This is a genomic window from Shewanella sp. H8, assembly GCF_040285065.1.
Taxonomy (GTDB): domain Bacteria; phylum Pseudomonadota; class Gammaproteobacteria; order Enterobacterales; family Shewanellaceae; genus Shewanella; species Shewanella polaris.
This window is the reverse complement of the sequence record NZ_CP157213.1, coordinates 2133843-2191513: the sequence shown is the minus strand read 5'-3', so window position 1 is coordinate 2191513 and position 57671 is coordinate 2133843. Positions and strand designations below refer to the sequence as shown.

Here is a 57671-nt window from a genome sequence, read left to right as displayed (position 1 = left end):
ATCAGTTTCGGAGGTTTTATGAAGGATTATAAAAAGATACTTGTGGTAATCAATCCTACGACGGATACCCAACCTGCATTGGCGCGAGCTGTTGAATTAGCCTCTAAAAGTCAGGCCAAGATAACGGCTTTTTTATCAATCTTTGACTTTTCTTATGAAATGACCTCAATTTTGTCTAGCCAAGAACGCGAAGCTATGCGTCAAGGTGTTATCGATCAACGTGTTGCTTGGTTAGAAAATGTAATAAGTGGCTCAAATAAGCTTAATAATATCAACACTGAAGTGGTCTGGCATAATCGCCCTTTTGAAAGTGTGATTAATTATGCGATGAAAGGTCAATATGATTTAATCGTTAAAAGCACCCATGAACACGACAAGCTAAAAGCCGTTATTTTTACCCCGACCGATTGGCATTTAATGCGTAAATCACCTATTCCTGTGTTGCTAGTAAAAGAACATGATTGGCCAGTAACGGGTAACATTATTTGTGCGGTTAATGTGGTAACTGATGATAAAGACCATCAGGACCTTAATGGCAAAATTATCAGTTATGCCCTTGATTTAGCGAAAAAATTCTCCGGAAATGTACATTTAGTTAATGGTTTCCCTGGCACGCCAGTTAATTTAGCCATTGAATTACCCGATTTTGATGCCAATGTATATAACAATACTGTGCGTATGCAGCATGAGCAAAGAGTTCAATATTTAGCTCAAGCTTATGATATTCCTTTAGCAAACTGCCATGTTGAAGAAGGTTTACCTGAAGATGTTATTCCTGAAATGGCAACTAAGTTAGATGCCGAATTAGTTGTGCTAGGCACTGTAGGTCGTACTGGTTTTTCAGCAGCGTTAATTGGTAATACCGCAGAACATGTTATCGACAGTATCAATTGTGATTTGTTAGCAATTAAACCAGACGGATATAAATCACCATTAGAAGATTAGTTGCAAGAGAATAGGTTAACTACTTTACCCTGCCCCAGAATACTGGAATAATACGCGCCCTGAAACACTTAGTTACTGGGCGCATTTTTATGTCTGAAGTTGAAGTCGATATTATCACTAACACAAATAACACTCGTATGCATAAACTGCAGAGACGCCTTCGACGTGAAGTCGGTTCGGCTATTGCAGATTATAATATGATCGAAGAAGGTGACCGTGTTATGTGTTGCCTATCTGGCGGTAAAGACAGTTATACCATGTTGGATATTTTATTAAATCTTCAGCAACGTGCCCCAATCAATTTCGAAATTGTGGCGGTTAATCTAGATCAAAAACAACCAGGATTTCCCGAACATATTCTACCCGCCTACTTAGACAAACTAGGCGTTGCTTACCATATTTTAGAAAAAGATACCTATTCAATCGTTAAAGAAAAAATTCCTGAAGGCAAAACGACTTGTTCATTGTGTTCGCGTTTACGCCGCGGCACCCTTTATGGATTTGCTCAACACATTGGTGCGACAAAAATTGCATTAGGTCATCATCGTGATGATCTTATTGAAACACTATTCTTAAACATGTTTTATGCAGGCAAGCAAAAATCTATGCCGCCTAAATTATTGTCTGATGATGGTGCCAATATCGTTATTCGTCCGTTAGCCTACAGCCGCGAGAAAGATATTGAAGAATATTCGACGCTGAAATCGTTTCCTATCATTCCTTGTAATTTGTGTGGTTCACAAGAAAACTTAAAACGTGGTGCCATTAAAGACATGTTGCAAATGTGGGATAAACAACACCCAGGTCGAATTGAAACCATTTTCACTGCAATGCAAAATACCGCGCCATCGCAAGGTGTAGATAGAGAACAATTTGATTTTGTGTCATTAGAACGCAATCCTGATGCAGCCAACAATGGTGATGTTGCTGATGCTAATTTACCAGCGTTTGATTTTGTTGATATTAATAACAATGGTCATATAAATTTAGACATCAGCAATCGGATTGATGTAGTTGAAACGTTTAAGCCTTAATGATAGTTCTGATGATAATAGAAAAAATAAAGGCGTTGAATTCAACGCCTTTATTTCATTATTATTTGACTGCCACTTGATTGTTACTTCGTCACTAGCGGGCTGACAATATCGGGTTTCTGAGAAATGATATCTGTTGTAATTGGTTGATTTTTTCAAGTGTTAGCGGATATGTTTCACTCACCATTGATTCTACATTATCAATAACAAGCTTGACCTTTTCGTTATCATTCTGCATCTTATCAAACTCAAATGTCAGTCCATTTATAGGGTTACGGAAGTACTTCATTGGAAAACCTTGTAACCCATCTAGTAATCGATTCATATCCGCGGTCAATGCTAACAGTTCTGTTTGAGTGTAGCTTTGCTTTGCTTCTTTAGCGCGAACTTGCATGGCAATAGCACATTTTGAAGCATCGCCAATTACATGAATATTGACGAGCGCACGGTCAGATTTTAGTTGTGCATCATAAGGAATAAATATTCGCTGTTGCTTGGTATACGTTAACGGATACTGTTCTTTTTCGGTTGTAATGCTTCCTGACTTTATCATGCAATCTGGCGTCATCGGCACACTGAATGCTAGCTCAACTAAAGGAAAGTTTTGTTTGTTAACTTGCTTTAATCGGTCATCATAAAAACCTTTGTATTCTAATGAAACGGTTTCTGCAAAACTGTTATTTATCATTAACATTGTTGATATAAACATAAATCCGTTAAGTAGCGTGCGATTACGCATTAGCGTTGTTTCCTTGTAAATATGACTTATTGTGTTTAAGCATTTCGAGTAGCTCATCTATGTATTCGTCTTTTCGTTCAGAATAATTAATTAATCCATAAACCAATTTGTCAGCAGTGAGTTTGACATTTTGCCCGCGTAAATCGGCACGAATAGAACGGAATAAACGATATGCAGGATGGGTATTCAAGTTGTTCATATACGCAACAATTGAATCTTTTGGTGAATCAAATACTGCTACCTCGTGTGTTTTACCGTTATCTCTGTTTAATGGTACTAAACCACAACCTTCACTAAAGCACCATTGGCCAAAAAAGTTAAACCCTTCAACAGCAAAACGAGAACTCCCCCAACCGCTTTCGTTGGCAGCTTGTATTAACACCATTGACCCGGAATTATATCGATACGTTTTAATAATGGAGTTAAGGTGTTCCGAGTCACTAATTTAACGTCATATTGATACTTTTCGAAAATTGAGTTTAACCTCTCATTATCAGATTTACTTAGCTCTAATCCATTATCAATTTGTTCTATAACACTTATTAGAAATTGACGATCTTGGTTAATAATGTGATTTTGCGCTTCTATCGCCGGACGAAAATAGTCAAAGAAGGTTTGTTTTTTAGTGGGGATGTGATCTATTTCAGCAAACATAGGCATATCACCTAAATCAATATGATTGAATTGATCGGTGCTTGACTGTAAAGATACAGTAGTGGTGTCAGGAATAATAAATAGTCTCATCGTCAACAAAGCAAAAATGGCTAAGCCTATCGCAAATGTCACTTGACCTATATTACCTATCTTCAATAGTACCTGCCTTATTAAAAATGCTATTTCGACTTATCTATTTTGGTAATTATAACCTTAAAATCGATAGGATACAGCCAACTACTTTTGAGCGATTGAGTGATCGCCATCTATTGATATGAGTATGTTAAGTCATCATCTACAAAAACTAAAATTAATTACACTTTCATGACAATATACAGTTAAAATTAAACCGACATTATCATTAGGCAGTTTTTCATTTTCTGCATATTTTTTTATTCAACAACTCAAGGATTTGAGAACAGATTATGTTGAATCACAAACTTAAGAATTATCATCATGTAGTAGCCATAGGTGGTGGCGGACATGGTTTAGGCCGCATTCTTGCTGCATTATCATTTCTGGGTCCTAAATTAACTGGGGTCGTAGCAACTACAGATAATGGTGGGTCGACTGGGCGACTAAGACAAGATCAACAAACAATTGCTTGGGGAGACTTACGTAATTGCCTTTCCCATTTGGCACATAGACCTTCATTAGGTTCAATGCTATTTGATCATCGCTTTACCGGTGACAATGAACTGTCTGGTCACAATTTGGGTAACGTAGTGCTTCATGCACTTGATCAACTTTGTGTAAGGCCACTCGAAGCGGTAAATTTAATTCGTGGTCTACTGAAAATTGAAACTAATATTATTCCAATGTCTGAAGCCTCTACCCATCTTGTTGCACTTTCGCATTGTGGTAGTAAAGTCTTTGGAGAGCTTAATGTCGATGGCATGTTAGAAGCGCCAATTGCATTGCTATTAGAGCCTGAAGTTGAAGCAACATCAGAAGCGTGTATTGCGTTAGCTAAAGCAGATTTAATTATAATAGGCCCCGGAAGTTTTTTAACCAGTATTCTGCCTCCATTATTACTCCCGCAAATAGCCAAGAGCATTCGTGATGCTAACGCACATGTCATATTGATTGATAATTTAACAGCTGAATACTCACCTGCTAGCACTTTCAGTATTGAAGATAAAATTGCTTGGTTCAATCAGATTATAGGTCAAAACGTTATAGCCGATGTCATACAACATGGCAGTAGCGTTAAATTGGCTCATTATCAAATAAATGGTGTTCGATTTAACCAATTTCCTTTAGTTAGTCAGCACCATCCCGGGTTGCATGATAAAAAGGCATTGTCAGAAGCTATTGACCAAGTATGCCAGCTGCATTATCAGCCGATTGATTTGGCAGCACAAATGTAAAACGTTATAAGATAGTTAAGTGAATAATGTAAATAATTTTACGATAAGTCGAGTTAAGCAACTCAGATGCATATTGGTAGTGATATTTGTGAACGGCGGGAAGAGTTTAAGGCGTTTGTTATCAATCAATTACAGTAGATTTGCTGACGTGTTGTTATATTAATTTATATAGAACAATGTTAATAAAAAAGGCTGCATAATGCAGCCTTTTTTATCTACGGTGAAATGGGTAAACTAGAGCACCTGAGCTATCGCTTTACACACCGCTGGCATATTATTTTTGGTTAAACCGGCAACACTAATACGACCAGAGCCAACAATATAAATAGCGAACTCATCTTTTAAACGAGCCACTTGGCTTTTATTCAAACCTGAAAAACTGAACATGCCATTTTGACGGGAAATAAAACTAAAATCTTGTTCAACGCCTTCGGCTTTGAGGCTTTCAACGAATAGTGCGCGCATTTCAGCAATACGTTCACGCATTTGAGTCAGCTCACCTTCCCATTCTTGACGTAATGCATCATCAGCTAAAATAGTACTGACAATTAATCCACCATGAGCTGGAGGATTAGAGTAATTAGCTCGAATAGTTTTCTTTATTTGGCTAAAGCTTTTGACAGCATCAGCTTGATTTTCACCAACAATCGTTACCGCGCCAATACGCTCATTATACAAACCGAAATTTTTGGAAAATGAATTGGCAATAAGCATTTCTGGAACCTGTGCGGCAACGGCACGAAGACCTTGTGCATCTTCTTCAATACCCGCACCAAAACCTTGGTAAGCAAAGTCAAATAATGGTAATAACGATTTAGTTAAACAAATATTTCCCACTTGTTGCCATTGCTCAATTGATAAGTCGATACCCGTTGGGTTATGGCAACAGCCATGAAGCAATATAACATCACCTTCGTTAGCATCTGATAAGTCAGCCAACATTGCATCAAAATCCATATCATGGGTTTCGGCTTTATAGTAACGATATTCTTTTACTGTTAATCCAGCCGTTTCAAAAATATTTTTGTGATTCGCCCAAGTCGGGTTACTAACCCAAATTGTTGTTGAGCCAGTATTACGAACTAAAAACTCTGCAGCCACACGTAATGCACCTGTTCCGCCTGGAGCTTGCGCAGTTACGGCACGTTTGTCTGTAATGATTTTGCTTTGAGGGCCAAATAATAAATTTTGTACCGCTTGGTTGTATGCCTGTACGCCTTCAATGCCGAGATAATTCTTAGATTTTTCTGTTTCAAGCAAAATAGCTTCAGCTTTTTTTACCGAAGATAAAATAGGCGTCTGCCCTGCTTCATCTTTATAAATGCCTACACCTAAGTTAACTTTGTGAGGGCGTGTATCTGCTTTAAATGCATCAGTTAAGCCTAAGATGGGGTCTGCTGGAGCAAGTGTTACTTGAGAAAAGATCATTACAACTATCCTAAATGAAGTGAATAGACAAACTTTGCTTAGTTATACCATTGTATGGCTACGGTGAGTAGTGAGATATTTAATAGTTGAGATAATTTTATGATAAATTAAACATTGCTCAACTTTAAGGGCATTTTAATACTCGTTTCAAAAATTTAAGCCTTAGTTGATAACAAACATTATTAAAAATTTTAATTTAGGCATAAAAAAAGGAACCCTAAGGTTCCTCTTTTTAACGCGACAAACTAATTACTTAGTTAACGCTTCTTTTGCTTTCTCAACTAAAGTTGCAAAAACAACTTTGTCGAAAACAGCGATGTCAGCCAAAATCTTACGATCGATTTCAATAGACGCCTTCTTCAAGCCGTTAATGAAACGGCTGTAAGACAGACCATTTTGACGAGACGCTGCATTAATACGTGCAATCCATAACTGACGGAATTGACGTTTTTTCTGACGACGGTCACGGTAAGCATATTGACCAGCTTTAGTTACTGCCTGAACAGCAACACGGTAAGTACGGCTACGAGCGCCATAATAACCTTTCGCTAACTTTAAAACTTTCTTGTGACGAGCACGTGCGGTTACACCACGCTTAACTCTTGGCATTTTCTAAACTCCTAAATTAAGCGTATGGTAGTTGACGCGCGATTGCTGGAACGTCAGATTTAGCAACTAAACATTTAGCACGTAAGTGACGCTTACGCTTAGTGCTTTTCTTGGTCAAAATGTGACGTAAGTGTGCTTGCTTGCGCTTGAAACCATTAGCGGTTTTCTTAAAACGTTTCGCTACACCCTTGTCTGTTTTCATTTTAGGCATTTCTAAAACTCCGCATTGGGACGTTAATAAACGTAAGGCGAGCAAAAGCCTCAAAGACTTTTGCTACTTTAGGTTGCCCTACTATTTCTTTTTAGGTGCTAGCACCATATAATTGCTTGTCGACCTTCCATTTTCGGGAAAGATTCGACAACCGCATATACTTCCAAATCAGCCTTAATACGGTTCAAAAGATCCATACCTAGGTTTTGGTGTGCCATTTCGCGACCACGGAAACGCAGCGTAATTTTCGCTTTGTCCCCATCTTCTAGAAAACGAATCAGGTTGCGTAGTTTTACCTGATAGTCGTTTTCATCAGTACCAGGACGGAATTTAATTTCCTTAACCTGGACCTGTTTCTGCTTCTTCTTTTGTTCCTTTTGAGCTTTCGCTTTATCGAAAAGGAACTTACCGTAGTCCATTATGCGACAGACAGGAGGCTCAGCATTGGGACTGATCTCTACAAGATCAACTCCGGCTTCATCTGCAACATTCTGAGCTTCTTTTATACTTAATATACCAATTGGTTCACCATCTAAACCTGACAAACGGACTTCAGGTACACCAGTGATTTCATCATTGATTCTATTAGGGGCTGGCTGTCGCCCTGCTGTTCTTTTGATCTTTATGACCTATTCCTCCAACAATTTGAGACTACGGAGCGAAATTTGTTGACGTATCATCGCGGCGAAATCTTCTAGTTTTAACTTGCCTAAATCGATACCGTCACGTGTACGCACCGCTACTTCCTTATTTTCCATTTCTTGATCACCAACGACCAACAAATAAGGCACACGTTTTAAAGTGTGTTCGCGTATTTTAAAGCCTATTTTCTCATTCCTCAAGTCAAAAGATGCTCGAATACCCTGATCTTTGAAGAATTTTACAATTTCTTCAACGTAATCAGCTTGTTTATCGGTAATATTCATTACAACAACTTGCATTGGAGCAAGCCATGTTGGGAATTTACCTGCGTATTCTTCTATCAATATACCGATGAAACGTTCTAATGAACCTAAAATCGCACGATGTATCATCACCGGAGTCTGGCGACTGTTGTCTTCAGCTACATAAGTAGCACCTAAACGAGTCGGTAATGCATAATCAAGTTGTACTGTACCACATTGCCATGCACGATCTAAACAATCATGCAAAGTAAATTCGATTTTTGGGCCATAAAAAGCACCTTCACCAGGTAATATTTCAAATTCAATATTATTATCTGTTAATGCTTGCTTTAAATCGTCTTCAGCTCGGTCCCACATGTCGTCATCACCAATACGCTTTTCAGGGCGTGTTGATAATTTTACCACGATATTTTCAAAACCAAATGTAGCGTATGTGTCGTATACCATTTGGATACATGCACTGACTTCTTGTTGGACTTGATCATCAGTACAGAATACGTGAGCGTCGTCTTGAGTAAATCCACGTACGCGCATTAAGCCATGTAATGAACCTGATGGCTCGTTACGATGACAACAACCAAACTCAGCCATACGCAATGGTAAGTCACGATAAGATTTTAACCCTTGGTTGAAAATCTGTACATGGCCTGGGCAGTTCATAGGCTTAATTGCATATTCACGGTTTTCACTGTTAGTGGTAAACATGGCTTCTGCGTATTTATCCCAATGGCCAGAACGTTCCCATAACACGCGATCCATCATCAGTGGGCCTTTCACTTCTTGATAAGTGTATTGACCTAGTTTTTGACGGATAAATTTTTCAAGTTCTAAAAATATGCTCCAACCATCGTTATGCCAAAACACCATTCCTGGCGCTTCTTCTTGCATATGGTACAAATCTAATTGTTTACCAATTTTACGATGGTCACGTTTAGCTGCTTCTTCTAAGCGGACTAAATGGGTTTTAAGTGCTTTTTTGTCTGCCCATGCTGTACCGTATATACGTTGCAGCATTTTATTATCTGAATTACCGCGCCAATAGGCACCAGCAACACTCATTAATTTAAAATTTTGGCAAAAACGCATGTTTGGTACGTGCGGTCCACGACACATGTCGATATATTCTTCGTGGTGATAAAGTGCAGGTGTTGCATCTTTACTGATGTTTTCATCAAGAATAGCAACCTTATACACTTCGCCACGTTCACTGAATACATCATGAGCTTCTTGCCAAGAGACCACTTTTTTAACGACGTTATAATTAGTTTTCGCTAAAGCCATCATTCGCTTTTCTAAGGCTTCAATATCTTCATGGGTCAGCTTATGATCTAAATCTATGTCGTAGTAAAATCCGTTATCAATAACTGGACCAATTGCCATTTTGGTTTCTGGCCACATTTGTTTGATCGCGTGACCTAATAAATGTGCACAAGAATGGCGAAGGATTTCAACACCCTCTTCGTCTTTAGCCGTAATGATAGCTAACTCTGAATCTGCTGTGATTAAGTCGGTTGCATCTTTAAGCTCACCGTTAACACGGCCAGCGATACACGCCTTGGCTAAACCAGGGCCGATGTCTAATGCAACATCAAGAGTCGATACAGGATTGGCAAACTCACGTTTGCTGCCATCAGGCAAGGTAATAATAGGCATGAAGCTTCCTTTTCCAGTGGTGACCCACACGTAGGGTCACATGGTAATTAAATATGTTCAATTTGAACGAGAGACACGTTAATGAAATCAAGACAGTACAGGAGTCTTAGTTACCCAAAAACGTAAGCTTTTATTTTATGCGATAACCGGATTATGGCGCAACCATACGAGGGGAAATAATAAGTAGTTTTTCAATTTAATTTTAAATAGCTGTTTTAAAAGGATATAACCATAAATCAAATCAGAAAGGCCGTGGATATAAAATGTAAATATGCCCAGCAGGGTAACCATTAAGTCGAAATACAAATTATAGATGAATATATTTGATGGCTTTACCTGTTGTATTTAAAGGCGTTTAATCAAGTAACACTTTAAAGTCTAGTTTTTAAGTGAGTAAAGTCGCCTGCTTTCGATTTATTGATCCAAAACATATAATTCTCACTATACTTGTTTATAACGAGTGCTTGAGGAGTATTAAATATGAGACTGCTATCGCGCGCCATTAGTTGCCCTCATTGCGGGCATTACCAAGATGTCACTATAGATGCCAGTTCTGGTGACCAAGAATATTACGATGACTGTCGTATATGCTGTAATCCAATACACATCCGAATGCATCTATATGATAATCGACGAACAATCGAACTTCATATTGATTCAGACGATGAACAAATTTATTAATCCTTAACCACTGGCTCTCATTACATAGCCAGTGGTTAATAATCAACCAAACACTTAGTTAGTTATCCAAGCTGTTTTTTAGCTAAAATGCGCTCCACTGTATCAACAATAACCTGCGTTTGGCTGTCTATTTCAATATTGATTTTACTACCAACCTTATAAGCGCTTAAGTTGGTTAATTTTAAAGTTTCTGGAATTAAGTGCAGTATAAAACCATTTTCGCTTACCTTGCCTACCGTTAAGCTACAGCCGTTAATACCCACAAATCCTTTGTAAAAGATGTAGTTCATCCACTGAGGATCGACTTGCAGTTCAATATTATAATGCTCGTTAGTGTGACTAACCGCTTTTACTGTAGCTTGAGTATGCACATGGCCAGATAAAATGTGCCCACCAATTTCGGTACCAAATGTTAATGAACGCTCAATATTAACCTTGTCGCCAACCTTTGAGTCACCTAGGTTTGTCACTGCCAAAGTTTCTTCCATTACATCGAAAAAAACCTTATCATTTAGTATCTTGGTTATAGTAAGACAAACGCCATTATTGGCTACGCTAGCACCTGTTACTAATCCTTGTGTTAATTCAGGTGTCATCGCAATTTCAAAAGTATTAAGACCGGTATCATGATGAATTGACACGATTTCGCAATTAGCTTGAACTATACCAGTAAACATATTTTTCTCGTTCCGTAATAGGTTTTTAATGAATAATACAGGGTTTCAAATATCTCGCTTAATAAAATTAGCGCTCCCAGTACTCGTTGCGCAAGTGACTCAGACCATGATGGGCTTTATCGACACGGTTATGGCTGGCCGAGTCAGCGCGATAGATATGGCAGCCGTCGCTTTGGGAACAAGCCTTTGGTTACCAGCGATTTTATTTGTTCAAGGCTTGTTAATGTCCTTTACCCCAGTATTTTCTCAACATCATGGGGCCAATAATCAACAAGTTATTCCGTCACTCATGTATCAGGCTGGTTATATTGCCATAATAGGCAGTATAGGAGTGATGATCTTTCTCGCATCTTCTACATATTTACTCGACTTGATGCATTTAGAACCCAAATTACATTCTCTTACAGTCGGATATATTAATGCCATTTTATGGGGAGCCCCTGCTTTTGTACTTTATCAAGTATTGCGTGGTTGCAGCGAGGGCATTTCTTATACAATGCCGACCATGATGATTGGGTTTATTGGTTTAGCCGTCAACATTCCGGCCAATTACGTGTTTATATATGGTGGTTTTGGCATTCCTGCAATGGGAGGTGCCGGTTGTGGCGTTGCTACTGCATTAGTTTTTTGGGCTATGTTAGTTGCCATGATCATTTATATGTTGGTTGATAAAACCTTTAAAGAGCTTAAATTATTTAAACAATTTTTTCGTCCTCATCTAGCCAGTATGTGGTCTATGACCAAACTGGGAATGCCAATAGCAATGGCGTTATTTTTTGAGGTTAGTCTATTTGCCATCATTGCATTATTTTTAGCGCCGTTGGGAGCTAATGTAGTCGCCAGTCATCAAATTGCCCTTAACTTCTCTTCAATTGTATTTATGATGCCGCTATCAATTGGTATCGCAGTGTCTATTCGAATTGGCTATTACTTAGGCCGTGGACAACCGGAAATATCTGCTTTGGTGGCAAAGGTTGGTTTGGGTTTATCATTAACGCTGGCTATATTTACTGCATTTTTAACAATAACCTTTAGACATCAAATTGCCTTATTGTATAACGATAACCCAGAGGTTGTAGCTCTAGCAGGAAGCTTGATGATGCTTGCCGCGCTTTATCAAATCTCAGATTCTATTCAAGTTGTCGCTGCAGGCGCATTACGTGGCTACAAAGATACCCGTAGTGCCTTTTACATCACTTTATTTTCATATTGGTGTATCGGAATGACTACAGGCTATATTTTGGGATATACAGATTGGGTCGTTGACGCAATGGGCGCACAAGGTTTTTGGATTGGATTGATTGCAGGATTAACAACCGCCGCAATTTTGTTTTTTATTAGGTTGAAACACATTCAAACTAAAGGAATTGAGTTTCAACAAATTGGCTAATTAAGCGTGTTTATTCAAGGTTAACTGATTCATATTGCTTAACCTTGAACCAAGTTGCACAGCAAATCACCATTTAGCGATAAAATTGTTTTTTTTGCTTGCATACAATAGCCTATCCCCCTTAATATGGCGTCCGCTTTGAAGCAAAATGATTTAGTTTTGATTTAAACGATACACCCGTAGCTCAGTTGGTTAGAGCACTACCTTGACATGGTAGGGGTCGGTGGTTCGAATCCACTCGGGTGTACCACTCTTTTACAGAGTATAAAAAGTAAATATCACACAATACAACCGTAGCTCAGTTGGTTAGAGCACTACCTTGACATGGTAGGGGTCGGTGGTTCGAATCCACTCGGTTGTACCAACTCTCTGAAACATGAGAATAACACCAGCGAAAGCTGGTTTTTTTGTGCTTTAATTTAATTAATCATATTTTACTTTAATCTTCTCTCCTCTAATCTTTGTTTGATTTTGAACACTGACAGCCCTTCTACAGCAGAATCATAAATTAGTCCTTTTAACTGATACTGTTCATAAACGTGTTTCAATTTAAAAAATTTAGAATAACAAGCTAGATAACAAATTAACACCATCAGGTTTATGACAATAACCCCGATAGATCATAGAGAAAGCTCAATTAAAGGAGTACTCTTGCAGTCTGTTTTTTGATCCGAACAACGAGACTTATCATGAAATTCCTTGTTGATACTCACGCTCATACCATCGCTTCTACTCATGCTTATAGTACCGTGCATGATTACTTTTCAGTGGCAAAAGAAAAAGGTATCAAGCTATTTGCCATTACCGACCATGGCCCTGATATGGCAGATGCTCCGCACTTTTGGCACTTTGTTAATATGCGAGTGCTACCCAGAATAGTTAATGGTGTTGGCATGCTTCGCGGTATTGAAGCCAATATTAAGAATGAACAGGGTGACATTGATTTTTTTGGTGATTATCTGCAACAACTTGATATTGTGTTGGCAGGTTTTCATGAACCGGTATTTCCGCCATCAACGAAAGAAATACATACTCAAGCATTAATCAACTGTATAGAAAGTGGTCATGTCGATATAATTACACATCCAGGTAATCCCGCTTATCCTATAGACATTAACAGCGTCGCTAAAGCGGCTGCAAAACATAATGTGGCGTTGGAGATAAACAATTCGTCTTTTTTAACCTCTCGAAAAGGCAGTTTAAATAACTGCACTGACATTGCCAATGCGGTAAAAAAAGCGGGAGGATTACTCGTTATGGGCTCTGACTCTCATGTCGCTTTTAGTTTAGGTGAATTTGAAAAATCCATTGAGGTTATAGAAACAGTCGAGTTTCCAATTGAACGTTTACTTAACCGAAGCCCTGAAGCTTTATTAAGCTTTCTGTCCACTAGAGGTCATAGTCTGTCAGATGAATACTCCATTTTGATGGAATAAATAACCTTGCTATTTATAAGTTATTGCATTCCCTGTAGGGAGTACCAGCGATAAACACAAAAGAAAAATCCCATTCAAACATCTAATTTAAATGGGATTTTTTATATATCATTAATAATTTTTAGCTATTATTTAGCCATGCTTTGTCATTTGACTGATTAAGCCATTAAGTTAAGTGAGCTCAAATCCTGGTTTAACAAAACATTATTCATCGCTAAACGGTCAAACTTTTTCATAGGGGAATTTCTATTTCAGCTCTAATCTCTAGCAGCTTTGTTACATAGTAGAAGTCACTGCCGGCCTGGCTAGGTATATTATTAATAAAGCCACTTTATTATGAAAATTTTGTAATCATCAAGTTTTGGCTGTATAAAAATAAAGCTTATCTACAGGCTTATAATATAAAAAATGTGATCTGTTCTAGTAATTTAGTATCGGATGCAATATTTTATGGATAAATAAGACTAGAATAATTTGACTATTATTGTAGCTGATTAAATGATTCATCAACCTAAAATGGAGAAACACATGAAAATAAGTGCAAGAAATCAATTGAAAGGCACGGTTAAAGCAATCCAAACTGGTGCAGTTAACTCTGAAGTGACTATCGAATTATCTGGTGGTGAAAACATTGCTTCGATTATCACTAATGAAGCAGTAAAATCACTAGATTTGAAAGTTGGCTCAACTGCATACGCAATTGTTAAAGCATCAAGCGTTATGCTTGCTGTAGATTAATTAATACCTAGCCATTACGGAACTAGTGTATTGATTTTTTGGACACTATTTGAATGAGTCCTTATGTTTTGTTGTGATGTGTGCAACTAAACATCAGGGCTTTTTTATTGAATAGCTTTTATCAAATACAGCGATATTTTGTTAATCCCCCTGTCCCCCCCCTAAATCAGTAACTTTTATTAATTACTATCACCCAGTAAGTTAGCGTTTGTTTATTATCAATTACACTTTTATGTCAATTTCATATCTCTGGCTTAGTGGAAAAAATTGCTCATACAATGATGATGTTTATGCTTGTATCAATAAAATAATTTTCCCATGTGTACGGTTTAACTCACACAGTCACACTTTCTCAGATTTTGATGATAATATTTTCAAATCTAAATTATCTTGAAAGTTCTTAGCGAAAGTATAGGGGGCATTAACAAGGTACACTTACCTTTTGAATGCTAACTTAACCTTCAACTCTATTGTTTTTCGATATGTCATGCTCTGCGGCGTTAATATTTTATTTCAATGGAATCAATAACCAGTTTAAGCAGCAAACTAATACTTTACTTATGATGAAAACAGCAATGCCGTACAAAGTAAAAATCCCACTTAAATATCTAATTTAAATGGGATTCAAGATAACGAGTAACAGATTACTTTTCAGTTAAAAAGTGTTCTTTAACCGCTTCTGCCATTAAATTTGGTGGGATTAAACCTTGTTTTAATACAAAGTTATTAAAGGCTAAACGGTCGAATTTATCTCCCAGAGCCAGTTCCACACCGGCTCTTATTTCTAATAGCCTTGATAAACCGTAGAAATAACTTCCTGCCTGACCGGGCATGCGCATCGTGTATCGGTCAACTTCTTGTTTTACAGCCGCTTTTGAAAAAACCACATCATTACTGAGTAGGTTATAAGCTTGCTCTTTTGTAGTTAAGCCCAAATTCAACATAGGGTCTAGCATTGCACGAGCATTACGTAATAGGCGATGTTGCAGTGCAATCAATTGGCCTTCAATCGGTAAATACGGCAGCATTTCAGCTTCTGCATACAGTGCCCAACCTTCAACGTTAACGCTGTTAAACGCATAATACACTCGGGCTAATGACACGCCTTGCTCTAGCATTACGGCAAATTGTAATTCATGTCCAGGCCGGCCTTCGTGAGCACTTAATGTATAAGCTACAGCATCAAAGTTAAAGTCGTCATAAGCTGCATCGCCGCTTAAGGCGGGGTTGCCAGTGGTCAACACAAATTGACCTTGCTCGCCTGTGTTACCAATAAAAGGCGGTGGCTGCATATGAGGGGCTGGGCTTCCCGCAGCTTCAGCATCGGTTGCAAGGCGCATAATCATATTTCGTTTAGGTAAATCGACGATATGTTGTGCAGTAATGATACTTTCAAGTTTGGTATTAATGTTGCGATAGTAATTTTCAATTTGATCGTTAGATAAAGAATCTTTTTTAAGTGTTTTGATCACATCTCGATAATCACTTGATGGCATATCAAATTTTGCGGCCACTAACGGAGCAAGAGCCTGCATGTTAGCTTTGGTGATCATGTAGCTTGCTTTAGCACGTTCAATTAATAAGTTCGGGTCAATATCAATTCCTGCGCTTTTAAGCTTTAACGCATAAATTTCAGATGGTAGCTTGTAGTCAGTACGAGCATGAGGAATAACCGTTTTTTCAGCCCATTGACGGTAATCGGTAATTTGTTGTTGCAATAGCGCAAGGTTATCGCTTGCTTTGCTAAATTCATTTTTATCAAATAGCTGTTGTAAACCTTGCAGTAAGGTATCCGTTCTGGCTAATGCTTGTTCTACTTCTTCTTTGGTAGGACCGAGTAATGATTTATTGCTTAACGCAGTTTCAAACAAGGTTTTAGCTTGTTCTGTTAACGCGACTTGGCCATTTTTACCCACATAACAAGCCAAACGCGTCATCGCTGCCTGTTTACGGCTGTCAGCCATTTGCTCATCTAATAAAGCCGATACCCCTCTAAAGATAATCAACGGGACATCAACCCAAGGTAGCATGTATTTGTCGTCTAACTGATCTGCCAAAATGGTTTGGTCAATATTATCGATAATGATGTTAAGGTCTTGGCGCACTGGTAAAAGTGTTTCTGTTTCAAGCGCTTTCAATAATGTTTGCTTACTGCTATTAAGCGTTTGAATATATTTGTCTTGTTGTGCTTTGGTAATACTGCTACATAAGTTATCGGCTTCTGTTATGCCAATTGAACTGGCTATTTCAGGCTGAAACTGGCTTGTTATCTGAATTTGTTTATTGGTGTATTGATTACTCACGTCAACCCAAGAATTGGCCGCCGCTGTAATAGGCATTAACATCAACAGTGGGATTAACGTGGTGAGTTTGTTACCCGACATAGAAGAAGTCCTTTTGATTTGGCCTTTATTTAGCACATTATCTGGCACTTTAATTTAGTCTAATACTATAACTGAAATTTAACCTGAATAGATAAACAGTCAGTTAACTAATCTGTAACGAATAATTATCTACACATCTGCTTGATAATATGATCTTTATTGAAAATTGAATTGTAAATCTGATTACAGAATCGAGCTTATTGATGCTACAATTTGCCAAACGCATTGGCGTAAAATAATCACATCATTAATACACGTTAAATAACAAAAAAACAGAGTCAGGTTGAATACATTCATAACGGCATATAAAGCAATCAACAAATCTCAATTGCTCTGCGCAATTTGGGGTATGTTTTTCTTTATTCAGCTCGTCTCGGTGCCCTTTTCTGTTTGTGCTGACCGTAATAGTGTTGAATATTATAATGACTACACCACGAGTGAGTTTGTATCTATAACCGACTCTGACACAACAATTAATGGATGTTACAACCTCAATCTCATTGAATCAGAACACGACACATGTATTGAGCAGTGTGAGCATTGCAGTTGTTGCCAATATTTTCCGCCTTGGCTTGATATCCAGTCCCACGCTACTCAGCTCAGTTTGATTGTGGGTCATAGTGTTAATCTCATTGATTCTAAAGTTACTATTGTTGCCAATAGCATCTACCGCCCGCCGATTGCATAACCTTTAACTCACTATCGACCGTAAAAACGGCCACACCTATTTAGTTGATTAAAGGGTTTAACTACTCATGTTTATTCATTACCTCTCGCTACGTAAAGTATTTTTACGTAGCTGTGCAGTGACGTTATCATTTTTACTGATAACCAACGCAAACGCACAAACAGACACGCAATTTTTGTCCTTAGACACAGCCGCAAAGATGACCTTGCAACGTCATCCACAGTTACACGTGTTCAAATGGCGCCAACAGGCATTAGACGGCCAACGTTTAACCGCCGATCAAGCCGCAGCTTATGAATTAGCCGTTGAGGCAGAAAATATCTTGGGCACCGGTGATTACTCAGGGTTAAGCGCCATTGAAATGACATTAGCACTGTCGTCTTTAATTGAGCTTGGTGATAAACGAGCGGCACGCACCAATGTTGTTGATACCAGTTACACCTATGTAGAAGCACAAAGAAAAGCGGTGTCATTGGATTTATTGGGTGAAATGACTCGGGTTTTCATTACCACATTAGCGTTACAACAAAAGCATCAACTGGCACAAGATGCTACCGATTTAGCCCACACCACTTATCAGCAAATCCAAAAGCGGGTCAATCTAGGCGCTGCAGCAAAGGTTGATGTCTTGCGGGGCAAGGCGAACATGTTGAGTGCCCAACTTGTTACCGATGAGCTATCTGCACGACTTAATAGCCAAAAAATGTTGTTAGCAAGTTATATGGGCCAGCAACAGCCAACCTTTGAACAAGTCAGCGGTAATTTATTTGCATTTAACTCAGTTGAATCTTTTGACACATTGTATCAGCGAGTTGAAGCATCACCTGCTATTGAGATGTATGCCACCCAAGAGCGCATTCGTGAAGCTGAATGGCAATTAGCTAAAAGCCAGTCCACTGCCGATATTCGTTGGCAAGTGGGGGTAAAGCATACCCAGTCGAACGGTGATAATGCCTTAATGGTGGGGTTTTCAATGCCATTATTTGCTGACGAACGAAACCGTGGCAACGTGCAAACTGCAATTGCGGCAAAAAATGAAGTGAGTGTTGAAAAAGCCGCCTCGCTTGTCGCGTTACGCACGCGATTATTTCAGGCTTATAGCAGTCGAGATCAGCAAGTCAACGCAGTAGAAAGCCTTCAACAAAACATCATTCCGTTGCTTACAGAATCATTAACCTACATCCAGCAAAGCTATCAAAAAGGCCGTTACGACTATGCGGACTTGGTATTGGCACAACAAGAACTACTTGATTCGCGTTTATCACTGATTGATGCGGCAACCTCAGTGCTATTAAACCAAGCCATGATTGAGCAATTAACCGCGCAATCATTAGCAACGCATTAATCCGTTTGATGCTTACGTTTTTAAGATAATGGAACAAATTAGATTATGAAAAATATCACATTACTACTTTGCCTAATATTGGCATTTCCTTACGCAGCTTGGGGCTCCGACGAACATGGGCATGATGAACATGGGCATGATGAACATGGGCATGATGAACATGGGCATGATGAACATGAGCATGATGTTCATGAAAAACAACAAAGCAAAGATGAGCATGGCCATGATGAACATGACGATGAAGGTGTTAGACATGTCGAGATTGATGCGGATATCGCCCAACGTATTGGTATTAACACCGCTGAGGTGACATCTGGGACGATTGAAAAAACCATTCGTGCGTTTGCTAAGGTTAACCTTGCTCCAAATAATAGCGCCAACATCAGTGCACGATTCTCTGGCGTAATCAAAGAGTTGTATGTCACGCTTGGTGATACTGTCACTAAGGGGTTCAATGTCGCCAAAGTGGAGTCTAATGACAGCTTACAGTCTTATACCATCAAAGCGCCAATCGATGGTGTGATACAAGCGCAATACGTCAATATCGGTGAAAATACTAGCGATAAAACGTTAATGTTAATCGTCAATCGGGATGTGCTTTGGGCTGAATTAAACATCTTCCCAATGAATCGCAACAAAGTAAAAGTCGGTCAATGGGTCACTTTACATGGCAATAATCAATCTTATAGAGGCAAAATAAGTCATTTATTACCCTCGACGGATGCACACGCAGTCACTCACGCTAGAGTTAAAATTAACAATCAACAAGGTCAGTTTATGCCGGGTGACATGCTGTCGGCCAATATTGCCGTAGATGAAATACAAGTGCCGTTGATGGTTGTAAAGGAGGCGATTCAGGACATAGACAATCAGCAAGTGGTATTTATCAAACAAGGTGAACGCTACGAGTTAAGGCCTATTACATTGGGTCACAGTGACGACAGATACACTCAAGTGATCTCTGGATTGGCATTAGGTGAGCAATATGTCGCTGAAAATAGCTATCTTATCAAAGCAGATATCGAAAAGTCAGCAGCTGCGCACCACCACTAAGGAGAAACACCATGTTTGAAAAAATTGTTCGTTTCTCTGTAGAACGACGTTTGTTAATGCTGTCGATGATTTTAGTGTTAATCGGTGTGGGTTTGTGGAGTTATCAGCGCTTACCTATTGATGCTGTGCCCGACATCACCAATGTTCAAGTACAAATCAATACTGAAGCGCCCGGCTTTTCGCCATTAGAAATTGAGCAGCGGATCACCTTCCCGGTTGAGTCTGCGCTCTATGGCGTACCGCACTTAAGTTATAGCCGTTCGATTTCTCGTTACGGATTATCTCAAGTCACCGTGGTGTTTGAAGATGGTACTGACATTTATTTCGCACGTAATTTGATTAATGAACGCTTGAGCTCTGTGAAAGGTCAGCTCCCTTTGGGGATAGAACCCATAATGGGACCTATCGCGACAGGGTTAAGCGAAATATTTATGTACACGATTGATGCTTTACCGGGAGCTACTCAACAAGATGGTTCTGCTTGGGATGCCATTGCCCTTCGTGAAGTACAAGAATGGATTATTAAACCACAATTAGCTCAAGTTCCTGGCATTGTGGAAGTGAATACCTTTGGCGGTTTCAACAAGCAATATCATGTATTACCCGACCCAAGACTGTTATTGCAACATGACGTGTCTATGGAAGGTGTGGCTGAAGCATTACGCGCTAATAATAGTAATCGCGGTGCTGGATATATCGAAAAAAATGGACAACAACTGTTAGTTCGCTCGCCTGGCCAATTGAGTTCAATTGAAGAAATTGAGCAAATTGTCGTGGGCTTGCAAGGAACAGAGCCGGTATTAATTAGTGATGTTGCCGAAGTAGCTATAGGTAAAGAGCTGCGTACCGGTGCTGCGACTCGAAACGGTCAAGAAACCGTGCTTGGCATGGCGATGATGCTCATTGGTGAAAACTCGCGGACAGTGTCGCAAGCTGCAGCGGCAAAACTAGAAGCGATTAAGCCATCACTACCCGAGGGGGTAACGGTCGATGTGGTTTATAACCGAACCACACTCGTCGACAAAACCATTGATACGGTAAAAACCAACCTGTTAGAAGGTGCACTGTTAGTCATTATTGTGCTGTTTCTATTAGTCGGTAATATTCGCGCCGCGTTGATTACCGCGGCTGTTATCCCGTTATCGATGCTTGCTACCATAGCTGGCATGGTGCAAACCGGTGTTTCGGCTAATTTAATGAGCCTAGGCGCACTGGACTTTGGCCTCATTGTCGATGGCGCGGTGATTATTGTCGACAACTGTGTGCGACGTTTATCGCTGGCTCAACAACAAAATGGCGCACTTTTAGTCCTTAAAGAGCGATTGAGATTAGTGGTCGATGCCACGCTTGAAGTCATTCGACCAAGTTTATTTGGCGTGGCTATCATCACTGTGGTTTACATCCCTATTTTCAGTCTGTCGGGTGTTGAGGGTAAAATGTTCCACCCAATGGCCATCACGGTCATAATGGCATTATTAGCTGCAATGGTGATTTCAATTACTATCGTACCTGCCGCGGTTGCGTTGTTTTTACGCGGTAAAATCAGTGAAAAAGAAAGTCCGCTGATTAACGGCGCCAAAGCGATTTATCGGCCATTATTGGAGTGGGTGCTTAATTGGCGCTGGCTTGTTGTGTCATGCACCACGGTGTTATTTGCCATTTCATTTTGGCTGCTCACTCAAATGGGATCGGAGTTTGTTCCAGAGCTTGATGAAGGTGACATTACTTTGCATGCTATGCGTATTCCAGGCACTGGGCTTGAACAAGCGATAATCATGCAAGCGCAAATTGAACAACGCTTACAGCAATTTCCGGAAGTGGCTAAAACCTTTGCCAAGATTGGCACACCAGATGTTGCAACCGATCCTATGCCGCCCAATATAGCCGACAGTTTTGTTATTTTAGCGCCGCGTGAACAATGGCCCGATCCCAGCAAGCCTAAAAACGACTTAATTGAAGAGTTAGAAGCGGCATTACGTGAATTACCAGGTAATAACTACGAGTTTGCCCAACCGATTCAAATGCGATTTAACGAATTAATTTCAGGCGTTAGAGCTGATTTAGGTATCAAAGTCTTTGGTGATGACCTTGACCAGTTATTGCAAACTGCCAATGACATTAATCAAGTGGTGTCGAGTATTGATGGCGCTACCGACATCAGTATTGAACAGGTAACGGGTTTACCGATGTTATCGATTGTGCCAAAACGGATGGCATTATCGCGCTACGGCCTTAACATCACGGCTTTGCAAGATTTAGTGGCGACCAGTATTGGTGGTGAAACGGTAGGACAGATCTACCAGGGCGACCGACATTTTGAGCTGGTCGTTCGGTTACCCGAAGCCATTCGTGTTGATATCGACAACCTGCAATATCTGCCAGTACCATTACCCAATGGCGGTTATGTGCCATTAAATGAAGTGGCAACAATAGAAACCAAACCCTCTCCGGCTCAAATTAGTCGAGAAAATGGTAAACGCAGTATTGTGCTTACCGTTAATGTGCGTGATCGCGACCTTGGCAGTTTTGTCGCAGAAGTTAAACAACGTATTAGCACAGACGTGAATGTACCGAGTGGATATTGGCTTGATTTTGGTGGCACCTTTGAACAACTAGAATCTGCCAGTAAAACATTGACCGTCGTGATCCCGGTGACCTTGTTGGTAATATTTGGCTTACTGATGATGGCGTTAAATTCGTTTAAAGATTCGCTTATCATTTTTACCGGCGTGCCACTGGCGCTTACTGGCGGTGTGTTGTCATTGTGGTTACGAGACATGCCACTGTCTTTATCCGCTGGGGTCGGTTTTATTGCTCTTTCTGGTGTTGCGGTGTTAAACGGCTTAGTGCTGGTGACGTTTATTCGTCAACTATGGAGTGAGACCGGTGACTTACGCAGTGCCATTATTGATGGCGCTCAAATTAGGTTACGTCCAGTATTAATGACGGCATTAGTTGCTAGTTTAGGTTTTGTGCCTATGGCACTGAATATCGGAACTGGTGCAGAGGTTCAACGACCTTTAGCAACTGTGGTAATTGGTGGGATAATTTCATCAACACTACTCACCTTACTGGTGTTGCCGGTGTTGTATATGTGGATCCATCGACGAGATCCTAAACCGAGTAAAGAGGTAACAAGTGACTAACTATCTACTTTCTATTAAATACTTACAGCTAACGGCTAACGGCTAACGGCTAACGGATTTAGCCTGATAAATAGAAAAACCGCAACATTATCGTTGCGGTTTTTTATTATGCAAATTTAACGGTCTATAGAAGCGTCTTCAACTTTATTTTAGCTTAAAAAGCAAAGTCTTCGCTGTCTAGCGACATCATAGAATCAACACCGTTGGCAATACATGCTGCATGACCTTTTGCTCTAGGTAGCATGCGTTGCATATAAAATTGCGCGGTTTTGATTTTAGCTTCATAGAATGCTGTTTCTGTGGTGCCTTCAGCCAACTTATCTTGTGCTACTTTAGCCATTTTAGCCCAGAAGAATGCCAGCGTTACATAACCTGCAAACATCAAGTAATCAACAGAAGCACCGCCGATTTCATCAGGATTCTTCATCGCTTTACCACCAATTAATACGGTAATTTCATGCCACTCTTTTGCATAAGCCATAATGGGTTTAATAAACTCTGCCATTGCAGGGTTTTCCATGTTTTGTTGACAGAATACAGTCACATCTTTAGAGAAAGGCTTTAACACTTCGCCTTGAGTACCAATAATTTTACGCGCCAATAAATCTAATGCCTGAATACCGGTAGTGCCTTCATATAAGCAACTAATTTTGGTATCGCGCATTAACTGTTCCATGCCCCACTCTTTGATAAATCCGTGTCCACCAAAAATTTGAACACCGTGACTAGTACATTCAAAACCAAGTTCAGTCAGAAATGCTTTAGAAATTGGCGTTAATAGAGCAAGCTTTGTTTCGGCATCGGCTTTAATTGCTGCATCTTTTTCAGCATGACCGATATCAACCAGTTGGGCTAAATATGAAATTAACGCTCGTCCACCTTCTGCGATTGACTTTTGGGTTAATAGCATTCTACGCACATCTGGATGCACAATAATTGGATCGGCTGGACCATTAGGGTTTTTAACACCACTGATTGAACGCATTTGTAAGCGGTCTTTGGCGTATGCTAATGCACCTTGAAATGAAGCTTCAGCAGCTGCAACACCTTCGCTGGCAACACCAATTCGGGCTGCATTCATAAAGGTAAACATACATTTAAGGCCGCGATTAGGTTCACCAATCAAATGCCCTGTTGCGCCATCGAAATTAATGACACAAGTGGCATTACCATTAATGCCCATTTTATGTTCAATAGATCCACAACTTACGCCGTTTCGGTCTGAAATTGAGCCATCATCATTAACGTTAAACTTAGGCACGATAAATAATGAAATGCCCTTATTACCCTCTGGGGCACCAGGAATACGCGCAATAACAATATGAACGATGTTATCTGACAAATCATGCTCACCAGCCGAAATAAAGATTTTAGTGCCGGTTAATGAATAACTGCCATCGTCTTTAAGTTCAGCTTTAGTACGTAACATGCCTAAATCGGTTCCACAATGTGGTTCAGTTAAGCACATTGTTCCGGTCCACTTACCTTCAACAAGCTTTGGCATGAACTGCTGTTTTTGAGCATCTGTACCATGCGCTTCAATTGTCGCTAATGCGCCGTGGCTTAAGCCTGGGTACATAGCAAAACTATGGTTAGCACTAGAAAACATCTCTGCGATGCTAATGTTGAGAGAATGTGGTAAACCTTGCCCGCCAAACTCTTCAGACTGAGATAACGTAGGCCAACCACCTTCAACATATTGGGCATAGGCTTCTTTAAATCCGTCTGGCGTAGTCACTACACCGTCATTCCAAGTACAACCTTGTTGATCACCGATTTGATTTAAAGGAGCAACAACCTCTTCTGTCAATTTAGCGGCTTCACCGATAATCGCGTCAACCATATCAAGGCTTGCGTCTTGGTAACCCAAATGTTGATAGTGAGTTTCGCAATCTAGTAGCTCTTGCATAACAAATTTAATATCACGTATAGGGGTTTTATATTCCGGCATTGTTGCTCTCCAAAAAATTTATCTAAGAATAAGGGTTAAGAGTCTTTTTGTTATATTTGTTCAAACGCATAATTTCATTTAACTGTCATGCTAAGGCAGTGGCCAGTATTATCCAAATGCATAATAATTATGGGACCGCATTCATTTTATTAATACAGCAAGCCTATCCATACACATGTTTGAATCATACACTTGTTTGAATGATCTTTTATAAAGCATAATTGGGCCTATGTCGATGCTTATATATAACATTAGCCACAGCTAAAATAATAAGAATTACGTAATATTGCTTCTTATAGCGAACCTTAATGATACAAAACAATATTTTTACTTCGATTATTCTTTATATGAATAGTTACTTATTAAAACAATTGATTTGTTTGATTTTAAAACACCACCTAGCATGATTTGGCGGTTAATCGTTCACTATAAGTGGTAAAGACTTATTTTTAGATAACAAAAAAGAACGCTATGCGACATACATTTCTCAGTAAATCAATATATTAACAAGGCAGTTCAATAAGGATTAGTCCGGTTCAGATAGAGATACGATTGAAACTGCTGGCATACACAGTCCATTCAAGTTTAAGGTGGTCGTTATGTTTCATCTGAAGAAGCCACCCTGTGTGAATTAGTTAACTCGAGTAGAAAATGGTACAGAACAACGCTTAATTAGCACTGTTTAATAGAATAATAAAAGGCAAACAATGGAACTTATCACCGTAACAATCGAAAACAATGTGCACGTTATTACCTTGAATAATGGCAAAGTTAACGCAATATCGCCGGAAGTCATCTGCCAAATTAACAGTGCATTAGACCACGCAGAACTACAAAATGCGGTGGTAATATTAACTGGCCAGCCAGGCATTCTATCTGGCGGCTACGATCTAAAAACCATGAAACAAAGCGCTGAAGCCGCAATTGCATTGGTTACTGCAGGCTCAACGTTAGCCCGCAGAATGCTGGCGTTCCCTACCCCCATTATCGGTGCTTGTTCAGGCCATGCCATCGCCAAAGGTGCATTTTTGCTACTCAGCTGTGATTATCGTATTGGCAGCACGGGGCCATTTAAGATTGGTCTTAACGAAGTTGCAATAGGCATGACAATGCATCAGGCTGGCATTGAAATTGCGCGAAATCGTATTCCACAAAATTATCTGTCCCGCGCTGTCATCAATGCAGAGTTATTTGCGCCAGAACAAGCTGTATTGGCTGGTTTTCTTGATCAAGTGGTTGCGCCCGAACAACTCATGGATACCGCCCATGCTGTTGCCAAACACATGCAAACATTAAATATGCCGGCGCATTTAGGAACCAAATTAAAAGAACGTCAGGCCATTCTCGCCTCTTTGGATGCAGCAATAGAACAAGATAAGCTTATTACATTGAATTTATAAGGATATAAATATGATATCGCAAAAGACCTACCAAACGCTCACAGTCGACATTAACGATAAAGTCGCTCACATCATTCTTAATAGGCCCGATGAATTGAATTCAATGAATGTCGATTTTTGGCATGAGTTTCCAAGTGTTATCCACGATATTAATAATCAATCTGCTGCTCGAGCCATTGTTATTTCATCTACAGGTAAGCACTTTTGTGCCGGTATGGATTTGGCAGTATTCAGCGCCAATAATGCTAACGACAATATCGAGTTAGGCCGAAAACACGATCAACTACGTCGTTTAGTGCTCAAACTACAAGAGTGTTTTACGGTACTAGAAACCGCTCGTATGCCGGTATTAATGGCTATTCAAGGTGGTTGTATTGGTGGTGCAGTTGATATGGTCACCGCGGCAGACTGCCGTTATTGCACCAGTGATGCGTTTTTTAGTATTGAAGAAACCAAACTTGGTATGACCGCAGATGTGGGTACATTACAACGTTTACCTAAATTGATCTCTATGGGCTTGGCAAAAGAGTTAGCTTATACAGGCCGCAGAATGCCAGCAGCAGAAGCTAAACAAGCAGGGTTAGTCAATCACGTATATGACGATCAAGCGTCTATGATCACAGGTGTGTTAGCCATTGCAGCCGAAATTGCCTCGCGTTCACCTTTGGCGGTTACTGGCTGTAAAGAAATGCTCAACTATGCTCGCGATCACAGTGTGGAAGATAGCTTAAAATATATGTCTGTTTGGCAAAGTGGCATGTTCCAACCGCAAAACGATATGATGGAAATATTTACCGCTAAAGCACAAAAACGTGCTCCTGAATTTGAAGAGTTAACGCCAATAGATCCTTCAAAAATATTCTAAACAGTTGGGGATTTAAGGTTATTTATGACTATTCACTTTTACTATTATTGGTTTAATAAAATAAGTCTAGTTGAATGAGTTTAGTTTAATTTTGCTCTGTAAATGTGATTTGATTGAATTTATTTCAGTCAAACTATAAAGCAAATAACCTTAAAACCCTTTAGAGACATTATGACAAAACCACTTATAAACTTAGTACACGCTAATGGTTTCCCTGCCGGAAGCTACAAAACATTCTTAGCTGAATTTGAACACGACTACCGCACTATTGCCCATGATCAATTTGGCCACAACGTAATGTATCCAATACACAGTAATTGGCAATATTTAGTAACAGAACTTGTTGAATTTATTAAAAAGCAAGATGAAAAAGTGATTTGTATTGGTCATTCATTTGGTGGGGTTATTTCCTTTATTGCTGCTTGCCAACATCCAGAACTATTTCGCGGCTTAATCATGTTAGATCCGCCTGTTGTTACTGGCGCCTTCTCACATCTACTCAGTTTTATTAAGCGTACGCCGTATATTGATAAACTGTCTCCAGCAGGTAAAGCAAAAACACGTCAAAATCAGTGGCCAGAAAATGCCAACTTGGTTGATTATTTTTCACAGAAGACATTATTTAAAAATTTCGATCCCCGTTGCTTACAAGACTACGCCACATCAGGCTCTGTCATTCGTAATAAACGGTTAGAATTAACTTTTTCACCCGCCGTTGAAGCTGATATTTTTAGGCATTTACCGACCAATCTTGTTAAGTACAAAAACAAGTTAACCGTGCCTGCTAAACTGATTTATGGTGAGAAAACCAATATCTTCCCGATTAAACATTTTGTGCGTTTCGCCAAACTCAACAACATTGAGTTAATGACAATGCCTCAAGGCGGCCACATGTTCCCATTAGAACAGCCGGAAAACACCGCTGCCATGGTCAAAGAGATTATTAAGGATTGGTAACAAGCGAGAATCAGTGTTGATTAAATAGCAGTAAGGAAAAAGGAATAAGGAGTGAGCTATGATAAAGCCAACGACATTATTAACCGCCCTAACCTGTGGCTTGGGGTTAAGTTTTTCAGTTCTCGCTTTACCGTTAGATAAAATACAACTCCCACAAGGGTTTAGTATTGATATTTACGCTGACAATATCGAAAACGCACGCCAAATGGCGCTGGGCGATAAAGGCACAGTATTTGTTGGCAGTCGCAAGGCTGGTAATGTTTATGCACTCATTGACAGTGATAATGATTTTAAAGCCGATAAACAAATCGTTATCGCTACAGATTTGTTTATGCCATCGGGTTTAGCTTTTCATAATGGTAGTTTGTATGTAGCAGAGGTCGATAAAATTTGGCGTTACCCTAATATTGAAAACAGCTTACCGAACATTCCAACACCTGAATTGGTTTACGATAAGCTGCCCAATAAAGCCCATCATGGTTGGAAATTCATCGCCTTTGGGCCAGATGGACATTAGTATATTCCCATAGGCGCACCTTGTAATGTTTGTGAAAGTGAGCTGCCTTTCGCATCCATTTTAAAACTCAATGTCGACACCAAACAAACCACTATTGTCGCTAAAGGTGTGCGTAATAGCGTCGGGTTTGATTTTCACCCCGTTACCGGCGACTTATGGTTTACCGACAACGGCCGCGACATGATGGGCGACGATTTACCCGATGATGAGCTTAATCATGTCACTCAAGCCGGGCAACACTTTGGTTTTCCTTATGTGCACAACACTGACATTAACGATCCCGATTTTTCCAACCCGACAACCGCCAAACTTACCACTCCTCCGGCATTAGCTTTAGGCGCTCATGTTGCGGCATTAGGCATGGAGTTTTATCAAGGATCTCAATTCCCTACTGGATATCATCATTCAATATTCATTGCTCAACACGGTTCTTGGAACCGCACTAACAAAGTCGGCTACCGCATCATGCAAGTGGTCGTTGAAGGAAATAAGGTGATCGACTATCAACCCTTCGCAATCGGCTGGCTTGAAGGCGAACAAAGCTGGGGTCGCCCAGTGGATGTGATGACCCTATCAGACGGCTCTATTTTAGTATCAGATGACTTTGCCAATGCAGTGTATCGGATTAGTTATACCAAGTAATAAAAGCACGTTCTGGCTTACTTTTAGATGATAGTAAAGTGACTAATTGTCGTCCCGGCAGTACTGTTGAGTTGGGATCCAAGTGTTTGTTGTGGTTATGTACTTTTGTACCTATCGCCTATGGTCACTAACGTCGTGGCGCTTCGCCCACACCAGACCAAGAGGAAACCAACGGCTGTTCCCTCTTGGAACTCCCAGCCGCCACATCAAAATTATCTGAAAAGCAATAATTTCGCGACGTGGTCAGATCCAGCTTTTAACTTCGTTTTGGTGTTCTTCGGCCTTACTCGAAAATGCTAACACTTCAGATGGGGCATCCCTTCCCCTCTAAAGCTAGCTAGCCATGGATGGCAAGCTCACGTATTCATTTGTAAAAAGTCTTCAACGGCCTCAAGTTCAGAGTTGAATTTACTATTTAAAGCTAATACCAGCTCGTAACTGGACATTTTCGAGTTACGTGCGGTCACATCTAGGCACTAACAAGTAGTAGGAACTATACAATAACCACATGACCTGTAGTACATTATTGGCATATGCACTAGTATGCTTTTAGGGGAATTCTTATGTACATCAGAAAGGTAACGATTAACAACTACCGCTGTTTCCGCTCTTTCGAAGCCCAGCTTCAACAGCTGACCGTTGTTATTGGTGAAAACGATACTGGTAAGACGAACTTTTTCACCGCACTTTCGTTACCGTTAAGTGGCAACCAAATAGACTTCAACCAGAAACGTTTGAGTGTTTCTGACATCAACAAAGATGCCGTTATTGATTTTCTGACGTCTGTTGTCAATGAAGACACTGAAGAAAATCAGCTTAATAAGATCCCTAAAGTGTCAGTAACCGTAGAGTTCGCTGATCCTAAAGATGCTTATGAAACAGCTCTATTAGCTAAGTGGATTGTTGCTGATGGTGATGAAGAAACTTACAAAATCAGATACGACTTTAAGCCTAAAGACGACAATGACTTGCTTGAGGTAGTGAAGAAATCACTCGCTGGTAAAACGTTAGATGATATTAACTGGTTTACTCTCCCCGTAGAGCTTTACGACTACCAAATCGTATCTGTAAACAACGAAAAAATTATCGCATACAGTGACTTAAAACACGTCAGTGTTCATAGTATCAATGCCGAGCGAGATGACTTTTCAGAAAGCAGTTCAATGAAGTCCAATAGCATTTTCACCAAGCTGCTTATGAACACACTCAACGATGATGACAAAGGTCAGATCAACACAGCCTACTCTGAGTTCTTTAGTGCTATTGAAAAGACTGAAACATTCGATAAAGTCATTGGAACTAATGAAGATTTTGAGAACTACGACAGTATTATCAAACAGCTTGAGTGCACTCCTAACCTGCCTAACTTGAAGAACATCTTATCGAACATCACTTTGAAATATGGTAATGAATTTCTGTACCAAAAAGGCTTGGGACAACGAAATCTTATCTACATACTTATCTTGTTTGCTTACTACAAGTCATGTGGTGATACATTCAACTTGTGTTGTATAGAAGAACCCGAAGCACACTTAAGCGTTAACAACCTTCGTTTAGTAAGAGACTTTATCGAGAAAAGCTCAAGCAACAGTGGTTCGCTTGTACAAACTATCATTTCTACCCATAACCCGTCGATCATCAACAAGCTGAAGATCTCTAATGTGTTGGCGTTTACTGGCGAGAAAGCAATTAGTCTGTCCGATACTCCAACTAAGCTAGTAAACTACCTAAGAAAGAGACCTAATTTCGACATACTAAAGCTGCTGTTCGCAAATAAAGTCATTCTCGTAGAGGGGCCGACTGAAGAAATGCTGATCAGTACTTATTTGTCTAAACAACCAGCCCTCAACGACATTTATATTATTCCGATTGGTCAACGTGGTTACGCCACTTTCTTAGATATATGGCTCACCTTGAACAAAGATAACCAGCACAAGAAAATTGGTGTTATCCGTGATTATGACAATTCAGATGCAGCTAAAGCCAGACACGATGCTTATGACGCAGCGCACGATAATGTCACTGTAAGAACAACAAAGCACTACACACTTGAAATTGATTTAGTAGAAGCAGAAGACAACCTAGCCTTGCTCAATGGTTTATTCGAAATGGATGGCGACCTAAAAGAAGTGTCCGATCACATGATTAATGGTAAAACAGCAAGAATGCTGGATGTCTGTGATGCGATGGTTGATGAAGAGAACCCTCTGGATATCAAATTACCATCTCATATCGCAGAGGTTGTTGAGGCTCTGTCATGATTGAAGTCCAAATTGCTGGAGCTGGTGCGGGGAAAACTTATGGCTTAGCTGAATCGTTGATAGATCATATCAAAGCTTGCACTAGTCACAAAAAGACATTCGCACTGACATACACAAACTCAGCAACAGCGAAGATAGAGCAAGAGATAATCAAACAACATGGCTTTATTCCGTCGAATCTCTGTATACAGACAGTCCACAGCTTTTTGTTGAACGAAATCATCTACCCGTTTTCGTTATTTACTCTCGGTGATGTCTATAACGACACATCAATTATGATGTTACCTCCTCCTAAGTACAAAAATAGCCTTTTTGCACGACTTAGAAAGATAAATGTCATTCATACAGATAATGTATACAACATAGCTAAACAGATTGTTGATGAAACAGTCAGCAAGCACAACAACAAAGCTAAGAAAGCAAGAGTCCGCAGGCTATTAGCTATTCTAGAGAGTTGCTTTGACAAGATATTCATCGACGAAGTCCAAGACTTAGATGGCGATGCTCTCCGCTTTTTCGAGGTACTAGGCAGCAACGATATTGACGTATACATGATTGGAGATCCAAAACAAGCAATCAAGTATCCCCAAGCACTTGATACTTTCATTAAAAAAGTAACTCCAAAAGAATACGTAAATATCTTACCAATCAACAATCAAACCAGACGAGTACCCACAGAGATCTTAGCTGTATCAAACAGCTTCTGTTATGAAGACCAGCAACAAGAATCACTATCAGAAGTAGTCGGTGAACTCATGTATATAGAATCGGTGGACGGACGATATGACGAGCTCCTAACGAATTACATAGATGCAAAACAACTTGTTTGTATCGACAAAAAGAATGATCGTTATGCAACTTCGTCTAAATACAAACACACATTCCCACGAGAGATCGAGGAAATGATTCGTGAGTCTAACCACAAGAAAGACAAAACTTTGTTTGTTAAAGCCGCTTTTTCTGACTTTATGGACGATGCAATCAATGAAGATAATAAGCGAGCCATAAGCAAACTCATTGCTCGGCATTCATTGACTCTTAATAAACAGCACTTCGCCCAATTACATGATCTGTGCAATTCATGCACAAAAAATGACGTTCAATTCAAAGTCCAAAGTATCGACTCGATCAAGGGATTGGATGCCGATACATGTGTAATCATACTCAGCTCTAACACCCTGAAATACTTAACCCAAAATGGTATTGGCAAAGCGAATCGTTTTAATAAAGAGTGGAAACGAGTCTATGTAGCTCTTACTCGAGCCAAGAAGAGGTTGGTCTTAGCATTAGATCACGATTTACTCGCTAAAGAAGACATGGTGGCAGTTAGGGATTTGATAGGTGAATTGGGGTTTGTTAATCATAACTAGTATACATCTGTCCACAAACACCGATGGAGTCCAATAGAAGTCAGACTCAAAAAAAATGTGTGAGATTTAGTCGGCTCTAGAGCCTGTAAATAATTCTCTTTGACGCTGGTTGTAACTCGTTTTGGGGCATAAATGAGTTAGCCTAGCTAACCAATTTCTGGACATTTGTGAGTTACAAATATTGTTCAATGCTGAGCTTTCTGATAATTTGAAAGCTATTGCTAATCTGAACAACTACAAATCAAAGTTCAATTTAAATTACCTCTAAAATTTAGAGCACCGTTTTAAAATAAAATATAATAATATCTAGATGTTATATGTAACATACAGTAAATATAAGCGCAGGTAGGCAATATTATTGTTCCTCGCTTGCCTCTATGGAGAGAAGCTATTTTGGACAATTTCTGGGTAAAAGTTATCAAAACTACTGGATCTGTAGGGGTGATAGCTTTGCTATTTACTTTACTTATGGAATACGTGTTTAGTGAAAGTATTATTGCATTGCTAGGTTCTGAGAAAGTTTTCTACATCATAGTAGCGTTACTGGCCATTTTCACTTTATGTATTCTAATTGCTTTACTCAAATCCCGCCATCATGACGATAACAAAGCCAAAGACAACCACTCTCAGCCAACCGAACATAATAAAGAAAAGAAAGATATTTCAGTGACATATACTGGGAAATCCACGCACAACGGCAATAACCACTTTTAAGATGAAATCTCAAATGACTATCAATTATACCGACGAGTCAGCTCACCATGGTGACAATGTTTTTACTTCATTAAGTTCACTTGAACAAGCTGTCGAACAAATTAAACGCATCCTAGGAAGCGATAACAGTGCAATTGAGATTATTGAAAATCTAGCAGACTACATCACTGATCATCCTAATAGAGAAATCATTGGCTTAGAGAACAAACTAATAAATGGTGATCGTCAAGACCTTTCTGATAGAGCGCTATTACTTAAAAACCGTTTTGAAAGAAAACTGGCAAAGAATCAGATGGCATTAGTTGAACAACATATCTATGTTCAAATTCTATCAACAATTAGCTCTATTTGGCATTCAAAGATAAAGCCTTTAATTGATGTTGGCGCATCAAAAAACACAGTAGATAAGGCGATATTTGATGATCTGATAGAGCCAGTCCACAAAGCCGTTGTTCGTTATGACACTCTCGCAACCTCTGAGTTAGTCAGTGGAATGCTCTATTTTCTTACAGGGAAATGCCACTTAGTGTGGGAGAAATCATGCTAATTTACCACCCCGCACAAGATATCAACCACTGTGTATATCGCTTGCTTTCTATTATGGCCAATACTGAACATCAGGAAATCAAACTTGATACTTATCGTCTGATTGATTTTTATACTCTGTTTCCGTATTTAGTCTCACTTATCAAACCACTTCCTAAACCATTGAATAAACATAAAAGTAAGTTTCTTAATATATCTGAACCATTCGAGGCACTAAAAAATACTCGAAGAATTCTATTCGAACTCGAAAACTTACAAACAATTGCTATTCAGAACCTATTGGCTAAAAACATTTTGGACAAAGAGTGTTTTGAAAAAGGATTTATCAAACGAACAGATTTGCAACTACCGCAACCACTTGCAGATGAGCTTAACAACTCAAACTTAGCTCAAGAGGAATGGTTTATAGCTCTAATTGAGGCTTTACCTAACGTCAAGTTTGAAGGAAAGACTGGGCTTAAAGCTAGAACTGGCTTGATGGAATATCGTTATGATCTGGAGGCACAATGAGTCGTGCTAAGTTATTTATAAATCACTTTTCCGTATATGCATTAAGTAAGTATGTTTATGATCAGGAATTCCACTCTGGGGTAAACATAATCAGGGGTGAGAACGGTACCGGTAAGTCAACAATCATGGACTTAATCTGTTACGTTCTGGGAGCTGAAATTACAGATTGGACTCAAGAGCAGCTCAAGTGTGACTATGTGATTGCTGAACTAAGCATTAATGAGCATATTGTAACTTTGAAAAGAAATATTACATCAACTGGCCAAGAGCGAATACTTTTCTTTGATGGTGATATAGATAGAGCCCGATCAAGTGACGAGGGTTGGACTAAATTTCCAATGCGCCGTAATCAAGATACTCATAGCTTTTCACAACATCTATTTGAACTATTAAACTTACCTCGTCATCAGACTGATGATAGTAAAAACCTTACAATGCATCAGATACTTAGGTTGATGTATGTTGATCAGCTATCAGCTACAAACAAGCTGCTTAAAGAAGAAGTGAGGTATGACAACGTAACGACTCGACGTGCAATCGGTGAGTACTTGCTAGGCATAGATACACTTGAAGCATACAACTTAAGACAAGATTTGATCGAGTCTAATAAAACTTTTGAGAAATTGAATGCAGAACTAAATGCGATTTATCGTATGTTCGGACATGATGAGACCCTCATAAACCTTAAGAGTCTGAATTCAGAGATTAGTAAAGTAAATTCCGATATCGAAGAATTAGAAAAAAAACGCATAGAAGTCAAAAGTACTGCTATGGAGCAAATTTCAGAAGATGTGGCTAAGCGAGTAAAATCGCTAGTCAAAGAAATCAGTGCCCTAGCAAACACATTATCTACTTTAAAGGCTAGTCGTGATACAGTTTCAGCAGAACTTCGTGAAACTTCAGCATTTTTACAGTCTCTTGAGTACAGAAAGAACTCTCTAGCACAATCTCAAGTAACGTATAGTAACCTTGGGGCTATTTCTTTTAAATATTGTCCATCATGCCTTGAGAAATTAGACGCTAGTGAAGCCAATTCATGTTGCCTTTGTAAATCCCCTAAAAACGACAATGATAAAGACTTTGCTTATTCTCAATTATTTAACGAATTGAACTTCCAGATCAAAGAAAGTCAAAAACTAATGGAAAGCTTTCAAACTGACATAGCACTAATTGAATCAAAAATTCCGCTAATTAATCAAAAAATGTCACATTCCAAAGCAGAGCTAAATACAATCTATGTATCCAATGATGATAAGGATGCTATTTTGCAAGACCTGTCTACAGAAATTGGGTTCTGTCAGAGCCAAGTTCTCACCTTAGAAGATAAAAAAGAACAGGTATCAAAGGTTGAACTATTACAGGCAAAAAAAGCAAAAGCACAAGAACAAATTATTAATATTCAAGAGAGATTAGAAAGAGTATCGATTCTTCAAGAAAATAGATATGTGTCCGTATATAGTTCGATTGAATCAAAGGCTAAAGGGCTTCTAATGTTAGATGGTGGATATGAGACTGCTTTTGAGGAACCTGAAGATGTAACTTTTGATTTCGCCAAGGATAAAATGTTCGTTAATGGTAGAAGTAAATTTTCTGCGAGCTCAATGGTTGTCATGAAAAACAGTATTCGTTTTTCGATATTTGCTCACGCCTCTGACGACACATACGCTCGATTGCCCAATCTAATCCTTATGGATAACGTTGAGGATAAGGGGATGCGAGAAGAGCGCAGTCAAAACTTTCAACGAAACATGGTAGATGTGTGCGGAACGATACAGAATGATTTTCAATTGATATATACAACGTCAATGATTGCTGAAGAGTTAGAAGGAACAACTATGTGCGTCGGGCCATTTTATTCAAAAGGCAGCCATACATTAGAATTTTAAGTGACTAGCAATTACATACATCTTTAAAAGAAGTCGACAAAACGGATAATCATACATTTGAAACATTTGCGCCAATCGAGGATAGATGAGACATATTTTTGCATGGCGCTAACTCGTAATGGGGCACAAACTAGTTAGTTGTCTTGATTTAAAATGTTCAAATTCAACTCTGGACTTGAGGCCGTTGAAGAAAATGACGTGAGCTGGCCATGGACGGCCAGTTAGCTTTTGAGGGGAAGGGACGCCCCATCTGAAGCGGTAGCATTTTCATTCTTTACTATAAAGAATGGGCCGAAGCAGGCTACAAACGAGGTCAAAAGCTCGATAATTTTCCGTCGCAATTTTTTCGCTGCTGTTGTTTGGTTAAAAAGCGAAAATGTTGCCGGAACGCTGAGGGTTTGCAAAGGGGTACAAGCGCTCTACCCCTTTGCTCTGGTGTGGGCGAAGCGCCACGACGTTAGTGGCCGCAGGCCATAACCTAAACACATGTTTAAACTCATGTTGAAGCACAAATACCACCAACTATCTGCTCTACCACTAACGTCGCCCATGCGGTGTAAATTGGCGCGCCTGGGTGAAAACCGTCTTTAGCCATCACTTGGCGCATAAATTCCAGCATGGTGATGTCTTGATGTGGGTTTTCTAAGGGTAAATTAATCAATTTAAAACGGGTTTGAGCCTCTATGTCTTGTGCGAGGGATTGGGTATCTAGGTTAAGTAAAAGTTGCTGTAAATTATGATTAAATTGATTAGCTCGTTTGCCTAAACTCCAACGTAATGGATTAGGCAACGCGGGAAATAACCCCAGTGGGGGTACAGCGGTAACAAGTATCAGTTTCGGTTTGTATCGTTGAGTGATAAGTTTGAATAACTCACGTTGTTGTTTTAACCACTTATCACAGCTTACTGATGAAGTGATGTCGTTAACGCCTAGTGAAGTAATGATGACATCAAAATGGGCTTGGTTAAGAATAGGATGTGGCGTAGAAATATGTTCATTTAACGACTCAAGGGTACTGGCCGTAGTCGCACCTGTTTTGGCAAATAAACCATAATTTATATCACCTAGTGGGCTTAAATGCTCAATAACCTGCCCTAGTAATGCCTGATCTTGATTATCTACCCCAACGCCTGCAGCAGCAGAATCACCTAAAATCAATACACTCAGTTGTGGGTTAGGGCCTGTTTGACCAGAGCGCTCACCGCTCGGTTCAGGCAGTTTTGGCGTAGTACGGCGAACCTTAAGCCCTTGTAACACTAGTACTGGGGCCAGCATGATAGTTAATCCCTGATGTAACATTAATACTTCCTTTCACTCAGTCCACGACAGTTGATGGTGTTTATTAGATAGTCATTTTGACTCATAAATAACATATCTTGTTTCACCTACTATTGCGATAGCCTTTTACTTGCTACGCACTTGTTTATGGGCTGATTTTTACGTGATTTTAATGTATTAAAAATTAACTTAATAGCGTAACTAGCTGCCACAAATACTCACAACCAAAATTGTGGTTTTAAATGTTCCCCAGTTATAGAACTGTACTGATTTTTGGAAAAAGAAAAGTCATTACCTGCAATCAATCCCCTACCTAAACACGTGTAAAATCTTGCTGAAATCGAACATCTTCAGGTAGATTGAGCATAAAGCAGTGTAAACGGTATATGGTCTCAATGGATAATTTCATTTTGGGGTTAAATCACGTAAACTACGCGCTGTTTTTTAAGTCTCTATTTTAGGTAAATCATGATCCGTTTAAACCAAATAAAATTGCCTCTCGACCATAATGAAAATGCTCTGCAGGAAGTTGTATTACAGAGGCTTTCAATATCAGCGGATCAGCTGGTTGACATACATGTTTTTAAACGTGGTTATGACGCACGTAAAAAAAATGCAATATTCTTAATCTATACCTTGGATGTCACCTTAACTAACCTAGACGAAACAGCATTATTGGCATCATTGGTTGATGACCAAAATATTCGCGTAACGCCTGATACTGATTATAAATATGTCGCCAGCGCACCAAAAGAATTAACCGAACGCCCAATTGTCATTGGCATGGGGCCTTGTGGTTTATTTGTTGGTTTAATATTGGCGCAAATGGGCTTTAAACCCATTATTTTAGAGCGAGGAAAATCAGTACACGAACGTGCTAAAGACACTTTCCGTTTCTGGCGTACTAGCGAATTAAATACCGAATCTAATGTGCAATTTGGTGAAGGTGGCGCAGGCACATTTTCTGATGGAAAGTTATATAGTCAGGTTAAAGACCCAGGATTCAAAGGCTTAAAAGTAAAACGTGAATTTGTTGCTGCTGGTGCACCTGCTGAAATTATTTATGTAAGCAAACCCCATATTGGTACCTTTAAACTGGTCACCATGGTTGAAAAAATGCGTACTGAAATTATTCGCTTAGGTGGTGATATTCGTTTCGAAACCCGTGTAGACGAAATTAACATTACCGACCGCCAAGTTACAGGTGTCACCCTTAGAAATGGCGAAGTGCTTCATTCTAAACATGTGATAGCAGCCATTGGCCATAGTGCCCGCGATACGTTCCAAATGTTACATGATAAAGGCGTGTATATGCAGGCCCAATCGTTTTCAATTGGTTTTCGGATAGAACATAAACAAGACATGATCGACAAAGATCGTTTTGGCATCAATGCTGGTCACCCTATATTAGGCGCGGCAGATTATAAGTTAGTCCATCACTGTAAAAGTGGTCGCAGTGTTTACAGCTTTTGTATGTGTCCAGGTGGTGTTGTCGTAGCGGCAACCTCAGAAGAACACGCAGTAGTGACCAATGGTATGAGCCAATACTCGCGTAGTGAACGAAATGCCAACAGCGCCATTGTAGTGGGCATTGATCCAAGTGATTTTGATAACGATCCACTGCAAGGCATCGCACTGCAACGTAAATTGGAGCGTAATGCTTATGTCATGGGTGGTAGTAATTACGATGCCCCCGCACAAATGGTAGGCGACTTTTTAGCTGCGGGGACAGGTAAACCGTTTGAAAATGTCGAACCCTCTTACAAACCTAATGTGAAAATGACCGATTTAAGCGATGCATTACCAGAGTTCGCCATTGATGCTATCCGCGAAGCCATCCCTGCTTTTGGTAAGAAAATTCGTGGCTTTGACAGTAAAGATGCCATGCTAACCGGCGTTGAAACCCGTACATCCTCACCAGTACAAATTAAACGTGGCCCGGATTACCAAAGTATCAATACCAAAGGTTTATACCCTGCAGGTGAAGGCGCTGGTTATGCTGGTGGTATTTTATCGGCTGGTATCGACGGTATCAGTATTGCCGAAGCTGTTGCATTAGATATGATCAAAGAAATGACTAATGGCTAGAGTTGATATTTCAGTCTAATAAAAAAGCAGCCTCATATGGCTGCTTTTTTAGGCACAACTTACTCTTTTGTTAGTTATCTGCAATAAATTGAACGACAACTTCAGCCAATTCTTCGCCTTTATCTTCTTGTAGGAAATGACCCGCACTGACTATAGTGGTGTGTTTTTGCCCTTTTGTTCCCGGTATCAGTTTTTGCATGAGTTTGTCACCGCCAGCAGTGATTGGATCGGAATCACTAAACGCAGTCAAAAATGGCTTTTGCCATTGTGACAATACTTTCCAAGCTGCGCGATTCTTGTCTGCAGCAGGATCGTCCGGCGTTATTGGCACTAATAACGGAAATTGACGCGCGCCCTCTTTATAACTCTCATCCGGAAACGGCGCATCGTAAGCGGCAATAACTTCCGCAGATAATGTCGATACACAAGCACTGTTAATTAAGTTACCAGTTGGGAATATTTCAACGTCTTGTGAAAACTGACGCCACTTTTGAAACGCTTCGCCGGGTTCATGGTCACCTGTAGGCAACATGGTATTAGCACAAACTATTCGTGCAAACCGCTGACTTTCTTCAGCAGCTAAACGTAACCCAATTAACCCACCCCAATCTTGGCAAACTAAGGTAATGTCGGTGAGATTAAGTTGCAGCATTAATGACTTTATCCAATCAACGTGACGTTGATAAGTATAATCGTGACGTTTTGTCGGCTTATCTGAACGGCCAAAACCAATAAGATCAGGAGCGATAACACGATGACCAGCTTTAACAAGGATTGGGATCATTTTGCGATACAAAAAGCTCCACGTTGGCTCACCATGTAATAACAATATTGGCGCGGCATCCTTAGGGCCTTCATCAAGATAATGAACTCTCAGTTCACCACCTTCTGTGTCATCAACGTTTAAGTAATTCGCTGTAAAGTGGTAGTCAGGAAAATTGGTGAAACAACTGTCGTCGGTGCGTAAAAATTCCATATTACTTCCCTTCCTTATTATGTTTTCTATCAATATTGTCTGACTAATTTAACCTCAAGCTAAATAAACCACATGGCTTAGCTTACCTTTACAGATCCAGTGAGTGTTTACGTCACTGGATCGGTCATCAATAAAACGAACTGCTATTAACTAAGATCTTTAATCGCTCGGCCTATGCCATCAACTGTCAGCGGGTACATTTTGTTATTCACTAACTGCTGAATAATGGAAATAGAGTGATGTATTGGCCAGCGACTTTCTGGTTGTGGGTTGAGCCATGCCACTTTATTGAAATGACCTAATAATTGATTCATGTATTCAATGCCGGGCTTTTCATTCCAATGCTCAACACTGCCGCCTTTAGCAATAATCTCGTAAGGACCCATGGTCGCATCGCCGACAAATATGACTTTGTAATCGGCACCAAATGTTCTGATGACTTCTTCTAAATCAATCATGTTATCAAAGCGGCGGTTATTGTCTTGCCAGAGTTTGTCATACACGCAGTTATGGAAGTAAAAAAATTTTAAATGCTTAAACTCGCTGTGCGCCGCAGAAAAGAGCTCTTCACATGTATGAATATAATCATCCATAGAGCCGCCGATATCGAAAAACATCAACACTTTAACGGCGTTGTGACGTTCGGGTTCCATGTGCACATCTAACATGCCACCATTTTGTGCAGTGGAACGGATAGTCGTATTGATATCTAGTTTTTCGCTGGCGCCAGTGCGGGCAAATTTTCTGAGTTTTTTAAGCGCTAATTTAATATTTCGGGTCCCAAGATCACGGTCTTGGTCGAAGTTTTTAAACTCGCGTTTATCCCATACTTTCACAGCACTGTTGTTACGGTTTTTATCTTGGCCGACTCTAATCCCTTCAGGGTTATAACCGTATGCACCAAAGGGCGATGTGCCACCCGTACCAACCCACTTATTACCGCCGGCATGACGTTTTTTCTGTTCTTCTAGACGTTCTTTTAACGCCTTCATTAATGCTTCAAGCCCGCCTAAGGATTTAAGCTTGTCTTTTTCTTCTTGAGAAAGGTGCTTTTCAAACTCCTTACGTAGCCAATCCTCAGGCAAAATTTTATCAAAAATATCAATGCTTTCGATGCCTTTAAAATACTCAGCAAAGGCGTTGTCGTATTTGTCATAGTGGATCTCATCTTTAACCATGACAATTTTGGCAAGGTTATAAAACTCTTCCACATCTGCAAACACAACCCCAGCTTTTAATAACGCAATCAAGTCTAGTAGCTCACGTAAACTACACGGCACTTTGTGCTTTTTTAGAGTCAGAAAAAAATCAATAAACACAATGCACTACCTGTTTCTGCGGCTCATGAAAGCCAGCTTTTCAATTAATGAAACGTCTTGTTCATTTTTTAGTAATGCACCAAACAAAGGGATAATGTCTGATTGTTTATTCAGCAATGTCTCTTGAGAAATATCATCCGATATCAGCAGTTTAAGCCAGTCGATTAATTCTGACGTTGAAGGCTTTTTCTTAATCCCATTAACGTCACGTAAATCGAAAAACACTTCTAATGCTTGCTGTAACAAGTCCTGCTTAACATTAGGATGATGCACGTCGATAATTTTTGCCATTTCATCTTTAGTAGGAAACTTAATGTAATGGAAAAAACAGCGTCTTAAAAACGCATCTGGCAGCTCTTTTTCGTTGTTAGAGGTAATGATGATAATAGGACGTTGCTTAGCTTTGATAACCTGCTGAGTTTCATACACATAAAACTCCATTTTATCGAGCTCTTGCAATAAGTCGTTAGGAAACTCGATGTCGGCTTTATCGATTTCATCAATCAATAAAATCGCTCTCTGATCTTCTTCAAACGCCTGCCACAATTTACCTTTAACGATATAGTTACCAATATCGTGCACACGGGCATCACCTAACTGGCTGTCCCGTAGTCGTGATACTGCATCATATTCGTATAACCCTTGTTGTGCCTTAGTGGTCGACTTAATGTGCCATTGATACAGTTTACAATTCAATGATCGAGCCAACTCTTCTGCTAACTGAGTTTTACCGGTACCGGGTTCGCCTTTAATTAATAACGGTTTCTCTAAGGCTATGGCGGCATTTACCGCTAAAGTAAGCTCGTTTGAGGCGATGTAGTTATCTGTACTTTTAAACATGGTCAACCTTTTCATTTATGTTGCTTTATCACTATTGATTAACATCGGCAGCCAAATATTTGTTGGCGTTACAATGTATCCATTAACGCAAAATGGCACATTACATTTAATCAACAAAAGCTCCAATTTAAGTCTTTTTTAATATTATTTTTATTTATATTACTTACTGTTTAACACTTTAGTGGTTAGCTATGTAGCTATGAATTCACATAACTCGTTAACCAATGGCTCGAGAACTATCAGTTAACGGATGAATATTCATGCCTTACTTACTAAAAGTAAACTAAAAAAGATTCATGCTAACGAAACTTTCATCTCATTTATCATTTAAACAAGCTAAACGACCGCTATATACACAGATTAGATCTAATCTAACAGCGTGATATATTCCCCCGCTGTTGGTGATTCATTTTTAGACCAGCACGTTCAATTAACGGCGTTATAATTTGACGATTAACTTGCCTTTGTTTTTACCAGTGAAAAACAAATTCAAGCCAGTCATTGCAGACTCAAGTCCATTTAACACATGGGCACGATGTTTAATTTGCCCTTTCATCACATAAGGCGTTAATTTTTCGAGCAATGCAGGTACATCGCCGAAATGGTCTGGCATGGTGAAACCTTGGATAATTAGGCGCTTTTTAATCACTTGGATCCAATTAGGGCCTAAATCAGGTACCGCTTTCGGGTAATCCGCAATCATGCCACATACTACAATTCGTCCATGGGCATTCATTCTGGCAAAAACATGGTGCTGAATTGGACCACCCGTGTTTTCAAAATACACATCAACACCCTTTGGGGTTAATTCTGCTAATTTGGCCGCTAGATCGTCTGTTTTATAATTGATGGCACCATCAAAACCTAACTCATTAACAATCCAATCTGCTTTTTCATCACTGCCGACGACACCGATAACGGTTAACCCATCTGCTTTAGCCAGTTGCCCTACTATTGAGCCCACTGAGCCTGCCGCGCCAGAAACGACAATGGTTTCGCCTTTTTGCGGCTTACCTACGTTAAATAGTCCTTGTGTTGCAGTTAGACCTGGCAATGCAAATACCGATAAAATGGCTTCATCTGGCAATGGCGCGGTGACTTTGTTTAAACCAGCACCATTACTTAAAAAATATTCTTGCCAGCCCATCATACCCATCACCCGATCCCCGACCTTAAAATCTGGGTTGTTACTTTCAACGATTTCACCAATACCGGAGCTGCGCATCACCTCGCCTAGCGCAACAGGTGGAATGTAACTTTCAGTGTCGGCACTCATCCAACCAAACATGGCTGGGTCCAGTGACATATGATTTTGTTTAACTAAAAATTGCCCTTGTGCCACTGTTGGCATTTCTTTTTGGACCACTTCGAATAATTGTGGACCTACAGGGCCGGCGTCTGGGCGTGCGATTAAGTTAATGGCTTTATATGTGGTCATGTTCAAATCCTTTTTTAAATGAGTTATCGTCAAAATATTAATGACAAGTGTTTAATTGATACCAAAAAATGAAATCTTGTCACCATTAAGCGAGTAACTGCTCAATGCTTTTAATGCTGTCGATATTCTGTTGTTGATAAAAATCTTTAAAATGTTCTGCTAACTTTTCACTTTCAACAAACACCTGTTGCCAGTACTGTAAGCGCTGCGCTGGTTTCATTTCGACAAAATCACTGCGGTCTGGAATTTTATTAAACGGCAGTGATGCAACAAACTCAGCTGATGGACATAAAAGCACGGTTTTATCGTAGTGTTGTAAACGCGCTTTACGAGACAGGTTTTTATCAAACCAGCCAGGCTTTAATGTAGAACTGAAATGTGGATACAGAGTTAAGCCTTCATTTTGAATATTAAAATCAAAATGATAATCGATAATCCCGCCATCGCGGTACATGCCTTTTGGGCAATCGACAATGTCTTTTATGCCTTGCATCACGATAGGAATTGAACCCGATGCTAATAGCGCCGCTTTAATATTGCGTTGGCTCAATGCCATAGACGTTGTGGTGATATTGTCAGGATCATAAATGCTTAAATCGCTTTGACCATGTTGAAAAATGTAACGCTCATACTGACTGTTAAGCAGAGGCCTACTGATGGTATTTCTGACAAAACTGTTGAATAATCCAGCCCCTTGCAGCAGCTTATTTTCTGATGCAACCAATCCATTACATTTAGCAACAATAAAATGGGCTTTAAAGACTGGGTTATTAATAATTTCATCTGCACCAGTGTCACCAAATAACTCATCAAGTAATTCAACTGCTTTGGCTGTTATTTCGTCTGGTTGCGGTTTAGTGTCATCCGAATAAACGGTTTCACTGTAATTTTTGGCTAAGCGTTCTATCGCCGCTACAGGGTCTTTTTGAGCAAAGCACGCGGCGCGAAAGGCGCCGGCACTTGATCCAATCAGGTTTAAAGGTTGTTGTCTGCCTTTAAAAAACTCCCCAAAAAGGTATTTGTCTAACCCCAGTAAGGTGAACCATTTAGGTCCACCACTTGCGCCGAGGAAAGAACTGAATATCTCTGGAGTAAACCCTTGTTGCTGTATCGTTTTTAAAGCCGTTTTACCGGCATATATTTCTAACATATAACTCTTATTATTAAACCGTCGACGACTAGCGTCGACATACCTTAGGCTTTACTACGAAGATCTTTACGTAATACTTTACCCACATTGCTCTTAGGTAATTCATTCATAAATTCAATGACTTTAGGGCGTTTATAATTAGTGAGCATTTGATTACAATGATCAAATATATCCTGTTCAGTTAATGTAGGATCTTTGCGAACAATATAGACTTTGACTCGCTCGCCTGTAATATCGCAAGACACACCAACAGCTGCGGCTTCCAACACCCCTTCGTGCGACACAATCACTTCTTCAATTTCGTTAGGGAAAACGTTAAAACCAGACACGTTAATCATGTCTTTTTTGCGGTCAACAATTTTAAAGAAACCATTCTCGTCCATGGTGGCAATGTCACCCGTGGCTAACCAGCCGTCGATTAACACTTCGTCAGTGGCTTTTTGGCGATTGTAATAGCCTTTCATCACTTGTGGGCCTTTAACCCACATTTCACCAGGCTCACCTAATGCCACGTCTTCACCATCTGCACCGACTAAACGAATATCGGTTGATGATGCCGGTAAACCAATCGAGCCGTTGTAGCTTTTTTGGTTATAAGGACTCATTGTCACTAAGGGCGCACATTCTGTTAACCCGTAGCCTTCAAGTAAACGGCTTTTAGTCACTCGCTCCCAATGTTCTGCAACTGGCCTTTGCACCGACATTCCGCCGCCAAAACCCATTTTTAATGAACTAAAATCAAGTTGATCAAACCCTGGCGTATTCAATAAGCCGTTAAATAAGGTGTTGACACCCGTAATGACAGTAAAGCGATATTTAGCCAGTTCTTTTACAAAAGCAGGCATGTCTCTCGGATTGGTGATTAATAAGTTGGTGCCACCAAACGGTAAGAAGGCTAAGCAATTAGAGGTTAACGCGTAAATATGATAAAGCGGCAATGCAGTGATAATCAGCTCTTTGCCGATTTCATAAACGTTCTTGGTTACTGCATTGGACTGTTCTAGGTTGGCAACCATATTACGATGAGTCAGCATGGCACCTTTTGAAGGGCCTGTAGTGCCGCCAGTGTATTGTAAAAAGGCTAAGTCAGAACCGATAACATCAACCGGTATAAAGGTTTTTTTACTGCCTTTTGCCATGGCGTCATTAAATTTAACCGCATTAGGTAAATCGAACGCTGGCACCAATTTCTTCACGTGCTTAATCGCGCCGTTAACTAATGCGCCTTTAATTAGGCCTAATCGGTCACCCACACCAGTGGTGATAACATGTTTAACATCGGTTTTATCAATAACTGCCTGCAATACATGGGCAAAGTTTTCTAAAATTAAAATGGCTTTAGTGCCAGAGTCTTTTAATTGATGTTCTAATTCACGCGGGGTATACAGTGGATTAACATTCACCACCGTTAAGCCTGCGATAAGTGCACCAAATAATGCGATAGGATATTGCAGTGTATTGGGGATCATAATGGCAAACTTATCGCCTTTAACTAAACCTAAGTCTTGCTGTAAATAGGCTGCAAAGTCTGTCGCTTGCTGGGCAAGCTGTTGATAAGTAATACTGACATCCATGTTGATAAACGCCGTATTATCGGCATATAGCTTGGTATATTTTAAAAACAAATCTGCCAATGAGTTGTATTTATCTGGATCGATTTCAAACTCAACCCCAGGCGGATAACTCTTTTCTAGCCAAATCCTTTCCATAATACTATCCCCAATTATTACAAAATTATCAGCAGCCTACATTACCGGCTGCTGTGATTATTATTTTTATTCTCAACTCGCACACCCTAACCTACACACAGTTTTACAACACTTCAAATAAACCTGCTGCGCCTTGACCACCACCAATACACATACTGATCACCACATATTTAACGCCACGTCGTTTTCCTTCAATTAACGCGTGCATCACCATACGAGTACCGCTCATGCCATAAGGATGACCAATAGAGATTGCACCACCGTCAACGTTCAAACGATCGTATGGAATACCCAGTTTTTCGGCACAGTAAATAACCTGAACCGCAAACGCTTCATTGATTTCCCACAAACCAATGTCGTCAATAGTCAAACCATGGCGTTCAAGTAATTTTGGAATAGCAAAGATAGGACCTATGCCCATTTCATCGGGCTCACAGCCCGCAACCACCATGCCTCGGTAAGCGCCTAATGGCTTAAGACCGCGTTGCTCAGCAAGTACGCGTTCCATTACCACGACAGCGGCAGCTCCGTCAGACAGTTGAGAGGCATTACCACCGGTAATTGAACCGTTATCTTTAACGGCTTTTAAACCGGCTAAACCTTCAATATTGGTTGAAGGTCGATTACCTTCATCTTTTGTTAAGGTGACTTGTTCTTTACTGATATCACCGCTGGTTTTATCCATGACCAGTTTGGTACAAGTGACAGGTACAATTTCATCATTAAATTTACCTGCAGCTTGTGCCGTAGCAGTGCGTTGTTGTGAGGTTAACGCATAGGCATCTTGTGCTTCACGCGAGATATCATATCGATTAGCAACCACTTCTGCAGTATCTAGCATCGGCATATAAATAGCGGGACGATACGCTTTTACACTAGGGTCAACCGCACGGTGCATGTTCATTTTATCGTTTTGTACCATGCTGATTGAATCACAACCGCCTGCAACCAATATTTTAGCGCCATCACAAACAATATGATTGGCAGCAATAGCAATAGACATTAACCCTGATGAACATTGACGATCTACTGTCATACCTGGCACTGACACAGGCAGATTTGCTGCCATCGCCACTTGACGGCCAAAGTTCATTCCTTGGTTACCTTGAGTTAACGCTGCACCAAAAATACAATCTTCAATGTCATTAGGGTCAATACCTGCACGTTCAACTGCTGCGTTGACGGCAACGGCAGCTAACGTTGGTGCAGATAAATCGTTAAACGCACCGCGGTATGCTTTACCGATCGGGGTTCTTGCTACAGATACAATAACGGCTTCTCTCATGATAATTCCTTTGTTTATCTGTCTTCAAAGACATGTAGTTATTATGTTTGCAAGATTGAGCTTGGTATTAATGGTAATGTTGTTCACTTAATATCAAATTAAATATCAAACGCAATCTGCATGAAAATGATTTATTGCTGTTGCGACTTCATAAAAGCCATCGCTTTCATCACAAACTTCTCGCCTTGTTGGGCGCCAGACTTCAACGCTTTTTGATTATCTTGCGCGGTGAGTTGCGCCCAGTTATCTCGAACGGCTTCTGGAGTTTGTGATGCTTTAGGAATAAAACAGCCTTCGGTTTCAAAAATGCTCGCACTTGAATAACCGCCTGCCCCAGCACATAAAATAAAGCGATTTGGCGCGTGTTCATCACACAAGGTCAACATGCCTGCAGTAACCGCTTCTGGCGCAAAGGCTTTAACGATTTCTTCAGGCATTAAATCTTCGGTCATACGTGTGCCCGCAGTGGGAGCCAGCGCATTGATGTGGATATTATTTTTCGCTCCTTCAAGCACTAAGGTGTTCATTAACCCAAGCACCGCCATTTTGGCGGCGCCATAGTTAGACTGACCAAAATTACCGTACATGCCACTTGACGAAGTAGTCATCACAATACGGCCATAGTTTTGCTGCCTCATGATTTCCCAAACCGCTTTAGTGCAGTGAACAGAACCCATCACGTGCACATCCATCACTAGCTTAAAGTCATCTAATGTCATTTTAGAAAACGACTTATCTCGCAATATGCCGGCATTATTAATTAAAATATCTACACGGCCCCACTTGTCCATGGTTTGTTGCACCATGTCTTGTACTTCATCAAAGTTGGCTACGTTTGCACCATGGCTAATGGCTTCACCACCCATTTCTTCAATTAAACGAACCACATCTTGTGAGGCTGCTGAAGATGCACCGCTACCATCGCGTGCACCACCTAAATCATTTACCACGACTTTGGCGCCACGTTTGGCGAGTTCCAATGCATGTGAACGGCCTAAACCATTACCGGCACCCGTTACTATGGCTACTTGTCCTGCAAAACTGATCGTCATAATGTTTCCTTAACGCTTATATGTACTTTGTTATTGTTGTTTTACGTTCATGTGTAGATTGTTTGGTGTAAACGTTTGTTATCTCGAGTTCAGATTACTTAACCATTTGCACTGAAATCCACTCTGCAACTAATGCAGGGGTATCTCCGCCTTCAATCTCTATGGTCACTTCAGTAGATAAACGAAACTGACCGGGCTTGTTTTCTTCAATCGAAAGAGTTTTAGCGTGTGCTCTAATGCGGCTATTGACGGTAACAGGTTGTAAAAATCTCACTTTATCGAAACCAGCATTCAAGCCCATATAAAAGCCGTCAATCAACACGCTAAATTCTTCTGCAAAATGTGACAGCATTGAAAGAGATAGGAAACCATGAGCAATCGTTGAACCAAATGGAGTTGCTTTGGCTTTTTCTTCATCGACATGAATAAATTGATGATCCAGGGTGCAATCTGCAAACTGATTAATTTGTTCTTGAGTGATTTGATACCAAGTTGTTGGTTCTGCTTGGAAGCCAATATAGTTTGCGATGTCATTACGATTTATTACTGTCGGCATTGTTCCCTTTCCTCTTGAACTTTTAAAGTACTGTCCATGAATGAAATATAAGCGATATCTCATGCTAATTGGGCTGAGAACATTAAACAAATGAATAGTTTTAATATCAAGACATTCGCAGTACGAATAGCTTAGGGGTTAAAGCAGGTGTGCTGACAACAAAAACGCATTATCCAATAAATGAATAATGCGTTAATAACAAAAGAAAAAAGATAGGTTTAGTTGGATATGTTTATCTTTAAACACATGCGAGACAGTAACTTAGTGGCTAAACACAGCTCAAAACAACATAAACGCACATAGGGCCTTTTTTAAAACCAGTCTGCTTGCATGTCATAACTGGTACTGTCTGAGCTAATTAAGATAGATGACCAAACTGCAATTTGTGGCAACTCAAAGCGATAAAAATACTGCAATGCCTGTAATTTACCTTTATAAAAGTACTCATCAGTTTGATGTACTTTTGTTGATAAGGCTTTGGTGGCGACAATACTTTGTTTAAGCCATAACCACGCAATAATCACGTGACCAAATAACTCTAAATACTTAACAGAATTGGCCAGCGCTAAGTCGATGTTGTTAGTGGCCATGCCGTTTAACACAACTTCTGTTGTCACCTTTAACGTTTCTACAGCTTCGCTTAGTTTCTGGGTATATTCATTCAAACTGTCGTATTGTTTGGCTTGTTCAATGGTTTTGACAATTTCGTGTAAGGTGGCTTTATAACCCTGCATCCTATTCATCGGTACTTTTCGGGTCATCAAATCTAACGATTGAATCCCCGTAGTACCTTCATGTATTGGATTTAAGCGGTTATCACGATAAAACATCTCAACTGGATGTTCATTTATGTAGCCATGTCCGCCCATCACTTGAATCGCATATGAGTTAGCTTTAGGACCATATTCAGACGGCCAAGTTTTAATAATCGGCGTTAAAAAGTCTAACAAGGTATGGGCATGTTCACGTTGCTCGCTGGTGTCTGCGGTGCGCTCGTCATCACTTAATTGAGTGCCATACAGGACTAATGCCATAGCGCCTTCTGCATAAGATTTTTGCGCTAACAACATGCGCTTTACGTCAGCATGCTCAATGATATTCACCATAGGTGACTGCGGATCTTTACACGATGGCAAGCGACCCTGGGGACGATTTTTAGCGTAATCGACTGAATATTGATAACCGGCTACTGCCAATACTGCGCCACTAGTGCCGACCATAATGCGGGCTTCGTTCATCATGTGGAACATGTACTTTAAACCGCAATGTTCTTCACCGACCAAATAGCCTACAGATCCATTTTTTTCACCAAAACTCAGTGCCGTTGAGGTTTGTGCGCGGCCACCCATTTTATGAAAAAGCCCAGCGAGTGCGACTTCATTGTCTTCTCCAACGGAACCATCTTCATTAAGCAAAAACTTAGGCACCACAAATAACGAAATACCTTTCACACCTTTAGGGGCACCTTGAATTCGCGCTAACACCAAGTGAACGATGTTGTCGCTTAAATCATGGTCACCGCCTGAAATATAGATTTTATTGCCAGTGATGCGATAAGTACCGTCGTCCGACTTTACTGCCTTGGTAATTAAGTCACCCAAAGCCGAGCCACTACCCGGTTCTGTCATGGCCATGGTGCCCATAAATCGACCTTCACGCATGGGCTTAACCCAAGTGTTAATTAATTCTGGACTTCCATGTGCTTGTAACAAGTTGGCGTTAGCTGTGGTTAACATGTTGTAACCCATGCCCACACCGCCAGCGACAGTTAAAAATGATGCCGCTGCACTGGCAATAATGGGCGGTAATTGCATACCACCAAGCTCATAATCAGCGGTTGCAGAACCAATACCAGACTCGTTAACCGCATCAATTGCGGTTTTAAGTTCTGGGATGATATGCACTTTTTTACCATCAAATGTAGGTTGATGAGTATCCAATTTCTGACGGATAGGAAGAAAATATTTTTCTGCGATCGTTTTTGCGGTATTGACCACTTCATTAAAGGTTTGACGATCATGATCTTGATAACGTGTTCGGCTAGTTAACGCATCACTGTCAAACAGTTCGTAAAGCATAAATTCGAGATCGCGTTCATTCATTAACGTTGCAGGCATAATATTCTCTTCTTATCGTCTAAAGCTCAAACCAATGGTAATAAGTTAATTAATTGCAGCCTAAAACGCTGACACACCACCATCAACGGCAATACATTGTCCTGTCATATAGGTATTGCTTGGCGATAACATCATTAGCATGACAGCGACGATTTCTTTTGGTTCACCTAAACGATTCATTGGTGCGCCACGGGCCATTTTCTTTTGCTGTTCTTCGTCAGCAAAGTTGGTCACCATAGGCGTTAGGGTAAAGAATGGGCATATTGCATTAATACGAATATTTTCACGGCCGTATTCCACTGCACCGGTTTTGGTTAAACCAATAACAGCATGTTTTGCCATTGAATAAGCACTACCTCGCGCTGCCCCACCTAAACCTGCCATTGAGCTGACATTAAGGATGGCACCCTCGCCTTGCTTAAGCATTTGCTGTATTTGATGACGCATACCAAATTGCACACCTTTAACATTAATCGCAAACTGACTGTCCATGATAGATTCGTCAATGTGATGTAGTGGCATAAACTCGTGGGCGATGCCGGCATTGTTAACGCCAATATCCACACGACCAAAATGCTCAACAGCTGTATCAATCATGGCTTTACAGGATTCATTCTTAGACACATCGCATTTCATTGCGACCACCTCTGCACCAGTAGCCGCAATAGCATCAGCCACTTGATGTACGCCAGCTTCGTTAATGTCACTGATGACTAACTTAGCACCGCGTTTGGCCAATTCTTCTGCGAGTAATTTACCAAAACCTTGGGCTGCGCCAGTAATAACGGCTACTTTGCCAGTAAAGTCTAATAATGGATCCATGCGAGTAACTCCTGTAATTGATGGTCTTGTTGATATTTTTTTTTATAATTTTGGTTTATTAGTTTTGCTAACGTAGTTAGCTATTTATTCTCTGTTTCAATAACTTTTAAGGCCATTTTTGCGAGCGGTTCAACGAACGAGCCAACTTTATTAGCATGTTCATTAGATGCATTACCTTCAGCAGCACGTTTAGCAACACCTTGAGCAATTGCAGCCAAGCGGAAAAAGCTAAACGCTAAGTAAAACACCCAGTTTTCAATTCGTTCTATTCCCATACGTTGGCAATATTTCGCCACGTATTCTTCTTCAGTTGGAATGCCCAAGCTTGCGCGATCGATATCTTTCAAACCGTCAATACTTCCCATGCCTGCAGGCATACGTAATTGCATACATTGGTAAGCTAAATCGGCAAATGGATGGCCTAGCGTAGATAGCTCCCAGTCCAATAATGCGATAATGACAGGTGAATTTTTGGCAAACATCATGTTGTCTAACCGGAAATCACCATGGACTAAGCAAACACGACCATCATCTTTAGGTAAGTTAACTTCAAGCCATGTTATTAACGTATTCATTGCGGGTATATTTTGCAGTTCTGAAGCGCGGTATTGTGATGTCCAGCGACCGAGTTGACGTTCAAAGTAATTGCCCGCTTTTCCGTAATCAGACAAACCAACAGCATCAACATCGACACTATGCAGAGAAACCAGCACTTTATTCATGGCGTCATACATGGTTGAACGTTGTTCATTGGTGTCAATCTCAGCTAAAGACGCACTCCAGTAAACGGTGCCATCGCAATATTCCATTAAATAGAACATTGAACCCATTACGCTGGTGTCTTCACACAAGTGATAGACATTAGCAACAGGTACATCAGTATCTTTTAGCGCATTTAATACCCGATATTCACGGTCGACAGCATGAGCAGATTTTAATAATTTCCCAGGTGGTTGGCGACGTAACACGTACACACCTGACGTTGCGGTGACTTTATATGTAGGATTTGATTGACCACCAGTAAATTTGTCTAAAGTAATTGGCCCTTTAAAGCCTTGAACGTGTTGTTCTAAATAATCATTAAGCTGTACGTTATCAATAGAGAATACTTTTGGCATTTGGCAATACTCTTTTCGTTTTGATGAGTTAAGTTGCTGAGTGAATGATCGCTTTTTTAAGTTGCAGGTTGAACATTGTGCAACCAGCTAAAAAGGTCTCAAATGTTCACCTAGCCTAGTTCTGCGTAACTATTTTTTTCACTAAATCACGTCCGAGTTGCATCATGTGTACTTGATCTGGACCATCAGCTAAGCGCAATGTCCGTTGACCCGCCCATGCATGCGCTAAAAAGGTATCTTGACTCACCCCTACAGCACCATGGCACTGAATGGCACGGTCTATCACATCAAGCGACATATTGGGCGCAACAATTTTAATCATTGCGATTAAGTCTTTAGCCGCCTTGTTACCATCAGTATCCATCTTCTGTGCGGCTTTTAAGGTCATTAACCGTGCTTGTTCAATTTGGCAGGCAGATTTAGCAATATCTTCACGTACTGACTGTTGCTTGATCATCGGTTGACCAAACACAATACGTTCACCAACGCGTTTACACATTAAATCTAACGCGCGCTGGGCGATACCGACTGAACGCATACAGTGATGAATTCGTCCAGGGCCAAGGCGGCCTTGAGCAATTTCAAAACCTTTGCCTTCTGCAACAATAATATTTTCAACAGGTACGCGGACATTGGTAAATGTCACTTCGCCATGACCTTCTGGCGCATCGTTGTAACCAAACACTTTCATTGGTCGCACTAACGTGACACCCGGGGTGTTCATTGGCACTAGCACTTGAGATTGTTGAATATAACGATTGCTGTTGCTTGGGTCTGTTTTGCCCATCACGATCATAATTTCACATTGCTTACGACACGCGCCGCTGATGTAAAACTTACGGCCGTTTATGACATACTCATCACCATCTCGCTCAATGCTTAGTTCAATATTAGTCGCATCGCTTGAGGCCACTTCAGGCTCTGTCATTGCAAATGCTGAGCGAATTTTGCCTTCAAGCAATGGCTCTAACCATTGTTTTTTCTGTGCTTCATTACCGTATTTAGCCAATACTTCCATGTTGCCAGTATCCGGTGCCGCACAGTTAAACACTTCTGACGCCCACATCACTTTTCCCATAATTTCAGCCAATGGCGCATATTCTAAATTGGTCAATCCAGCACTGTATTTTCCGTACGAAACAGGAAGGAATAAATTCCACAAACCTTCTGCCTTCGCTTTGGCTTTCAATTCTTCCATTAATGGAGGCGTTGACCAAGGATCAAGCTCTACCTGTCGGTGCATTTCTTCTTCTACCGGAAACACGTTCAAATCCATAAAATCGGTGACACGTTTGATTAATGCTTGAACTTTTTCACTGTATTCAAAATTCATGTTCTACCCTTCTATTCGTCATTACGGTGTAGTGTGAGCCTTAACATTTATGATTAAGACCCAAACAGATCAGCAAACCTTAACTAAGTGACATTAATGATTTTTTGTTAAACGGTTTAATATCCGCGATAGCTTGGTGCTTAATTTTATTAACCCACTGTGGATCAACCAATAACGCACGACCAATAGCGACCAAATCAAATTCGTTATTGTTTAATCGCACTAATAGCTCATCAATGCCGGTTGGATTAGACGTGCCAGATAAATCAGCATTACCTTCGCCAATAAAGTCAGCATCTAAACCCACGTTACCGACTGTTATCACCGGTTTGTTTGTCAATTTTTTAGTCCAACCAGCAAGACCAAGGTCTGAGCCTTCAAATTCTGCCACCCAAAAACGCCGTGTACTGGCGTGGAAAATATCAACACCGGCTTGGCTTAATAAGCTTAAGAAAGTCTCTAGTTCTTCAGGTGTTTGGCAAAGTTTTGCATTGTAGTCTTGCTGTTTCCACTGCGAAAAGCGGAAGATAATCGTAAAGTCATCCCCAACGGCAGCGCGAATAGCGTTAACAATTTCAACGCCAAAACGAGTACGATTTTCTAGTGAACCACCGTATTGGTCGTCACGTTGGTTAGTGCCTTCCCAAAAAAACTGATCAACTAAATAACCGTGTGCTCCGTGTACTTCAATAGCATCAAAACCAATATTCTTGGCATCTAATGCAGCTTGAGCAAAAGAGGCAACGACATCATTAATATCATCTTGAGTCATTGAAACGCCATTTTTAGCGCCAGGTTTGTACAAACCTGATGGACTATAAGCCAGTGTTTCTTTATTTGGGCCAATACCTGGCTTTCTCACTGAACCTACATGCCAAAGCTGGGGGGCAATTTTACCACCTGCGGCATGCACTTCATCAACGACATGCTTCCAACCAGCTAATGCTGCTTCACCATAAATGGCTGGTACATTTTCATAGCCATTGGCCGCTTTATGAGAAATAAATGTCCCTTCGGTGATAATGAGGCCAACATCACCTTCGGCTCGTCTTCGGTAATAATCAGCAACGTCTTTATTAGGGACATAATTAGGTGAAAACGCGCGCGTCATCGGCGCCATGACGGTTCTATTTTTCAAAGATAACGATTTGGTGATAAAAGGTTCAAATAACTTATCGATACTGGTATTTTTGTCGCTATTCATAACGAATTCCTAGCTTTAAATGCTTCTTATTTTAGAGAGTGATTTAGTGAGTCATACCTTTTAATAGGTTAACCAATCAAATAACCACCATCGACATTAATCGCTGTACCCGTGGTATAGCTGGATGCATTAGACGCTAAATACAATACCGTTCCGGCCATTTCGTCTGGCTGAGCAACGCGTTTCATTGGAACGTGGTACATCATTTGTTTAAGAATGGCTGGATTATCGACTAGCGCAGAGGCAAATTTGGTATCGGTTCCACCTGGTAGCAAAGCATTAACACGAATATTGAATTGGGCACATTCTTTAGCAAATGCTTTCGTCATAGAAATAACAGCCGCTTTAGTGATGGAATAAATACCTTGGAAATCACCCGGAATAACGCCATTAACAGAAGCAACGTTGACAATAGAGCCGCCGCCACTGTCTTTCATTAGTTGTGCACCCTTGGTAGACATGAAGAAATACCCACGAATATTCACATCGACTGTTTTTTGAAAAGCCGTTAAATCGGTATCAATAATATGGCCGAAATAGGGATTAGCGGCAGCATTATTAACTAAAATATCAAGCTTTCCATGTTGTTCGGTTATTGCGGCAAAAATGGCATCGATTTGGTCCAATTCGCCAATATGACAGGCAATGGCTTGTGCACTGCCGCCAGCGTTAATTATTTC

General features: G+C 40.2%; 45 protein-coding genes, 2 tRNA genes and 2 pseudogenes (1 of these 49 only partly in view). 23 read left to right on the top strand and 26 right to left on the bottom strand.

From position 1 onward, the window contains the following. The first annotated feature begins 18 nt into the window (after positions 1–18). Together uspE and ttcA are read left to right on the top strand one after the other, a co-directional pair. Positions 19–945, top strand: a complete 927-nt coding sequence (uspE, locus tag ABIS04_RS09490) for a universal stress protein UspE (protein ID WP_350433320.1) — start codon at positions 19–21, stop codon at positions 943–945. An 89-nt stretch (positions 946–1034) separates the two neighbouring features. Continuing rightward, positions 1035–1979 (top strand): tRNA 2-thiocytidine(32) synthetase TtcA, encoded by a 945-nt coding sequence (ttcA, locus tag ABIS04_RS09485; RefSeq protein WP_137227127.1) that lies wholly within the window; start codon positions 1035–1037, stop codon positions 1977–1979. Between the two features lie 94 nt (positions 1980–2073). Here ttcA and ABIS04_RS09480 read toward each other — a convergent pair whose 3' ends face one another. Next, positions 2074–2718 (bottom strand): DUF2987 domain-containing protein, encoded by a 645-nt coding sequence (locus ABIS04_RS09480; RefSeq protein WP_350433319.1) that lies wholly within the window; start codon positions 2716–2718, stop codon positions 2074–2076. Beyond that, a pseudogene (locus ABIS04_RS19660) lies at positions 2711–3528 on the bottom strand (glucosaminidase domain-containing protein). The gene ABIS04_RS09480 and the pseudogene ABIS04_RS19660 overlap by 8 nt, the downstream one beginning before the upstream one ends. Positions 3529–3797: 269 nt before the next feature. Here ABIS04_RS19660 and yvcK point away from each other — a divergent pair. Beyond that, positions 3798–4742 (top strand): uridine diphosphate-N-acetylglucosamine-binding protein YvcK, encoded by a 945-nt coding sequence (gene yvcK / locus ABIS04_RS09465; RefSeq protein WP_350433316.1) that lies wholly within the window; start codon positions 3798–3800, stop codon positions 4740–4742. A gap of 234 nt (positions 4743–4976) precedes the next feature. On the opposite strand, the gene ABIS04_RS09460 is transcribed toward yvcK, so the two are convergent. The 5 genes from ABIS04_RS09460 to thrS form a co-directional block, all read right to left on the bottom strand. After that, complete coding sequence (locus ABIS04_RS09460) at positions 4977–6170, bottom strand: amino acid aminotransferase (RefSeq protein ID WP_350433315.1); 1194 nt, start codon at positions 6168–6170, stop codon at positions 4977–4979. Positions 6171–6419: 249 nt separating this feature from the next. Beyond that, on the bottom strand, positions 6420–6779 hold the full coding sequence (rplT, locus tag ABIS04_RS09455) for a 50S ribosomal protein L20 (RefSeq protein ID WP_011637486.1): 360 nt from the start codon (positions 6777–6779) through the stop codon (positions 6420–6422). A 16-nt stretch (positions 6780–6795) separates the two neighbouring features. Beyond that, complete coding sequence (gene rpmI, locus ABIS04_RS09450; RefSeq protein ID WP_011496149.1) at positions 6796–6990, bottom strand: 50S ribosomal protein L35; 195 nt, start codon at positions 6988–6990, stop codon at positions 6796–6798. 98 nt (positions 6991–7088) lie between these two features. Then, positions 7089–7535, bottom strand: a complete 447-nt coding sequence (gene infC, locus ABIS04_RS09445; RefSeq protein WP_371833624.1) for a translation initiation factor IF-3 — start codon at positions 7533–7535, stop codon at positions 7089–7091. A gap of 84 nt (positions 7536–7619) precedes the next feature. Continuing rightward, positions 7620–9548: a threonine--tRNA ligase gene (thrS, locus tag ABIS04_RS09440; protein WP_140234177.1), complete on the bottom strand. Its 1929-nt coding sequence runs from the start codon at positions 9546–9548 to the stop codon at positions 7620–7622. Positions 9549–10028: 480 nt separating this feature from the next. Between thrS and ABIS04_RS09435 the strand changes: the two genes are divergently transcribed. Then, the gene (locus ABIS04_RS09435) at positions 10029–10229 is read left to right on the top strand and encodes a CPXCG motif-containing cysteine-rich protein (protein WP_350433314.1); all 201 of its coding nucleotides are present in this window, start codon (positions 10029–10031) and stop codon (positions 10227–10229) included. Between the two features lie 62 nt (positions 10230–10291). Here the strand turns inward: ABIS04_RS09435 and ABIS04_RS09430 are convergent, their stop codons facing one another. Continuing rightward, positions 10292–10906, bottom strand: coding sequence for a riboflavin synthase subunit alpha (locus ABIS04_RS09430; RefSeq protein WP_350433313.1), 615 nt, complete (start codon positions 10904–10906; stop codon positions 10292–10294). A gap of 28 nt (positions 10907–10934) precedes the next feature. Between ABIS04_RS09430 and ABIS04_RS09425 the strand changes: the two genes are divergently transcribed. From ABIS04_RS09425 to ABIS04_RS09405, 5 genes are all read left to right on the top strand, one after another. Continuing rightward, positions 10935–12296: an MATE family efflux transporter gene (locus tag ABIS04_RS09425; RefSeq protein WP_350433312.1), complete on the top strand. Its 1362-nt coding sequence runs from the start codon at positions 10935–10937 to the stop codon at positions 12294–12296. 173 nt (positions 12297–12469) lie between these two features. Beyond that, positions 12470–12546 (top strand) — tRNA-Val (locus tag ABIS04_RS09420). Positions 12547–12583: 37 nt separating this feature from the next. Beyond that, positions 12584–12660 (top strand) — tRNA-Val (locus tag ABIS04_RS09415). A gap of 325 nt (positions 12661–12985) precedes the next feature. After that, entirely contained in the window at positions 12986–13732 is a 747-nt protein-coding gene (locus ABIS04_RS09410; RefSeq protein WP_350433311.1) for a phosphatase, read from the top strand. A 528-nt stretch (positions 13733–14260) separates the two neighbouring features. Next, a complete protein-coding gene (locus tag ABIS04_RS09405; protein WP_350433310.1) occupies positions 14261–14470 on the top strand; it encodes a molybdopterin-binding protein in 210 nt (69 codons plus the stop codon). A 644-nt stretch (positions 14471–15114) separates the two neighbouring features. Here ABIS04_RS09405 and ABIS04_RS09400 read toward each other — a convergent pair. Beyond that, positions 15115–16854, bottom strand: a complete 1740-nt coding sequence (locus ABIS04_RS09400; RefSeq protein WP_350433309.1) for a DUF885 domain-containing protein — start codon at positions 16852–16854, stop codon at positions 15115–15117. Positions 16855–17609: 755 nt separating this feature from the next. Between ABIS04_RS09400 and ABIS04_RS09395 the strand changes: the two genes are divergently transcribed. The 3 genes from ABIS04_RS09395 to ABIS04_RS09385 are packed head-to-tail and all read left to right on the top strand — an operon-like array spanning position 17610 to position 23086. Further along, a complete protein-coding gene (locus ABIS04_RS09395; RefSeq protein ID WP_350433308.1) occupies positions 17610–18887 on the top strand; it encodes a TolC family protein in 1278 nt (425 codons plus the stop codon). Between the two features lie 45 nt (positions 18888–18932). Then, positions 18933–19940: an efflux RND transporter periplasmic adaptor subunit gene (locus tag ABIS04_RS09390; protein ID WP_350433307.1), complete on the top strand. Its 1008-nt coding sequence runs from the start codon at positions 18933–18935 to the stop codon at positions 19938–19940. Positions 19941–19951: 11 nt separating this feature from the next. Then, positions 19952–23086: a CusA/CzcA family heavy metal efflux RND transporter gene (locus ABIS04_RS09385; RefSeq protein WP_350433306.1), complete on the top strand. Its 3135-nt coding sequence runs from the start codon at positions 19952–19954 to the stop codon at positions 23084–23086. Between the two features lie 154 nt (positions 23087–23240). Here the strand turns inward: ABIS04_RS09385 and ABIS04_RS09380 are convergent, their stop codons facing one another. Beyond that, positions 23241–25037 (bottom strand): acyl-CoA dehydrogenase C-terminal domain-containing protein, encoded by a 1797-nt coding sequence (locus ABIS04_RS09380; RefSeq protein WP_350433305.1) that lies wholly within the window; start codon positions 25035–25037, stop codon positions 23241–23243. Positions 25038–25744: 707 nt separating this feature from the next. Between ABIS04_RS09380 and ABIS04_RS09375 the strand changes: the two genes are divergently transcribed. From ABIS04_RS09375 to ABIS04_RS09330, 10 genes and pseudogenes are all read left to right on the top strand, one after another. After that, the gene (locus tag ABIS04_RS09375; protein WP_350433304.1) at positions 25745–26437 is read left to right on the top strand and encodes a crotonase/enoyl-CoA hydratase family protein; all 693 of its coding nucleotides are present in this window, start codon (positions 25745–25747) and stop codon (positions 26435–26437) included. Between the two features lie 10 nt (positions 26438–26447). Further along, on the top strand, positions 26448–27302 hold the full coding sequence (locus ABIS04_RS09370; RefSeq protein ID WP_350433303.1) for a crotonase/enoyl-CoA hydratase family protein: 855 nt from the start codon (positions 26448–26450) through the stop codon (positions 27300–27302). Between the two features lie 171 nt (positions 27303–27473). Next, complete coding sequence (locus ABIS04_RS09365) at positions 27474–28259, top strand: alpha/beta hydrolase (RefSeq protein ID WP_350433302.1); 786 nt, start codon at positions 27474–27476, stop codon at positions 28257–28259. 58 nt (positions 28260–28317) lie between these two features. Then, positions 28318–29418, top strand: a pseudogene (locus ABIS04_RS09360) (sorbosone dehydrogenase family protein). Positions 29419–29981: 563 nt separating this feature from the next. Then, positions 29982–31679: an AAA family ATPase gene (locus ABIS04_RS09355; protein ID WP_350433301.1), complete on the top strand. Its 1698-nt coding sequence runs from the start codon at positions 29982–29984 to the stop codon at positions 31677–31679. After that, positions 31676–33049, top strand: a complete 1374-nt coding sequence (locus ABIS04_RS09350) for a UvrD-helicase domain-containing protein (protein WP_350433300.1) — start codon at positions 31676–31678, stop codon at positions 33047–33049. The genes ABIS04_RS09355 and ABIS04_RS09350 overlap by 4 nt, the downstream gene beginning before the upstream one ends. A gap of 393 nt (positions 33050–33442) precedes the next feature. Then, positions 33443–33763: a hypothetical protein gene (locus ABIS04_RS09345; protein ID WP_350433299.1), complete on the top strand. Its 321-nt coding sequence runs from the start codon at positions 33443–33445 to the stop codon at positions 33761–33763. 13 nt (positions 33764–33776) lie between these two features. After that, positions 33777–34310 (top strand): ABC-three component system protein, encoded by a 534-nt coding sequence (locus ABIS04_RS09340; RefSeq protein WP_350433298.1) that lies wholly within the window; start codon positions 33777–33779, stop codon positions 34308–34310. Then, complete coding sequence (locus ABIS04_RS09335) at positions 34304–34819, top strand: ABC-three component system middle component 5 (protein WP_350433297.1); 516 nt, start codon at positions 34304–34306, stop codon at positions 34817–34819. Before ABIS04_RS09340 ends, ABIS04_RS09335 begins: the two co-directional genes overlap by 7 nt. Further along, positions 34816–36705 carry an AAA family ATPase gene (locus ABIS04_RS09330; protein ID WP_350433296.1) on the top strand — a complete coding sequence of 630 codons (1890 nt, stop codon included), beginning with the start codon at positions 34816–34818 and terminating at the stop codon, positions 36703–36705. The genes ABIS04_RS09335 and ABIS04_RS09330 overlap by 4 nt, the downstream gene beginning before the upstream one ends. Before the next feature lie 496 nt (positions 36706–37201). Here ABIS04_RS09330 and ABIS04_RS09325 read toward each other — a convergent pair whose 3' ends face one another. Continuing rightward, the gene (locus ABIS04_RS09325) at positions 37202–37981 is read right to left on the bottom strand and encodes an SGNH/GDSL hydrolase family protein (protein ID WP_350433295.1); all 780 of its coding nucleotides are present in this window, start codon (positions 37979–37981) and stop codon (positions 37202–37204) included. A 471-nt stretch (positions 37982–38452) separates the two neighbouring features. Between ABIS04_RS09325 and ABIS04_RS09320 the strand changes: the two genes are divergently transcribed. Beyond that, positions 38453–40072, top strand: a complete 1620-nt coding sequence (locus ABIS04_RS09320; RefSeq protein WP_350433294.1) for an NAD(P)/FAD-dependent oxidoreductase — start codon at positions 38453–38455, stop codon at positions 40070–40072. A 70-nt stretch (positions 40073–40142) separates the two neighbouring features. Here ABIS04_RS09320 and ABIS04_RS09315 read toward each other — a convergent pair whose 3' ends face one another. The 15 genes from ABIS04_RS09315 to ABIS04_RS09245 all read right to left on the bottom strand — a co-directional run. Continuing rightward, positions 40143–41048: a haloalkane dehalogenase gene (locus tag ABIS04_RS09315; RefSeq protein WP_350433293.1), complete on the bottom strand. Its 906-nt coding sequence runs from the start codon at positions 41046–41048 to the stop codon at positions 40143–40145. 146 nt (positions 41049–41194) lie between these two features. Beyond that, a complete protein-coding gene (locus tag ABIS04_RS09310) occupies positions 41195–42367 on the bottom strand; it encodes a VWA domain-containing protein (protein ID WP_350433292.1) in 1173 nt (390 codons plus the stop codon). 6 nt (positions 42368–42373) lie between these two features. Further along, complete coding sequence (locus tag ABIS04_RS09305) at positions 42374–43207, bottom strand: MoxR family ATPase (RefSeq protein WP_350433291.1); 834 nt, start codon at positions 43205–43207, stop codon at positions 42374–42376. Positions 43208–43646: 439 nt separating this feature from the next. Continuing rightward, a complete protein-coding gene (locus ABIS04_RS09300) occupies positions 43647–44645 on the bottom strand; it encodes an NADP-dependent oxidoreductase (protein WP_350433290.1) in 999 nt (332 codons plus the stop codon). Between the two features lie 85 nt (positions 44646–44730). Next, complete coding sequence (locus ABIS04_RS09295; protein WP_350433289.1) at positions 44731–45795, bottom strand: patatin-like phospholipase family protein; 1065 nt, start codon at positions 45793–45795, stop codon at positions 44731–44733. Positions 45796–45839: 44 nt separating this feature from the next. After that, the gene (locus ABIS04_RS09290) at positions 45840–47504 is read right to left on the bottom strand and encodes an AMP-binding protein (protein ID WP_350433288.1); all 1665 of its coding nucleotides are present in this window, start codon (positions 47502–47504) and stop codon (positions 45840–45842) included. Positions 47505–47607: 103 nt separating this feature from the next. Then, positions 47608–48789: an acetyl-CoA C-acyltransferase gene (locus ABIS04_RS09285; protein ID WP_350433287.1), complete on the bottom strand. Its 1182-nt coding sequence runs from the start codon at positions 48787–48789 to the stop codon at positions 47608–47610. A 131-nt stretch (positions 48790–48920) separates the two neighbouring features. Beyond that, positions 48921–49841: an SDR family NAD(P)-dependent oxidoreductase gene (locus ABIS04_RS09280; protein ID WP_350433286.1), complete on the bottom strand. Its 921-nt coding sequence runs from the start codon at positions 49839–49841 to the stop codon at positions 48921–48923. Positions 49842–49935: 94 nt separating this feature from the next. Next, entirely contained in the window at positions 49936–50397 is a 462-nt protein-coding gene (locus ABIS04_RS09275) for a MaoC family dehydratase (RefSeq protein ID WP_350433285.1), read from the bottom strand. Between the two features lie 311 nt (positions 50398–50708). Further along, positions 50709–52514 carry an acyl-CoA dehydrogenase gene (locus ABIS04_RS09270; protein WP_350433284.1) on the bottom strand — a complete coding sequence of 602 codons (1806 nt, stop codon included), beginning with the start codon at positions 52512–52514 and terminating at the stop codon, positions 50709–50711. 60 nt (positions 52515–52574) lie between these two features. Continuing rightward, complete coding sequence (locus tag ABIS04_RS09265; RefSeq protein ID WP_137227161.1) at positions 52575–53336, bottom strand: SDR family NAD(P)-dependent oxidoreductase; 762 nt, start codon at positions 53334–53336, stop codon at positions 52575–52577. Positions 53337–53416: 80 nt separating this feature from the next. After that, complete coding sequence (locus ABIS04_RS09260; protein WP_350433283.1) at positions 53417–54454, bottom strand: phosphotransferase family protein; 1038 nt, start codon at positions 54452–54454, stop codon at positions 53417–53419. Positions 54455–54569: 115 nt separating this feature from the next. Then, positions 54570–55787, bottom strand: coding sequence for an acyl-CoA dehydrogenase family protein (locus tag ABIS04_RS09255; protein WP_350433282.1), 1218 nt, complete (start codon positions 55785–55787; stop codon positions 54570–54572). A 79-nt stretch (positions 55788–55866) separates the two neighbouring features. Beyond that, positions 55867–56991, bottom strand: a complete 1125-nt coding sequence (locus ABIS04_RS09250; RefSeq protein ID WP_350433281.1) for an NADH:flavin oxidoreductase — start codon at positions 56989–56991, stop codon at positions 55867–55869. 68 nt (positions 56992–57059) lie between these two features. Beyond that, positions 57060–57671, bottom strand: partial view of an SDR family oxidoreductase gene (locus ABIS04_RS09245; RefSeq protein WP_137227165.1) — the 3' portion only. Its footprint extends 159 nt past the window's final position; the window shows 612 of its 771 coding nt (coding positions 160–771); the start codon falls outside the window, past its right edge; the stop codon is at positions 57060–57062.

What these genes read in the sequence shown, in the direction of transcription:
- ABIS04_RS09350 (WP_350433300.1), top strand. Translation starts at nt 31,676, where the DNA reads ATGATTGAAGTCCAAATTGCTGGAGCTGGTGCGGGGAAAACTTATGGC.
- ABIS04_RS09305 (WP_350433291.1), bottom strand. Translation starts at nt 43,207, where the DNA reads ATGTTTAAAAGTACAGATAACTACATCGCCTCAAACGAGCTTACTTTA.
- ABIS04_RS09335 (WP_350433297.1), top strand. Translation starts at nt 34,304, where the DNA reads ATGCTAATTTACCACCCCGCACAAGATATCAACCACTGTGTATATCGC.
- ABIS04_RS09260 (WP_350433283.1), bottom strand. Translation starts at nt 54,454, where the DNA reads ATGCCAAAAGTATTCTCTATTGATAACGTACAGCTTAATGATTATTTA.
- ABIS04_RS09370 (WP_350433303.1), top strand. Translation starts at nt 26,448, where the DNA reads ATGATATCGCAAAAGACCTACCAAACGCTCACAGTCGACATTAACGAT.
- ABIS04_RS09265 (WP_137227161.1), bottom strand. Translation starts at nt 53,336, where the DNA reads ATGGATCCATTATTAGACTTTACTGGCAAAGTAGCCGTTATTACTGGC.
- ABIS04_RS09250 (WP_350433281.1), bottom strand. Translation starts at nt 56,991, where the DNA reads ATGAATAGCGACAAAAATACCAGTATCGATAAGTTATTTGAACCTTTT.
- yvcK (WP_350433316.1), top strand. Translation starts at nt 3,798, where the DNA reads ATGTTGAATCACAAACTTAAGAATTATCATCATGTAGTAGCCATAGGT.
- ABIS04_RS09425 (WP_350433312.1), top strand. Translation starts at nt 10,935, where the DNA reads ATGAATAATACAGGGTTTCAAATATCTCGCTTAATAAAATTAGCGCTC.
- ABIS04_RS09380 (WP_350433305.1), bottom strand. Translation starts at nt 25,037, where the DNA reads ATGCCGGAATATAAAACCCCTATACGTGATATTAAATTTGTTATGCAA.
- thrS (WP_140234177.1), bottom strand. Translation starts at nt 9,548, where the DNA reads ATGCCTATTATTACCTTGCCTGATGGCAGCAAACGTGAGTTTGCCAAT.
- ABIS04_RS09320 (WP_350433294.1), top strand. Translation starts at nt 38,453, where the DNA reads ATGATCCGTTTAAACCAAATAAAATTGCCTCTCGACCATAATGAAAAT.
- ABIS04_RS09280 (WP_350433286.1), bottom strand. Translation starts at nt 49,841, where the DNA reads ATGACGATCAGTTTTGCAGGACAAGTAGCCATAGTAACGGGTGCCGGT.
- ABIS04_RS09300 (WP_350433290.1), bottom strand. Translation starts at nt 44,645, where the DNA reads ATGACCACATATAAAGCCATTAACTTAATCGCACGCCCAGACGCCGGC.
- rplT (WP_011637486.1), bottom strand. Translation starts at nt 6,779, where the DNA reads ATGCCAAGAGTTAAGCGTGGTGTAACCGCACGTGCTCGTCACAAGAAA.
- ABIS04_RS09410 (WP_350433311.1), top strand. Translation starts at nt 12,986, where the DNA reads ATGAAATTCCTTGTTGATACTCACGCTCATACCATCGCTTCTACTCAT.
- ABIS04_RS09340 (WP_350433298.1), top strand. Translation starts at nt 33,777, where the DNA reads ATGACTATCAATTATACCGACGAGTCAGCTCACCATGGTGACAATGTT.
- ABIS04_RS09395 (WP_350433308.1), top strand. Translation starts at nt 17,610, where the DNA reads ATGTTTATTCATTACCTCTCGCTACGTAAAGTATTTTTACGTAGCTGT.
- ABIS04_RS09390 (WP_350433307.1), top strand. Translation starts at nt 18,933, where the DNA reads ATGAAAAATATCACATTACTACTTTGCCTAATATTGGCATTTCCTTAC.
- ABIS04_RS09330 (WP_350433296.1), top strand. Translation starts at nt 34,816, where the DNA reads ATGAGTCGTGCTAAGTTATTTATAAATCACTTTTCCGTATATGCATTA.
- ABIS04_RS09295 (WP_350433289.1), bottom strand. Translation starts at nt 45,795, where the DNA reads ATGTTAGAAATATATGCCGGTAAAACGGCTTTAAAAACGATACAGCAA.
- ABIS04_RS09315 (WP_350433293.1), bottom strand. Translation starts at nt 41,048, where the DNA reads ATGGAATTTTTACGCACCGACGACAGTTGTTTCACCAATTTTCCTGAC.
- ABIS04_RS09460 (WP_350433315.1), bottom strand. Translation starts at nt 6,170, where the DNA reads ATGATCTTTTCTCAAGTAACACTTGCTCCAGCAGACCCCATCTTAGGC.
- ABIS04_RS09375 (WP_350433304.1), top strand. Translation starts at nt 25,745, where the DNA reads ATGGAACTTATCACCGTAACAATCGAAAACAATGTGCACGTTATTACC.
- ABIS04_RS09285 (WP_350433287.1), bottom strand. Translation starts at nt 48,789, where the DNA reads ATGAGAGAAGCCGTTATTGTATCTGTAGCAAGAACCCCGATCGGTAAA.
- ABIS04_RS09405 (WP_350433310.1), top strand. Translation starts at nt 14,261, where the DNA reads ATGAAAATAAGTGCAAGAAATCAATTGAAAGGCACGGTTAAAGCAATC.
- ABIS04_RS09355 (WP_350433301.1), top strand. Translation starts at nt 29,982, where the DNA reads ATGTACATCAGAAAGGTAACGATTAACAACTACCGCTGTTTCCGCTCT.
- ABIS04_RS09435 (WP_350433314.1), top strand. Translation starts at nt 10,029, where the DNA reads ATGAGACTGCTATCGCGCGCCATTAGTTGCCCTCATTGCGGGCATTAC.
- ABIS04_RS09480 (WP_350433319.1), bottom strand. Translation starts at nt 2,718, where the DNA reads ATGCGTAATCGCACGCTACTTAACGGATTTATGTTTATATCAACAATG.
- ABIS04_RS09365 (WP_350433302.1), top strand. Translation starts at nt 27,474, where the DNA reads ATGACAAAACCACTTATAAACTTAGTACACGCTAATGGTTTCCCTGCC.
- ABIS04_RS09400 (WP_350433309.1), bottom strand. Translation starts at nt 16,854, where the DNA reads ATGTCGGGTAACAAACTCACCACGTTAATCCCACTGTTGATGTTAATG.
- ABIS04_RS09275 (WP_350433285.1), bottom strand. Translation starts at nt 50,397, where the DNA reads ATGCCGACAGTAATAAATCGTAATGACATCGCAAACTATATTGGCTTC.
- ttcA (WP_137227127.1), top strand. Translation starts at nt 1,035, where the DNA reads ATGTCTGAAGTTGAAGTCGATATTATCACTAACACAAATAACACTCGT.
- ABIS04_RS09270 (WP_350433284.1), bottom strand. Translation starts at nt 52,514, where the DNA reads ATGCCTGCAACGTTAATGAATGAACGCGATCTCGAATTTATGCTTTAC.
- ABIS04_RS09325 (WP_350433295.1), bottom strand. Translation starts at nt 37,981, where the DNA reads ATGCTGGCCCCAGTACTAGTGTTACAAGGGCTTAAGGTTCGCCGTACT.
- uspE (WP_350433320.1), top strand. Translation starts at nt 19, where the DNA reads ATGAAGGATTATAAAAAGATACTTGTGGTAATCAATCCTACGACGGAT.
- ABIS04_RS09430 (WP_350433313.1), bottom strand. Translation starts at nt 10,906, where the DNA reads ATGTTTACTGGTATAGTTCAAGCTAATTGCGAAATCGTGTCAATTCAT.
- rpmI (WP_011496149.1), bottom strand. Translation starts at nt 6,990, where the DNA reads ATGCCTAAAATGAAAACAGACAAGGGTGTAGCGAAACGTTTTAAGAAA.
- ABIS04_RS09290 (WP_350433288.1), bottom strand. Translation starts at nt 47,504, where the DNA reads ATGGAAAGGATTTGGCTAGAAAAGAGTTATCCGCCTGGGGTTGAGTTT.
- ABIS04_RS09255 (WP_350433282.1), bottom strand. Translation starts at nt 55,787, where the DNA reads ATGAATTTTGAATACAGTGAAAAAGTTCAAGCATTAATCAAACGTGTC.
- ABIS04_RS09385 (WP_350433306.1), top strand. Translation starts at nt 19,952, where the DNA reads ATGTTTGAAAAAATTGTTCGTTTCTCTGTAGAACGACGTTTGTTAATG.